At 66.1% G+C, this 55394-nt stretch carries 52 protein-coding genes and 2 tRNA genes (1 of these 54 running past the window's edge); 34 read left to right on the top strand and 20 right to left on the bottom strand.

Annotation, left to right across the window (positions count from 1 at the left end):
- The 5 genes in view from AVE30378_RS09010 to AVE30378_RS08990 are tightly spaced (at most 25 nt apart) and all read right to left on the bottom strand, a layout consistent with a single transcriptional unit that may run on beyond the window.
- Positions 1-287 carry the 5' end (the start) of a response regulator transcription factor gene (locus AVE30378_RS09010; RefSeq protein WP_129240514.1) on the bottom strand. 370 nt of this gene lie to the left of the window's left edge, so only the first 287 of its 657 coding nucleotides appear in the window; its start codon is at positions 285-287; its stop codon lies off the left edge, out of view.
- A gap of 19 nt (positions 288-306) precedes the next feature.
- Positions 307-1728 (bottom strand): HlyD family type I secretion periplasmic adaptor subunit, encoded by a 1422-nt coding sequence (locus tag AVE30378_RS09005; RefSeq protein WP_129240513.1) that lies wholly within the window; start codon positions 1726-1728, stop codon positions 307-309.
- Between the two features lie 7 nt (positions 1729-1735).
- Entirely contained in the window at positions 1736-3901 is a 2166-nt protein-coding gene (locus AVE30378_RS09000; protein ID WP_165360130.1) for a type I secretion system permease/ATPase, read from the bottom strand.
- Positions 3885-4100 carry a hypothetical protein gene (locus AVE30378_RS08995; protein ID WP_129240511.1) on the bottom strand — a complete coding sequence of 72 codons (216 nt, stop codon included), beginning with the start codon at positions 4098-4100 and terminating at the stop codon, positions 3885-3887. The genes AVE30378_RS09000 and AVE30378_RS08995 overlap by 17 nt, the downstream gene beginning before the upstream one ends.
- Positions 4101-4125: 25 nt before the next feature.
- The gene (locus tag AVE30378_RS08990; protein WP_129240510.1) at positions 4126-5619 is read right to left on the bottom strand and encodes a TolC family outer membrane protein; all 1494 of its coding nucleotides are present in this window, start codon (positions 5617-5619) and stop codon (positions 4126-4128) included.
- A 529-nt stretch (positions 5620-6148) separates the two neighbouring features.
- On the opposite strand from AVE30378_RS08990, the gene leuC reads away from it, so the two are divergent.
- The 9 genes from leuC to AVE30378_RS08945 all read left to right on the top strand — a co-directional run bounded on the left by leuC (position 6149) and on the right by AVE30378_RS08945 (position 15634).
- A complete protein-coding gene (leuC, locus tag AVE30378_RS08985; protein WP_129240509.1) occupies positions 6149-7552 on the top strand; it encodes a 3-isopropylmalate dehydratase large subunit in 1404 nt (467 codons plus the stop codon).
- 23 nt (positions 7553-7575) lie between these two features.
- A complete protein-coding gene (gene leuD, locus AVE30378_RS08980) occupies positions 7576-8226 on the top strand; it encodes a 3-isopropylmalate dehydratase small subunit (protein WP_129240508.1) in 651 nt (216 codons plus the stop codon).
- A 30-nt stretch (positions 8227-8256) separates the two neighbouring features.
- A complete protein-coding gene (leuB, locus tag AVE30378_RS08975; RefSeq protein ID WP_129240507.1) occupies positions 8257-9333 on the top strand; it encodes a 3-isopropylmalate dehydrogenase in 1077 nt (358 codons plus the stop codon).
- 203 nt (positions 9334-9536) lie between these two features.
- Entirely contained in the window at positions 9537-10667 is a 1131-nt protein-coding gene (gene asd / locus AVE30378_RS08970) for an aspartate-semialdehyde dehydrogenase (protein ID WP_129240506.1), read from the top strand.
- Positions 10668-10924: 257 nt separating this feature from the next.
- Complete coding sequence (locus AVE30378_RS08965; RefSeq protein ID WP_129240505.1) at positions 10925-12700, top strand: type IV pilus assembly protein FimV; 1776 nt, start codon at positions 10925-10927, stop codon at positions 12698-12700.
- A 3-nt stretch (positions 12701-12703) separates the two neighbouring features.
- The gene (gene truA / locus AVE30378_RS08960; RefSeq protein WP_129240504.1) at positions 12704-13513 is read left to right on the top strand and encodes a tRNA pseudouridine(38-40) synthase TruA; all 810 of its coding nucleotides are present in this window, start codon (positions 12704-12706) and stop codon (positions 13511-13513) included.
- Between the two features lie 53 nt (positions 13514-13566).
- On the top strand, positions 13567-14664 hold the full coding sequence (locus AVE30378_RS08955; RefSeq protein ID WP_129240503.1) for a TRAP transporter substrate-binding protein: 1098 nt from the start codon (positions 13567-13569) through the stop codon (positions 14662-14664).
- A 51-nt stretch (positions 14665-14715) separates the two neighbouring features.
- On the top strand, positions 14716-15411 hold the full coding sequence (locus AVE30378_RS08950) for a phosphoribosylanthranilate isomerase (protein WP_129240502.1): 696 nt from the start codon (positions 14716-14718) through the stop codon (positions 15409-15411).
- A gap of 146 nt (positions 15412-15557) precedes the next feature.
- A tRNA-Val gene (locus tag AVE30378_RS08945) sits at positions 15558-15634 on the top strand.
- Between the two features lie 258 nt (positions 15635-15892).
- On the opposite strand, the gene AVE30378_RS08940 is transcribed toward AVE30378_RS08945, so the two are convergent.
- Positions 15893-16135 carry a CrpP-related protein gene (locus AVE30378_RS08940; protein ID WP_129240501.1) on the bottom strand — a complete coding sequence of 81 codons (243 nt, stop codon included), beginning with the start codon at positions 16133-16135 and terminating at the stop codon, positions 15893-15895.
- 169 nt (positions 16136-16304) lie between these two features.
- On the opposite strand from AVE30378_RS08940, the gene AVE30378_RS08935 reads away from it, so the two are divergent.
- Positions 16305-16778, top strand: coding sequence for a thioesterase family protein (locus tag AVE30378_RS08935; protein WP_129240500.1), 474 nt, complete (start codon positions 16305-16307; stop codon positions 16776-16778).
- A 23-nt stretch (positions 16779-16801) separates the two neighbouring features.
- On the opposite strand, the gene AVE30378_RS08930 is transcribed toward AVE30378_RS08935, so the two are convergent.
- A complete protein-coding gene (locus tag AVE30378_RS08930; protein ID WP_129240499.1) occupies positions 16802-18184 on the bottom strand; it encodes a ferredoxin reductase family protein in 1383 nt (460 codons plus the stop codon).
- A 232-nt stretch (positions 18185-18416) separates the two neighbouring features.
- On the opposite strand from AVE30378_RS08930, the gene AVE30378_RS08925 reads away from it, so the two are divergent.
- Both AVE30378_RS08925 and AVE30378_RS08920 read left to right on the top strand, forming a co-directional pair.
- Positions 18417-19133, top strand: a complete 717-nt coding sequence (locus AVE30378_RS08925) for a tetratricopeptide repeat protein (protein WP_129240498.1) — start codon at positions 18417-18419, stop codon at positions 19131-19133.
- Between the two features lie 27 nt (positions 19134-19160).
- Positions 19161-19556 carry a YbaN family protein gene (locus AVE30378_RS08920; RefSeq protein WP_129240497.1) on the top strand — a complete coding sequence of 132 codons (396 nt, stop codon included), beginning with the start codon at positions 19161-19163 and terminating at the stop codon, positions 19554-19556.
- Positions 19557-19580: 24 nt separating this feature from the next.
- Here the strand turns inward: AVE30378_RS08920 and AVE30378_RS08915 are convergent, their stop codons facing one another.
- From AVE30378_RS08915 to AVE30378_RS08880, 8 genes are all read right to left on the bottom strand, one after another.
- Positions 19581-21362 (bottom strand): IlvD/Edd family dehydratase, encoded by a 1782-nt coding sequence (locus tag AVE30378_RS08915; protein ID WP_129240496.1) that lies wholly within the window; start codon positions 21360-21362, stop codon positions 19581-19583.
- 45 nt (positions 21363-21407) lie between these two features.
- On the bottom strand, positions 21408-21698 hold the full coding sequence (locus AVE30378_RS08910; RefSeq protein WP_129240495.1) for a cupin domain-containing protein: 291 nt from the start codon (positions 21696-21698) through the stop codon (positions 21408-21410).
- Between the two features lie 40 nt (positions 21699-21738).
- Positions 21739-23370, bottom strand: coding sequence for an ABC transporter ATP-binding protein (locus AVE30378_RS08905; protein WP_129240494.1), 1632 nt, complete (start codon positions 23368-23370; stop codon positions 21739-21741).
- 9 nt (positions 23371-23379) lie between these two features.
- Positions 23380-24219 carry an ABC transporter permease gene (locus tag AVE30378_RS08900; RefSeq protein WP_129240493.1) on the bottom strand — a complete coding sequence of 280 codons (840 nt, stop codon included), beginning with the start codon at positions 24217-24219 and terminating at the stop codon, positions 23380-23382.
- Positions 24216-25223 (bottom strand): ABC transporter permease, encoded by a 1008-nt coding sequence (locus tag AVE30378_RS08895; RefSeq protein WP_129240492.1) that lies wholly within the window; start codon positions 25221-25223, stop codon positions 24216-24218. Before AVE30378_RS08895 ends, AVE30378_RS08900 begins: the two co-directional genes overlap by 4 nt.
- 91 nt (positions 25224-25314) lie before the next feature.
- Positions 25315-26889, bottom strand: coding sequence for an ABC transporter substrate-binding protein (locus AVE30378_RS08890; RefSeq protein ID WP_129240491.1), 1575 nt, complete (start codon positions 26887-26889; stop codon positions 25315-25317).
- Positions 26890-27137: 248 nt separating this feature from the next.
- Positions 27138-27866: a FadR/GntR family transcriptional regulator gene (locus tag AVE30378_RS08885; RefSeq protein WP_129240490.1), complete on the bottom strand. Its 729-nt coding sequence runs from the start codon at positions 27864-27866 to the stop codon at positions 27138-27140.
- A gap of 218 nt (positions 27867-28084) precedes the next feature.
- Positions 28085-28351, bottom strand: coding sequence for a hypothetical protein (locus AVE30378_RS08880; RefSeq protein WP_129240637.1), 267 nt, complete (start codon positions 28349-28351; stop codon positions 28085-28087).
- A gap of 100 nt (positions 28352-28451) precedes the next feature.
- Between AVE30378_RS08880 and hemN the strand changes: the two genes are divergently transcribed.
- Positions 28452-29882 (top strand): oxygen-independent coproporphyrinogen III oxidase, encoded by a 1431-nt coding sequence (gene hemN, locus AVE30378_RS08875; RefSeq protein WP_129240489.1) that lies wholly within the window; start codon positions 28452-28454, stop codon positions 29880-29882.
- 32 nt (positions 29883-29914) lie between these two features.
- Here the strand turns inward: hemN and AVE30378_RS08870 are convergent, their stop codons facing one another.
- Complete coding sequence (locus tag AVE30378_RS08870) at positions 29915-30658, bottom strand: response regulator (RefSeq protein ID WP_129240488.1); 744 nt, start codon at positions 30656-30658, stop codon at positions 29915-29917.
- Positions 30659-30835: 177 nt separating this feature from the next.
- Between AVE30378_RS08870 and rfbD the strand changes: the two genes are divergently transcribed.
- The 7 genes from rfbD to ptsP all read left to right on the top strand — a co-directional run bounded on the left by rfbD (position 30836) and on the right by ptsP (position 38315).
- Positions 30836-31747: a dTDP-4-dehydrorhamnose reductase gene (gene rfbD / locus AVE30378_RS08865; protein ID WP_129240487.1), complete on the top strand. Its 912-nt coding sequence runs from the start codon at positions 30836-30838 to the stop codon at positions 31745-31747.
- Between the two features lie 310 nt (positions 31748-32057).
- Positions 32058-34010: a threonine--tRNA ligase gene (gene thrS, locus AVE30378_RS08860; RefSeq protein WP_129240486.1), complete on the top strand. Its 1953-nt coding sequence runs from the start codon at positions 32058-32060 to the stop codon at positions 34008-34010.
- A 20-nt stretch (positions 34011-34030) separates the two neighbouring features.
- Complete coding sequence (gene infC / locus AVE30378_RS08855) at positions 34031-34582, top strand: translation initiation factor IF-3 (protein ID WP_076812461.1); 552 nt, start codon at positions 34031-34033, stop codon at positions 34580-34582.
- Positions 34583-34735: 153 nt separating this feature from the next.
- Positions 34736-35704: a glutathione synthase gene (gshB, locus tag AVE30378_RS08850; RefSeq protein WP_129240485.1), complete on the top strand. Its 969-nt coding sequence runs from the start codon at positions 34736-34738 to the stop codon at positions 35702-35704.
- Between the two features lie 16 nt (positions 35705-35720).
- A complete protein-coding gene (locus AVE30378_RS08845) occupies positions 35721-36122 on the top strand; it encodes a PTS sugar transporter subunit IIA (RefSeq protein ID WP_129240484.1) in 402 nt (133 codons plus the stop codon).
- Positions 36123-36232: 110 nt separating this feature from the next.
- Positions 36233-36502 (top strand): HPr family phosphocarrier protein, encoded by a 270-nt coding sequence (locus AVE30378_RS08840; protein ID WP_043545224.1) that lies wholly within the window; start codon positions 36233-36235, stop codon positions 36500-36502.
- Positions 36503-36605: 103 nt separating this feature from the next.
- The gene (gene ptsP, locus AVE30378_RS08835) at positions 36606-38315 is read left to right on the top strand and encodes a phosphoenolpyruvate--protein phosphotransferase (RefSeq protein ID WP_129240636.1); all 1710 of its coding nucleotides are present in this window, start codon (positions 36606-36608) and stop codon (positions 38313-38315) included.
- Between the two features lie 146 nt (positions 38316-38461).
- Here ptsP and amt read toward each other — a convergent pair whose 3' ends face one another.
- Together amt and AVE30378_RS08825 are read right to left on the bottom strand one after the other, a co-directional pair.
- Complete coding sequence (gene amt / locus AVE30378_RS08830) at positions 38462-39700, bottom strand: ammonium transporter (RefSeq protein ID WP_129240483.1); 1239 nt, start codon at positions 39698-39700, stop codon at positions 38462-38464.
- Positions 39701-39732: 32 nt separating this feature from the next.
- Positions 39733-40071: a P-II family nitrogen regulator gene (locus AVE30378_RS08825; protein WP_043545226.1), complete on the bottom strand. Its 339-nt coding sequence runs from the start codon at positions 40069-40071 to the stop codon at positions 39733-39735.
- 679 nt (positions 40072-40750) lie between these two features.
- Between AVE30378_RS08825 and AVE30378_RS08820 the strand changes: the two genes are divergently transcribed.
- Positions 40751-41053, top strand: coding sequence for an ArsR/SmtB family transcription factor (locus AVE30378_RS08820; protein WP_062680702.1), 303 nt, complete (start codon positions 40751-40753; stop codon positions 41051-41053).
- Positions 41054-41116: 63 nt separating this feature from the next.
- On the top strand, positions 41117-42079 hold the full coding sequence (locus AVE30378_RS08815) for a zinc-dependent alcohol dehydrogenase family protein (RefSeq protein ID WP_129240482.1): 963 nt from the start codon (positions 41117-41119) through the stop codon (positions 42077-42079).
- Positions 42080-42089: 10 nt separating this feature from the next.
- Here the strand turns inward: AVE30378_RS08815 and AVE30378_RS08810 are convergent, their stop codons facing one another.
- Positions 42090-42671, bottom strand: coding sequence for a CGNR zinc finger domain-containing protein (locus AVE30378_RS08810; protein ID WP_129240481.1), 582 nt, complete (start codon positions 42669-42671; stop codon positions 42090-42092).
- Between the two features lie 94 nt (positions 42672-42765).
- On the opposite strand from AVE30378_RS08810, the gene AVE30378_RS08805 reads away from it, so the two are divergent.
- The 10 genes from AVE30378_RS08805 (at position 42766) to AVE30378_RS08760 (ending at position 51367) form a co-directional block, all read left to right on the top strand.
- Positions 42766-43701: an alpha/beta fold hydrolase gene (locus tag AVE30378_RS08805; protein ID WP_129240480.1), complete on the top strand. Its 936-nt coding sequence runs from the start codon at positions 42766-42768 to the stop codon at positions 43699-43701.
- Positions 43702-43773: 72 nt separating this feature from the next.
- On the top strand, positions 43774-44025 hold the full coding sequence (locus AVE30378_RS08800; protein WP_129240479.1) for an accessory factor UbiK family protein: 252 nt from the start codon (positions 43774-43776) through the stop codon (positions 44023-44025).
- Between the two features lie 168 nt (positions 44026-44193).
- A complete protein-coding gene (locus AVE30378_RS08795; RefSeq protein ID WP_129240478.1) occupies positions 44194-45723 on the top strand; it encodes a YifB family Mg chelatase-like AAA ATPase in 1530 nt (509 codons plus the stop codon).
- A gap of 386 nt (positions 45724-46109) precedes the next feature.
- Positions 46110-46307 carry a 50S ribosomal protein L35 gene (rpmI, locus tag AVE30378_RS08790; protein ID WP_129240477.1) on the top strand — a complete coding sequence of 66 codons (198 nt, stop codon included), beginning with the start codon at positions 46110-46112 and terminating at the stop codon, positions 46305-46307.
- 15 nt (positions 46308-46322) lie between these two features.
- On the top strand, positions 46323-46682 hold the full coding sequence (gene rplT, locus AVE30378_RS08785; protein ID WP_006218741.1) for a 50S ribosomal protein L20: 360 nt from the start codon (positions 46323-46325) through the stop codon (positions 46680-46682).
- 77 nt (positions 46683-46759) lie between these two features.
- Positions 46760-47782, top strand: coding sequence for a phenylalanine--tRNA ligase subunit alpha (pheS, locus tag AVE30378_RS08780; RefSeq protein WP_129240476.1), 1023 nt, complete (start codon positions 46760-46762; stop codon positions 47780-47782).
- 13 nt (positions 47783-47795) lie between these two features.
- Positions 47796-50213, top strand: a complete 2418-nt coding sequence (gene pheT / locus AVE30378_RS08775) for a phenylalanine--tRNA ligase subunit beta (protein WP_129240475.1) — start codon at positions 47796-47798, stop codon at positions 50211-50213.
- Positions 50214-50216: 3 nt separating this feature from the next.
- Complete coding sequence (locus AVE30378_RS08770) at positions 50217-50558, top strand: integration host factor subunit alpha (protein ID WP_129240474.1); 342 nt, start codon at positions 50217-50219, stop codon at positions 50556-50558.
- Positions 50559-50615: 57 nt separating this feature from the next.
- Positions 50616-51047 (top strand): MerR family transcriptional regulator, encoded by a 432-nt coding sequence (locus AVE30378_RS08765; RefSeq protein WP_129240473.1) that lies wholly within the window; start codon positions 50616-50618, stop codon positions 51045-51047.
- Positions 51048-51290: 243 nt separating this feature from the next.
- Positions 51291-51367: transfer RNA gene (locus AVE30378_RS08760), tRNA-Pro, on the top strand.
- 68 nt (positions 51368-51435) lie between these two features.
- On the opposite strand, the gene AVE30378_RS08755 is transcribed toward AVE30378_RS08760, so the two are convergent.
- The gene (locus AVE30378_RS08755; protein ID WP_129240472.1) at positions 51436-52134 is read right to left on the bottom strand and encodes a response regulator transcription factor; all 699 of its coding nucleotides are present in this window, start codon (positions 52132-52134) and stop codon (positions 51436-51438) included.
- Between AVE30378_RS08755 and AVE30378_RS08750 the strand changes: the two genes are divergently transcribed.
- Positions 52133-54205, top strand: coding sequence for a sensor histidine kinase (locus AVE30378_RS08750; protein WP_244234995.1), 2073 nt, complete (start codon positions 52133-52135; stop codon positions 54203-54205). The two genes, AVE30378_RS08755 and AVE30378_RS08750, sit on opposite strands and share 2 nt — an antisense overlap.
- A gap of 189 nt (positions 54206-54394) precedes the next feature.
- Positions 54395-55327 carry a hypothetical protein gene (locus AVE30378_RS08745; protein WP_129240471.1) on the top strand — a complete coding sequence of 311 codons (933 nt, stop codon included), beginning with the start codon at positions 54395-54397 and terminating at the stop codon, positions 55325-55327.
- The last annotated feature ends 67 nt before the right edge of the window (positions 55328-55394 follow it).

The following is a 55394-nucleotide window of genomic DNA, read 5'->3' as shown; positions in this document are numbered from 1 at the left end:
TGGGCGCCGGCGCCCAGCACCCGGGTGCCTTCCTCGTCGTTCGGGCTGGGGCTGGCGACGACCACGCGCAGGTCCGCCAGGGAGGCGGCCCAGACGGGATCCTGCCAGGACGGCAGCCGGGGCAGGCCGGTATCCAGCACCGCCAGCGTGCGGCCTTGCTCGCGCCAGCGTTGCAGGTCGGCCAGGCCGCGACCGCGGGCAGCCAGCCAGCGCGCCGGATCCAGGGCGCGCCAATGCTGCCACAGCAGGTCGTCATGCGTAATCAACAGGACGGGAACGGGTTTCATAAGGCCTTGCAGCCCTCCTTTAACGTTCGGTAAAGGCATTCGCCTTGGCGCGCAATATGGGCTTGAGCAGGTATTGCAGTACCGTGCGCTTGCCGGTCAGGATATGAACCTCCGCCACCATCCCGGGGATGATGGGCAACAGCTTGTCGCCTACCGTGCTGCGGTCCGTGCGGACGCGCACCACGTAGTAGGAATTGCCTTTCTCGTCGGTCACGGTATCCGCGCCGATTTGCTCCACCTTGCCTTCCAGGCCGCCGTAGATGGCGAAATCGTAGGCGGTGAATTTCACTTCCGCCTGCTGGTCGGCGTGCAGGAAACCGATGTCGCGCGGTTGGATGCGCACTTCGAGCAGCAGGGTGTCGTCCTTGGGCACGATCTCGATGATGTCCTTGCCCGGCTGCACCACGCCGCCGACGGTGTTGTTGAACAGCGTCTTGACGGTGCCGCGCACGGGCGCGCGGACTTCGGCCAGCTTGACGCGGTCGGCCAGCGCCAGCTTGCCCTGGCGCAGGGTCGAAAGCTTGGTGTTGGTCTCGGACAGTTCGTTGCGGGCCTGGTTGCGGATATTGAGTTCGGTTTCCTGGATCTTGCTTTCGGCTTCCTTGATCGAGGCCTGGAAGCGGTCGATCTGCGCTTCCGCGCCTTTCTGTTCGCCGCAATAGCGGGCCACGTCGCGCTGCAGGCGCAGCAGGTCGACTTCGGAGACGGCGCCGCTCTTGAGCAGCGGGCGGGTCACCTGCAATTCGCGCGAAGTCAGTCCGCAACTGGCCGCGGCCTGGTCGCGCTTGGCGATCGTTTCGCGCAGGTCTTCCTGGCGCTGCTTGAGCTGTTCGCGGGCCACGTTGACCGTGGCGTCCAACTCCGTGGTGCGCGCCTGCCACGCATTGCGTTCCATTTCCAGCAGCCCGGGCGCCTGGGCGAGCACCTCTTCGGGTGCCGCGAAGGGCTCGCCGGTGGCCAGCGCCTGCAGCCGCGCCGCCTTGGCGAGCAAGGACAGGTATTCGGCGTTGTTCTCGCCCAGGGACGACGCGAAGCGGGTGGAGTCGATCTTCAGCAGGACTTCGCCGGCTTCGACTTCCTGTCCCGGCCGGACCAGGATTTCCTCGACGATGCCGCCGTCCAGGCTCTGGATGATCTGGACCTGGCGAGACGGCACGACCTTGCCCTCGCCCCGGACGACTTCGTCGATGCTGCCGGCGCCGGCCCAGAAGAGCAGCGCGCCGGTGGCCAGCAGGCTCACCCACAGCAGGATGCGCGACCCCCGGGCCTGCGATTCCTGGATGACCCACTCGGCGTTGCCGACATAGTCGGAACGATGCCGGCGCTTGCCCTTTTCGGCGCCGTCCAGCAGGCGGTCGAAAAAGAATACGAAGACATTGCGCAGCTTGCGCCACAGGCTTCCAAACAGGCCGTGCCCGGTTTCGGCTGGGTTGTTCAGCATGGTTTCCTCAGCCCCCTCGTCCAACGCGTCCTTGACGCAGGGCTTCGACCACTTGTTCCTTGGGGCCGTCGGCCACGATGTGGCCGTTGTCGATCACGATCAGCCGGTCGACCAGTTCCAGCAGGGCGGTGCGGTGCGTGACCAGCAGGATCGTCTTGGTCTCGCTGGCCTCGCCCAGCCGCTTGCGCAACTGGGCTTCGCTCTGGTGGTCCATGTTGCTGCTGGGCTCGTCCAGCAGCAGGATGGGCGGATCGTTGATCAGGGCCCGGGCCACCGCCACCGACTGGCGCTGGCCGCCGGACAGCGATTCGCCGCGTTCGCCGATCACCATGTCGAACCCGTTCGGGTGCAGGTTGGCGAAATCGGAGACGCCGGCCAGGTTCGCGGCCGCCAGGATGCTGGCGTCGTCGGCATAGGGCGCGCCCATGGCCAGGTTGTGCTTCAGGCTGCCGTAGAAGAGCAGCGGGTCCTGCGGGACGTGGCCGATGGCCCGGCGCACGTCGGCCGGATCGATCTGCCGCACGTCGACGCCATCCAGCAGGACCGCGCCTTCGGTGGGCTGGTACAGCGCCAGCGCCAGCTTTTCCAGCGTGGTCTTGCCGGAGCCGATGCGGCCGATCACCCCGACCTTTTCGCCGGGCTTGAGCTTGAACGACACCTTCTTCAGCGCCGGTTGCGCGGCGCCGGGGTAGGTGAAGGTCACGTCGCGGAATTCGAGGCCGCCGTGAAAGACGGGGCGGTGCAGGAACTCGGCCTCGGCCGGGCGTTCGATCGGCAGCTTCATATAGTTGTCGATCGAACCCAGCGAAGTCCGGGCGTTCTGGTATTGCATCAGCAGGCCGGCGACCTGCCCCAGCGGCGCCAGGCAGCGGCCGGCGATCATGGACGCGGCGATGATGCCGCCCATGGAAATGGCGGATTCCTGCGCTTGGTAGACGCCGATGATCACCACCGAGATCGACACCATCTGCTGGACGGCCTGGACGAAGCCGACCGTGGACGACGAAATCAACTTGAGCTTGCCGCCGGTCTGGGCGATGTATTCGGTCGCGCGTTCCCAATTGCGCTGGATCGCGCCCTGGGCATTGAGGGTCTTGACGGCTTCCAGGCCGGTCAGCGCCTCCACCAGGGTGGCGTTGCGCTGCGACGAGGCCTGGAACGACGACATCGTCAGCGATTCCATGCGGGCCTGCGCGGCAAGCGACACCAGCAGGATCAGCACGATCGCGACCAGCGGCGGCAGGATCATCCAGGGGGAAATCCAGGCCAGTGCCAGCAGGAACAGCAGGATGAAGGGCAGATCCACCAGCGTGGTGATGGTGGCCGAGGCGATGAAGTCGCGGATGGATTCGAACGAGCGCAGGTTCGCGGCGAATGAGCCCACCGATACCGGCCGGCCTTCCAGCCGCAGGTCCAGCACCCGCTCCATGATCTGCGCGGACAGGCGCACGTCGACCCGCTTGCTTGCGCTGTCCACCACGTGCGAACGGGCCGTGCCCAGGATCATGTTGAAGATCACGACCAGCGTGATGCCGATGGCCAGCACCCACAGGGTCTCGACGGCGTTGTTGGGCACGACGCGGTCATAGACGTTCATCGTGAACAGGGGCATCGCCATCGCGAAGACATTGATCAGCAGGGCGGCGATCAGCGCATCGCGGTACAGGCGCCGGTTTTCCATGATGGCGGCCCAGAACCAATGGCGCTCGCGCACCTTGGAGACCTCGGGCGCGCGGGCGTCGAAGCGGAACTGCGGGCGCACGAAGCACACCAGCCCGGTGTACTGCGCCGCCAGTTCGTCGGCGCCCATCTCCATGGAACTGCCGCCCAGCTCGGGGTGGCTGACGACGTAATTGCCGCCGTCTTTCTTCAGCAGCAGGCATGCGCGTTCGCCATGCAGCAGCAGGATCGCGGGCAGCAGGTCCTGCGAGATGCTGTCCAGCGTGCGCTTGACCACCCGGGCGGACAACTGCGCGCGCGCGGCCGCGCGGGGCAGCAGCGCGGGGGTCAACCGGTGTTCTTCCAGCGGCAGGCCCGCGGACAGCGCCTGGGCAGTGGCCGTCACCCCGTGCAGGCGGGTTATTTCGACCAGGCAGTCCAGCAGCGGGTCGTCGTGCGCGGCGCGGGCGTCCGCCCGCCACTCCCGGGCGGCCAAGTCAGATAACTTGTCCATCTTCGTCATCGAGCAGGTCCAGGTGTTCCGAGAGTCGCGCGCGCTGTTGCTTGCGCTGGGTGAGTTTCTGTTGAGCCTGTATCGGCAGGTCCGTCAAACGCAAGGTGCCATTGGCGATCAGCGCGTCGATCAGGTCTTCCAGGACGCGGACGAAGTCCGCGTCCAACTGCGAGAAGTCGTTGCCCTGTTTCTTCGGCATGGGGTCTCCTTGCGCCAGGGCCGGTTCAGGGTTTGGCGCTGGGCGCGTTCATCGGGATGAGCGTGGGCGGCAGCGTGCCTTCGTTGTATTGCACGCGCACGGGAGCCAGGCGGGCCGTGTCGGGAACCGTCGAATTGCAGAGCTTGATCACTTCGTCGGAAACCGCCAGCTTGCCGTTTTCCTCGGGCATTTCGTTGCGCGCGGGCTGCAGCGCCAGGGCGGGCAGCAGCGCGTGCGACAACGCCAGCCAGCGGTACTGCGCGAGCTGGAGGTCGTACAGGCCGTTGGTCAAGGCGCGGCGCGATTCGAACAGTTCGTTTTCGGTGTCCAGCAAGTCCAGCAGCGAACGCTGGCCGATCTGGAACTGTTGGCGATAGGCTTCGCGCACCTTCGTGGTGGCCACTTCGTGGTCGCGCAGGAAGGGCAGCTTCTGGCTCAGGCTGACGACGTTGTTCCAGGCCACGGCCAGATCCTGCTGCACGTTGCGGCAGGTGTAGTCGCGGATATCGCGCGCGGCGTAGGACTGCGCGGCGGTCTGGCGCACGCGGGCCGAATCGGCGCCGCCGCGGTACAGGTTGTAGCTCATGACGACCTGGACGCTGGAACTCTGGATGTCGCGGTTCTGGGGCGTCGGGTCGTTCTGGTCGCGGCCCGTGGCGGCCACGAATTCGAATTTCGGAGAAAACGCGCCCTTGGACGAGGCCACGCCGGCCTCCGCGGCCTGCAGGCCGGCCTGCTTGGACAGGAAGCTGGGGTTGCGGCGCAGCGATTCATTGAAGTCGGCCGGCTTGACCGGCAGCTTGCCGGTGATGTCGGGCGGCGGCTGCATCGATTCGGGGGGCAGGGCGCCGGTCACGCGCTGGAAGCGCTGCTGCACGTCCAGCAGGTTGGCGGTCTCGGTCATCAGGTTGGTCTGGGCCAGGGCCAGGCGTCCGCCGGCCTGTTCCAGGTCCACCCGGCGGCCCACGCCCGATTCGGTGCGTTCGTTGATCTGCTTGAGCGTTTCTTCGTGCAGCGAATAGTTCTGGCGGGCCAGCAGTTCCATGTCGCGGTAGCGCTGCAGGTCGATGTAGGCCTGCACGGCGGCAAGCGCCGTGCCGTCGCTGGTGGCGAGCAGGTCATAGAACTTCGCCAGTTTGTCGAAGCCCGCCTGCTTGACGTCGTTGCTCGTGCGGAAGCCGTCGAATATCAACTGGCGCAACTCGACGCTGTAGCCGGGGCGGCTCCAGTCCTGCGAACCCACGCCGGGCACGTTGTTGCGGTACTCGCGGCCCAGATAGCCTTGGGCGTTGATCTGCGGGAAGAAGGCCCCGCGGGCGACGTTCTGGCCTTCAAGCGACGCCTGGAAATCATGGTACTTGGCCTGGATTTCCGGGTTGCCCAGCAAGGTCTGCTCGACGATCTGGTTCATCGTGACCGCGGGCTGCGCGGCAGCGGGAGCGGAAGACTGTGCAAATGCCGCAGGACCGAATGCCAGGGCAAGGACCGAAGTCGTGCTTTTAAGCAAAAACGAAGCCATAGTGATTATTCGCGAGTCGAGTTGAGAATGAATGGCCGCCATATTGTGTGGAAATGTCAGATTTGACGAGTCAATATTTGTTAACTATTGACGAAGTTTCCGGGGCGGTTTTGTGGATTTCTTCGCGCATCATCTCTTAATTCAATTGAACTTGCACGAAATTCGCTATGGCGGCTATTAATATGTTGATTTAATGCTGGATTAATGCGGTTTATTTCGTTTTATTTCGTTAATAGATTAGCCATGGCGTGGCGAGATTATATCGGTTTGATAATTTTGTATCTGTTTTTGCACGTCGAATTTGTATCTGTGATTAATCGGCCACGGTTTGGGCGCGGGCTTGCGGCAGGGGCGTCCAGGGCCGTGCCGGAGGCCCAGCATGGTAGTGTTGGTACTGGTATATGTGGTGTAGTTGTACTAGGTTCAGACCCTGTGCATAATTCCCTCATGCCGCAGTGGCCGGCGCGGGAGCGTTTTGCTTTCAACCGCGCGAGGCACGAGCCGGACTGTCTATTAGCAGAGCGCATCCATGGCCCAAACCCTTTACGACAAACTCTGGGACGCCCACGTCGTCCACCAGGAATCAGACGGCACCTGTCTGCTCTATATCGATCGCCACCTGGTGCATGAAGTCACCAGCCCGCAGGCGTTCGAAGGCCTGGCGATCGCCGGCCGCAAGCCGTGGCGCACCGGCGCCAACCTGGCGGTGGCGGACCACAACGTGCCCACGCTGAATCGCGCCCAGGGTATCGACGACCCGATCTCCCGCCTGCAAGTGGATACGCTGGACGCCAACTGCGAAAAGTACGGCATCACCGAATTCCGCATGACCGACCTGCGCCAGGGCATCGTGCACGTGATCGGCCCGGAACAGGGCGCGACCCTGCCCGGCATGACGGTGGTTTGCGGCGATTCGCATACCAGCACGCATGGCGCGCTGGGCGCCCTGGCCTTCGGCATCGGCACGTCCGAAGTCGAGCACGTGCTCGCCACCCAGACGCTGCTCATGAAGAAAGCCAAGAGCATGCTGATCAAGGTCGAAGGCGAACTGCCCTTCGGCTGTACGGCCAAGGACGTGGTCCTGCACATCATCGGCATCATCGGCACGGCCGGCGGCACCGGCCACGCCATCGAATTCGCCGGCAGCACGATCCGCGCCCTCTCGGTGGAAGGCCGCATGACGGTCTGCAACATGGCCATCGAAGCCGGCGCCCGTTCCGGCATGGTGGCGGTGGACGACAAGACCATTGAATACTTCCGTGGCCGTCCCTTCTCGCCCACGGGCGTGCTCTGGGACCAGGCGGTCGGCTACTGGCGCACGCTGCGCACCGACGAGGGCGCCAAGTTCGACTCCGTCGTCGAGGTCAACGCCCGCGACATCAAGCCGCAGGTCACCTGGGGCACGTCCCCGGAAATGGTGCTGCCGGTGGATTCCCGCGTGCCGGATCCCGACCGCGAAAAGGACGACGTGCGCCGCAGCGGCATGGAGCGCGCCTTGCAATACATGGGCCTGAAGCCCAATACGCCGCTGACCGATATCCGGGTGGACCGGGTGTTCATCGGTTCCTGCACCAATTCCCGCATCGAGGACCTGCGCGCCGCCGCCGCCGTGGCGCGCGGCAAGCACGTGGCGTCCAACGTGCGCCAGGCCATGGTGGTGCCGGGCTCGGGCCTGGTCAAGCAGCAGGCCGAGCGCGAAGGGCTGGACAAGATCTTCATCGACGCCGGCTTCGAATGGCGCGAGCCGGGCTGCTCCATGTGCCTGGCCATGAACGCCGACCGGCTCGAACCCGGCGAACGTTGCGCGTCGACCTCGAACCGCAATTTCGAAGGCCGCCAGGGGCAGGGCGGGCGCACGCACCTCGTCAGCCCGGCCATGGCCGCGGCCGCCGCGGTGGCCGGCCATTTCGTCGACGTCCGCACCTTCCGTTAAGCGTTAAGCACCGAGTAGACATCATGCAAGCATTCACCACTCACGAAGGCCTGGTCGCCCCGCTCGATCGCGAAAACGTCGACACGGACCTCATCATTCCGAAGCAGTTCCTCAAGTCCATCAAGCGCACCGGCTTCGGGCCGAACCTCTTCGACGAATTGCGCTACCTGGACCACGGCGAACCGGGCATGGACAACAGCAAGCGTCCGCTGAATCCGGATTTCGTGCTGAACCAGCCGCGCTACCAGGGCGCGTCCGTGCTGCTGGCGCGCAAGAACTTTGGCTGCGGCTCCAGCCGCGAGCACGCGCCCTGGGCGCTCACGCAGTTCGGCTTCCGCGCCATCATCGCGCCGTCCTACGCGGACATTTTCTTCAACAACAGCTTCAAGAACGGCCTGTTGCCCATCGTGCTGTCCGAGCTCGAAGTGGCGCGCCTGTTCGACGAAGTGAAGGCCTTCCCCGGCTACAAGCTGCGCGTCGACCTCGACCGGCAGGTCGTGGTGGCGGCGGACGGCCGTGAAATGGGCTTCGACATCGAACCCTTCCGCAAGTACTGCCTGCTCAACGGATTCGACGATATCGGCCTGACCCTGCGCCAGGCCGACAAGATCCGCGCTTTCGAGGCGGAGCGCCTGGCCCGCCATCCGTGGCTGGAAAGCCGCCCCATCGCCTGACGCCTTTATCAATCACAGGATTGTTTTCGTATGACTCACAACATCGCAGTCTTGCCGGGTGACGGCATCGGTCCGGAAATCGTCGAACAGGCCGTGCGCGTGCTGACGGCGCTGGACGTCTCCTTCGACATCAAGGAGGCGCCCGTGGGCGGCGCGGCGTTCGACGCGTTCGAGCACCCGCTGCCGCCGGCGACGCTGAAGCTCGCCAAGGAATCGCACGCCGTGCTGTTCGGCGCCGTGGGCGACTGGAAGTACGACAGCCTGCCCCGCGAATTCCGTCCGGAACAGGCCATCCTGGGCCTGCGCAAGGCGCTGGGCCTGTTCGCCAACCTGCGTCCGGCCATTCTTTATCCCGAGCTGGCCAGCGCGTCGTCGCTCAAGCCCGAGATCGTGTCCGGCCTGGACATCCTGATCATCCGCGAACTGACCGGCGACATTTATTTCGGCACGCCGCGAGGCGTCCGTTCGTCGCCCGACGGCGCGTTCGCGGGCGAGCGCGAAGGCTACGACACCATGCGCTACGCCGAATCGGAAGTGCGCCGCATCGCGCGCATCGGCTTCGAATCGGCCCGCAAGCGCAACAAGAAGCTGTGCAGCGTGGACAAGGCCAACGTGCTGGAAACCTCGCAGTTCTGGCGCGACATCGTCATCGAAATCGCGCGCGACTATCCCGACGTGGAACTGTCGCACATGTACGTGGACAATGCCGCCATGCAGTTGGTGCGCAACCCGCGCCAGTTCGATGTCATCGTGACCGGCAATCTCTTCGGCGACATCCTCTCGGACGAAGCGGCCATGCTGACCGGATCGATCGGCATGCTGCCGTCGGCCTCGCTGAACGCCGGCGGGCAGGGCCTGTACGAACCCAGCCACGGTTCCGCGCCCGACATCGCCGGACAGGGCATCGCCAACCCCCTGGCCACCATCCTGTCGGCCGCCATGCTGCTGCGCTATTCGCTGAACCTGGCGCCCCAGGCCGACCGCATCGAAGCCGCGGTGCGCCGCGTGCTGGCCGACGGGCTGCGCACCGCCGACATCTACGAGCCGGGCACGACCAAGGTCGGCACGGCCGGAATGGGCGACGCGGTGCTGAAAGCGCTGGCCTGACGCACCTTCCCGGCAAAGGGCCGCCGGCGGGCGGCCCTTTGTTTTTCCTGTTGCGCAGGCGCCGCGCAAGCCTGCCCGCGCCTATTGCGGCCCCTATTTTTTATAGCTGCGCCGCAACATCTCTCCGTGCATTCTGATAAATTGTTGAATTGCACGGCTTTTTCTTCCCCGGACCTTGTCTCCACCTTTAAAGAGCGATTGAAATGAATCAAGCAGTAGGCCTTGTCGGCTGGCGCGGTATGGTCGGCTCGGTGCTCATGCAACGCATGCGCGACGAGAACGACTTCGCACTGATCGAACCGGTGTTTTTCTCCACCAGCAACGCTGGCGGCGCCGCGCCCACTTGGGCCGATGGCGCGGGCCCGCTGCAGGACGCCTACGACATTGACGCTCTGAAAAAACTGCCGATCATCGTGACGGCGCAAGGTGGCGACTACACCTCCGAGGTCTACCCGAAGCTGCGCGGCGCGGGCTGGAACGGCATCTGGATCGACGCGGCAAGCACGCTGCGCATGGCCGACGACGCCATCATCGTGCTGGACCCGGTCAACCGCCCGGTCATCGACGCGGCGCTCAAGCGCGGCGTGCGCAATTTCGTCGGCGGCAACTGCACGGTCAGTTGCATGCTGATGGGCCTGGCCGGCCTGTTCAACAACGATCTGGTCGAATGGATGACGACCATGACGTACCAGGCGGCTTCGGGCGGCGGCGCGCAGCACATGCGCGAACTGCTGACCCAGTTCGGCGAGATCAACCAGTCGGTCAAGCCCCTGCTGGACGACCCCGCGTCGGCCATCCTCGAAATCGACCGCGGCGTGCTGGCCAAGCAGAAGGACCCGGCGCTGCCGCATGAGCATTTCGGCGTGCCGCTGGGCGGCAACCTGATTCCCTGGATCGACAAGGACCTCGGCAACGGGATGTCCAAGGAAGAATGGAAGGGCGAGGTCGAGACCAACAAGATCCTCGGCCGCGGCGCCGCCTTCGGCACGCCCGCCACGCCGATCGACGGCCTGTGCGTGCGCATCGGCGCGATGCGTTGCCACAGCCAGGCGCTGACCATCAAGCTCAAGCGCGACCTGCCGCTGGACGAGATCGAGGCGCTGATCGCCCAGGGCACGCAATGGGCCAAGGTGGTGCCGAACACGAAGGAAGCCACCGTCGCCGCGCTGACGCCGGTCGCCGTGACCGGCACGCTCGATATTCCCGTGGGCCGTCTGCGCAAGTTGTCGATGGGTTCGCAATACCTGGGCGCTTTCACGGTGGGCGACCAACTGTTGTGGGGTGCCGCGGAGCCGCTGCGCCGCATGCTGCGCATCGCGCTGGCCGAAGCCTGAAGCCGTGCCGGGCGGCGCTGGGCGCCGTCCGACCGGGCGGACAAGGCAAGCAAGGGCACCTTCGGGTGCCCTTGTCGTTTGCGCGGGGCCGGCGATATGTGGCGGATGTGCATGCCGGCGCACGCCGGCGCGCCTTTCAGGTTTGTGAAATGCGCTCGATCCATTACACTTTTCCCGTGAATTGGTGCCGGTTCCCGCCTGTTGGGCGTGAAGGGGCGCCAGCCCGTAATTCGACTACAAGAACGGAATTCCAGCTTATGACCCAGCGTTCGCGCCAAGTGAAGCATGCTCGCCGTTTGAAAGCCCTGCAGTGGGCGATTGCGTTGGCGATAGGCTCAAGCGTGTGCGGTTCGGCGATGGCCATGCGCGTGGGGCATTCGCGGGTGGTTTCCGTGCCGGGCGCGCCGCTGCAGGCGGTGGTGGGATTGCAGGAACTGAGCCCCGACGAAGTGTCGTCGCTGAAGGTCTCGGTCGCGGACGAGGCCGCCTGGCTCCGCGCGGGCCTGAAGCCTCCGGTGCCGTTGGCCAGCCTGGTGGTCCGCATCGAGGACGGCATGGACGCCACGCGCAAGAACCTCCGCGTGCGGGCCTCGCAGGCGCCGGCCAGCGGCGCGGTGGACTTGCTGCTGGACATCAGCTCCAGTTCCGGCCAGCGGCAGGTGCAGGTCAGCATCCTGGTGCCGCTGCGCGGCACCAGCGCCGACGTGACGCCGGCCTCGGTCGGGACGCCTTCCCGCGCGGGCGGCAGCCGGTCGGTCAACGTGAAGTCCGGCGACAACCTGTTCGGCATCGCGCAACGGAACGCGGTGCCCAACGCCTCGGTGTACCAGATGCTGGTGGCGCTGTGGCGCGCGAATCCCGAGGCGTTCATCCAGAACAATATGAACCTGGTTCGCGCCGGGAAGACACTGACGATCCCGGATGCGGCCACCGTGCGCGCGGTGGATCCGGCCGAGGCCCGCCGGATCTTCAACGAGCACGCCGAGGCCTTCGCCAAATACCGCTCGCGGATCGGCGCGGCGTCCGCCGCCAATCCGTCCGTGGTGCAGGGGCAGGGCGGGGCGTCGGGCAGCGTCGTCCGTCCCGGCGACACGGGCGTCGCCACGGCCGCGCCGCCGCAGGACCGCGTGCGCCTGTCCGCCGGGCAGGCCCAGGACAGCGCGTCCGCGCAAGCCGAAGCGCGGGCCGATGCCCAGACCTCCAACCAGCGCGCGATGGCCGACGTCCAGGGACGGGTGGACCAATTGCAGAGCAACGTCGACGACCTGAACAAGGCGGTCGGACAACAGGGAGCCTCGGGCGCGGCAGGCACTTCGGGCGCAACAGGCGCACCGGGCGCGGCAGGCGCGTCGGGTGCGGCAGGCGCATCGGGTGCGGCAGGCACGCCAGGGGCAACAGGCGCATCGGGTGTAGCAGGCGCACCGGGTGCAGCAGGCACTTCGGGTGCGGCAGGCGCACCGGGTACAGCAGGCGCACCGGGTGCAGCAGGCACACCGGGCACAGCAGGCACATCTGGCGCAGCAGGCACGCCGGGCGCAGCAGGCACACCGGGCACGGCAGGCACGCCGGGCGCAGCAGGCACGCCGGGCGCAGCAGGCACGCCGGGCGCAGCAGGCACGCCGGGCGCAGCAGGCACACCGGGCACGGCAGGCACGCCGGGGGCAGCAGGCACGCCGGGCGCAGCAGGCGCACCGGGCGCAGCAGGCACGCCAGGCGCCACAGGCACGCCGGGAGCGGCAAGCACGCCGGCTGCCGCCTCGCCGGACAAGGACGCCAAGTCGGATATGCCGGCCTGGCTGGCCGACAATCTGCTTGTCATCGTCACCGCCGTGCTGGCGCTGATCGCGTTCGCGATCGCCTGGCTGTTGCGCAGGGCCGGCGCCCGCCGCGGAGACGATGACGAAGAGACCTACGCCTATAACGAGCCGGCGCTGGACACGGCAGCGCTGAACCGCAAGCTCGACAGCATCAATCTCGACCTGGACGAACCGCCCACGGACGAACCGCGCCGGGTCAGCGGTCCACAGGTTTGATACATGGCTAGAGTTGCATTGGGGCTGGCGTATGACGGCTCCGCCTGGCAGGGCTGGCAGACACAGCCGCACCGGCAGACGGTGCAGGACACGCTGGAAGCCGCCTTGGGACGTTTTTGCGGTGTGGCGGGGTCCGTGCCCACGATTTGCGCGGGCCGCACGGACACCGGCGTGCATGGCGCGATGCAGGTAGTCCACCTGGACACCGCGCTCGACCGCCGGATGGAGTCCTGGGTGCGGGGCGTTAACGCGTTTCTTCCGTCCAGCATTTCGGTTCAGTGGGCGCAGCCGGTATCGGACGATTTTCACGCTCGGTTTTCCGCAAGCGCGCGGACCTATGTCTATCTGCTGTGGCGCGGGCGGGTGCGTCCGGCGCTGTGGGCGGGCAGGGCGGGCTGGTGTTTCCAGCCGCTGGACGTGGAGGCCATGAGGGCCGCGGCGAACGCATTGCTGGGGGAACACGATTTTTCCAGCTTCCGTTCTTCGCAGTGCCAGGCCAAGCATCCGGTACGCCGCCTGCACCGGCTGGATATCGACGAGCGCGGCCCGTTCCTGGTGTTTACGCTGAAGGCGAATGCCTTCCTGCATCACATGGTGCGCAATATCATGGGAGCGCTATTGCAAGTCGGGCAGGGCAGGGAATCGGTCGACTGGATGGCGCAGCTCCTGTCGTGGCGCGACCGCAAGCGCGGCGCGCCGACGTTCGCGCCTGACGGCCTGTACCTGTCGGCCATTGATTATCCCGAAGCGTTCGGGCTGTCCGAACTCGACGGGGGATCGCAGTTGCTGTCGCCGTTTACTCAAACCTATTAGGGAAGCCGCCGGCGACGGCGACGCCTTTCCGCGCTCCATGGAGGCTCTTAGCCATGCAACGCCGCGCGTTTTTGAAGCAGACCGCCTTGGGAGCCGCCGCCGGCGGTGCCGCCCTCGCGGCCCCCGTTTTCGCGCAGGATGCCCCTACGGTCGCATGGCGGTTGGCCTCCAGTTTTCCCAATGAATCTCCCACGCTGTTCGCCGGCGCGGAAGACGTCGCCCGCTATGTGGCCGAAGTGACGGACGGGCGTTTCAGCATCGAGATATTCCCGGCGGGCGACCTGGTGCAGCCGGGCCAGGTGCTGGAAGCCGTGCAGCATCGCGTGGTCGATTGCGGCCACACGGCCTCGACCCGTTATTTCGATACGGATCCGGCGCTTTGCTTCGACGCCGGCGTGCCGTTCGGCCTGAACACGCGGCAGATGAATGCCTGGATGACCCAGGGCGAAGGCCTGGCGCTGACGCGCGTGTTGTTCGACAAGTACAACATCCTGAATTTCCCCTGCGGCTATACCGGCGCGCAGATGGGCGGCTGGTTCCGCGGCGAAATCAAGACCGCGGACGATCTGCGCGGACTGAAGGTGAAGGCCGGCGGATTCGCCCGCCATGTGCTGGCGCGCCAGGGCGCGACGCCCGTGGAGGTGCCGGCGGCGGAAACCTATGCGGCGCTGGAGCAGGGCGTGGTGGACGCGGTCGCGTGGATCGGTCCCTACGACGACGAAAGCCTGGCCCTCTACAAGGTGGCCAGGAACTACTACTTCCCCGGGTGGTGGGCGGGCACCTTGCAGTTGTCGCTTTATGTGAACCAGGATGCCTACGACGAACTGCCCAAGCCGTACCAGTCGGCGCTTGCGCTGGCGTGCCGCATGGCCACGGGCAACATGATCGCCAAGTACGACGCCGGCAATCCGGACGCCCTGCGCCGCCTGGTAGCCCGCGGCGCGCAACTGAAGGCGTTTCCCCGGCCGGTCCTGCAGGCAAGCTACGAGGCGTCCCTCGCCGCCTATAAAGAGATGAGCGCCAAGGACCCCATGTTCAAGAAACTCTACGAGAGCATGGCCGCGTTTCGCGACAAGGAAGTCCCGTGGTTCCGCCTGGCCGAAGGCAGTTTCGACAACCTCGTGGCGACCCTGGGCCAGCCCGCCGCCTGAGCGCGCCGGATATACTGATTCAACTCGTCGCGCCCGGCGACGACGCAAGTGATGAGTTCCATGCGCACACGCATCAAGATCTGCGGGCTGACCCGCGAACAGGATATCGACGCCGCCGTCTCGGCGGGCGTCGACGCCATCGGTTTTGTCTTTTACGCCAAGAGCAAGCGTTGCCTCGCTCCGCTGCGCGCCGCCCAACTGCGGCGCATGGTGCCTGCCTTCGTCGACGTTGTGGCGCTGTTCGTGAATCCGGCGCAGGACGAGGTGCAGGCCGTGCTGGACCAGGTGGGGCCCGAACTGCTGCAGTTCCACGGCGACGAAACGCCCCAGGACTGCGCCCGTTACGGCCGCCGCTTCCTGCGCGCCTTCCGGGCCGGCGCTCCCGGCCTGGATACCGCGGAAAACCTGGCGTCCGCGTGCCGCGCCTACGGCGAAGCCGCGGGCTGGCTGTTCGACAGCTACAGCGCCGGTTATGGCGGCAGCGGGCACGGTTTCGACTATGCCTTGCTCGACGACGTGAAGGCCGATCCGATCTCGCGGCCCTTGATCCTGTCCGGCGGTTTGAACGCCGAAAACGTGGGGCAGGCGGTGCATTCGCTCAAGCCTTGGGGCGTCGATGTGAGCAGCGGAGTCGAGGTCGAGCAAGGAATAAAAAGTTCTGATAGAATCTCGTTCTTCGTTTCCGCGGTGCATGCCGCAGACGCGATACTGAAGAGCGAAGCAGTGCTGATGAATAAGCAGCGCTGATTAGTGCAAAAGCGCTTCGAAGCGGTGGCAGTATTGGCGAAAGCCAAGGCAGTGCCTCAGTGCTTCGGACGCAATGAAAACGGCAAAAAATCTCCCAAGACGATTTGCACAGTTCAAAAAAGCACTATATAATTCTTCTTCTTTGCAGGCGGTTAGCTCAGCTGGTTAGAGCGCCACGTTGACATCGTGGAGGTCGTTGGTTCGATTCCAATACCGCCTACCAAATTCCTGCAAAGTGCTGTACAGCACGGCAAAAAGAAAGCCGCTAGATCATGGATCTGGCGGCTTTTTTGTTTTTGCCGTGGTGTAAAAAACGCTCGCGGAACGCGGGTATATAAAATCGCATGCGCGGAATCCGCGGAATGATTGCGCGCCGGAAATTGCCCGCGCCGCTTTTAAAAATAAATGTCCCGCCGCGTATGTCTTGCGAAGGGACGTGAAGGGCGATGCCTACGCTCAGTTCGGAGCAACGCCGCGGGACCTACTGCGCGCGGCGCGCCACCGCGCGCGGCACGTATCGCGGAACGCCGCCAGGCGGCGGTTTCCACGTCTTGGTCTGCGTCATCCAACCGGCTTCCCAGGCTTCGACCTTATCGCGCCATGCCGCGATGGTTTCCCCCGTGTGGGCGGGCATGGCCGCGGCGCGGTAGTAGGGGCAGTCCCACAAGGTCAATCCGTCGCGGGCGGCTTGCGCGCCCAGCTTTTGGATGTCGTCGCGTTGCATTGCAAAACCCTCCAAAAGTAGTTGATTGGCCGGCCTAGTATGGCGCCAGAACGCAACGATCCGCAATAGTATTGCAGCACTATCCCGCTGGACGGCGCCTGCCGGGACCGGACGCTTGCGCCTGGCAACGCGTATGCTTGCAGATCCTCAACTGCCGAAGCCGAAAACCATGTCCGCACTTCCCGCGCTGTCCCTGGCCGTCAAACCCGATTGGATCGACGAATACGGCCACATGAATGCCGCCCACTACGTGGGCGTGTTCGATCGCCAGGGCTTCGAGTTGCTGGGGCGTTACGGCGTCGGGGCGGACTACACCCGCCAGACGCGCTGCGGCATCTACACGATGAACATCCATGTCGCCTACCTGCGCGAGGTGCTGGCGGGCGACCCGCTGGAACTGCGTCTGCGCATGCTGGAAGCGGACGACAAGAGGCTGCTCTGCCTGATGGAACTGATACAGGCGCGCGACGGCTACCTGGCCGCCACCATGGAGCAATTGTCCCTGCACGTAGACTTGGAAACGCGTCGCGCCAAGCCGTTTCCCGCCGAGGTGGCGGCGCGGCTGGCCGGCGCTGCGCAAGACCATGCGCAGCACCCGCTGCCCGAGGGATACCGGCGGCTGCTGCCGCTCAAGCGCGTCTGAGCGGCGGCAGCCGCCGCTCCGGTTCAGCGCATCGCGAACGATTCCCGATGCAGCCGCCAGGAGCGCAGTCCGCCGGAATGGGCATGCAGCGCGTCGCCCAGGCCCTGGGGGCCGCAGAACCAGATGTCCAGCGGTCCGGCCATGCCCGCCTCCAATGCCTGGGGCGTCAGGCGCTGGCTCTGCGCGTCGCTGTGCACCGTGAGCGTCACCGGCGGCCGGGCGCGTTCGCAGAGCTGGTGCAAGCGTGGCAACAAGGGATCGGCGGCGGCGTCGCGGGTGCAGTAGTGCATGTGCGCGGGCTGCTGGCGCATGCGCGGGGGCTGGGCGCCGGGCTGGCGTGATTCGAGCAGCGAGAGGAACGGCGTTACCCCCACGCCTCCCGCCACCCATACCTGTCGGCGGCCGTGGCCGCCCTGGCCGTCGAAGCGGCCGTAGGGGCCTTCGATATCCACCTGCTGACCCGCCCGCAGCCGCTGGCCCAAGCTGCGGGTGTAGTCTCCCAGCGGTTTGATGACCAGGCGGAGCAAAGGCTCGCCTCGTTCGTCCGTGCCCAGGCTGCCCGGCGCGCTGGCGATGGTAAAGGGATGCGCGCCTTCGCCGCGGTGGAAGCGCACGAACGCGAACTGCCCGGGGCGATGCCCCGGCCAACTGGCCGGCAAGGCGCAGATCACCTCGACCGGCGCCTGTGGGCCATCGCCCAGCACGTGCACGGCATGGATGCGGCCGGCGTGGCGGCGCGCCCGGCCGACCCATCCCGCCAGCGACCACAAGGCCGCTGCGCTGCCCAGCGCCAGCAAGGCGCCCATGAGCGCGCCCAGCGGCAAGGCCCAGAAGCCCATGGGCATCAGCGCCACCGTATGAAACGCCAGCGCCAGGAACAGCAGCGGCATGGCGCGGTGCAGGAAGCGCCAGGGCTTGTAGGACAGCAGCCGGGTCAACAGCGCAATGGCCACCATGGCCAGGAGCAGGTAAAAGGCCCATTCGCCCAGATCCTTGGCCGCGTCCCGGAAGCCGGCAAGCCCGGGCAGTACGGCATCGCGGCCGGGCCTGCCGACGGTTCCCCACAGCGCCTTGATCCAGCCGCTGGACTCCTTGGCGCCCCAATGCAGGAGGGCGGTGAGCGCCGCGCCGACGCCAGCCCACTTGTGCAGGCGATAGACCTGGTCCATCCCGCCCAGCGGACGCTCCAGCCAAGGCAGGCGCAGCGCCAGGAGCATCGTCAGGCTCATCAGGCCAATGCTCCAAAGCCCCGAGAGGTACAGAACATGCCGGCGCAACAGCCATCCGCCCGCCGCGGCGCCCTGCGGGTCGACAAGAGGCAGCACGCCTGGATCGAGGGGCGCAACGGCCAGCCATGCCAGGGTAATGCCCAGCAGCCAGATACCCATCGCCATTTTGATACGCATGATGGTCTTCCTATGAGGTTCGCTGTGCCGGCAGCCTGCCGGACTTCGCGGACTATTCTGGAAGTTCCGTCATGAACTCAGTCTGAAGAGGTCATTCATCCGCCGTTCATGATGGCGGGTCCATCGGCCGGGATCGCGCATGCGCGGCGATGCCCGCGGGGCGCTCGGCAACGGGCCGGGGCCGCCCGCTACGGTATATTGCGGTGTTCCTTCAGACTCGGATTCGCCGTCCATGCGCCAGACCGCCAGGTCCCTGCTTTTCCTACCCGCCCTGTGGCTGGCCGGCTGCGCGGCGGGCACGGGGCCGGCCGCGCCCAAGGCCGGGATCGACGAGGCGCCGATGTACGGCGGAGCGGACCGCTCCGCGGCCGCCGACTTGAGGGCGGCCGACGACAAGCTGATCGCCGAGGCGACGCAAGCCTACGGATCCCGCGCGGGCGCGTCCCGGGCCTGGGTGGAGCAGGGATACCGCTTTTACCAGGCGGACCAGCCGGGCATGGCCATGCGCCGGTTCAACCAGGCATGGCTGCTGAATTCGAAGAATCCCGAGGTATACACCGGCTTTGCCGCGGTGCTGCATGACCAGGGCAGGTTCTGCGAGGCCATGAACATGATGGACCGGGCGCTCGGCATGGATCCGCCGTCGTTCCAGGGCATGTACGCGGACGCGGGACGGATCGCCGCAAGGTGCGCCGCCGAGGACAGGACCTTGCCGCCCGAAGCGCGCGTGGCGGCGACCTTGCGCTCGGACGCGCTGTACCGCAAGGGCGAGAAGGTGGAGCCGGACAAAGGCTATCTCTACGCGTCATGGGCCACCGCTTTCTACCGGCGGGGCCAGTACGCCGACGCCTGGTCCATGGTCTTCAAGGCGCGCGCGGCGGGCGGCAGGCCCAGCCCGGGATTCGTGGAAATGCTGCGCGTCAGAATGCCGGAGCCCGCGCAGCCCTGAGGGGCGCGCGATATCCCGTCGCCGATCATGATGAGAGTTCTGTGGCTCTGCCTGGGTTGCCTGATGCTGGCGTTGGGCGTCATCGGCGCCTTCCTGCCGGTCATGCCCACGACGATTTTCCTGATCCTGGCGGTCGCCTGCTTTTCGCGGTCTTCGCCCAGGCTGGAAAAATGGCTGCTGGAGAGCCCGACCTATGGCCCCGCGCTGCGCGCCTGGCGGGACCAGGGGGCCGTGTCGCGCAAGGGCAAGACCTATGCCTGCCTGGGAATGGCGGTCGGATATGTCCTCTTCTGGTGGGGCGCGCATCCCTCGTGGCGGCTTGCCGCCGCCGTCGCCATTTTCTTCGTGGCCAGCGCCGCCTATGTCGTCACCCGGCCGTCGCCGCGCGAGCCCGGTCCGGGCGGCGAGCCTCCCGGCGGCTAGGCGCCAGCGCCTGGCCCGCCGCCTTCAATGCGAATGCCTGGGGTCGCCGCGCGTTTCCACGACCTTCAGGTACAGGGTGGCGGGTTCCAGGCAGCCGCCGGTCGAAAGCTGGCCCACCAACTGGCGGTACAACTCCTGCCAGGGCGTCTGCGATTCGGGCGCCCGATAGCCGGGTTCCTGCCTGCGCCGCTCCATTTCCGTTTCGTCCACCAGCGCGGTGACCGTGCGCTGGTTCAGGTCGACGCGGATGCGGTCGCCGGTTCGCAGCAGCGCCAGGCCGCCGCCCACCGCGGCTTCCGGCGACATGTTCAGGATGGAGGGGCTGGCCGAGGTGCCGCTCTGGCGGCCGTCGCCCATGCAGGGCAATGAATCGATGCCGCGCTTGAGCAGGTGCGAGGGCGGGGCCATGTTCACCACTTCCGCGCTGCCCGGATAGCCGACGTCGCCGGCGCCGCGGATGACCAGGATGCAGTGTTCGTCGATGTTGAGCGCCGGATCCTCGATGCGCGCGTGGTAGTCCTCGGGGCCTTCGAACACGATGGCGCGCGCCTCGAAGGCGTTTTCCGAACCGGGTTCGGACAGGTAGGCGCGGCGAAAGGCGTCGCCCACGACCGACATTTTGATGATCGCGCTGTCGAAGAAATTGCCCGACAGGACGATGAATCCCGCGCGGTGTTTCAGCGGCGCGTCGCAGCCGCGGATGACGTCGGCGTCGCGGGTCCGGGCTTCGGCGGCGATGTCGCCGATGGTCCTGCCGGACACGGTGGGGCAGTCGACATGGAGGCGGCCGGCGGCGGCCAGTTCATGAAGCACGGCGGGCACGCCGCCGGCGCGGTGGAAGCCTTCGCCCAGGTATTCGCCCGCGGGCACGCAGTTGACCAGCAGCGGCACGTCTTCGCCCAGCCGCTGCCAGTCGGCCAGGCTCAGGTCGACCCCCATATGCCGCGCGATGGCGATGAGATGGGGCGGGCAGTTGCTGGAGGCGCCCAGCGCGGACGCCACCACGATGGCGTTCTCGAACGCCCGCCGCGTCAGGATATGGCTGGGCCGCAGGTCCGCGCGCACCATGTCGCAGATGCGCATGCCGGTGGCGTAGGCCATCTGGCCGCGTTCCCGGTAGGGGGCCGGAATGCTGGCGCAGGTGGGCAGCGACATGCCCAGCGCCTCGGCCAGCGAATTCATCGACAGCGCGGTGCCCATGGTGTTGCAGTGCCCGATCGACGGGGACGACGCGGTGGCCAGGGTCATGAAGCCTTCGTAGTCCAGCTTGCCGGCGGCCATCAGGTTGCGGGCATGCCAGATGACTGTGCCGGAGCCCACGCGCTGGCCGTCGTGCCAGCCGTCGAGCATCGGCCCGCCCGAGAGCACGATGGCGGGAATGTCGACGGTGGCCGCGGCCATGAGACAGGCGGGCGTGGTCTTGTCGCAGCCCGTGGTCAGCACCACGCCGTCCAGCGGATAGCCGTGCAGGATTTCGACCAGGCCCAGATAGGCCAGGTTGCGGTCCAGCGCGGCGGTGGGCCGGCGGCCCTGCTCGGCCAGCGGATGCACGGGGAATTCCATCGGAATGCCGCCTGCGTCCCGGATGCCGTCCCTGACGCGTTCGGCCAGCGCCAGGTGATGGCGGTTACAGGGCACAAGGTCGCTGCCCGTCTGGGCGATGCCGACGATGGGCCGTCCCGACTGCAGTTCCTGCCGCGTCAGGCCATAGTTGAGATAGCGCTCGACATAGATGGCGGTCATGTCGGCGTGCGTCGGGTCGTCGAACCATTTCTGGCTGCGCAGTTTGCGGGAAGTCTGTGACATGGGAACCTCGCATGCGCCCGTCGCTCGGCGGCCCGGCCGCTTTCGCTATGCGCGCTTGAGTTCGATCTCGACGAACACGAATTCGGTGTCGCCGGGGTTGATGACATTGTGCTCCACGCCCACGGGGCGGTAATAGGCCACGCCGGTGGTGAGCTGGCTGGTGACCTGGCCGTTGGGCGTTTCCAGCAGCAGCGGCCCGGTGGTCTGCGGGACGACGACGTAATTCATGCCGTGGCGGTGCCATCCCGTCTCTCCGCCGGGCGGGAAGCGCCATTCGGTGACGGTGACCTGCTCATTGTCGATCTGCACGGTCGGTATGGCGGCGGGGCGTTGCATCGGTGTATCTCCTGGTGGGTGACGAGAGCGGAAAATCGGCTCATGCCGCCTGCGCCCGGGACGGATCCCAGTGCTGGCCGGGCACGGCGGCGATGAGCTGCCGGGTATAGGCATGCCGCGGGTTGTCGAAGATCTGCGCGGGCGTGCCATATTCGACCACCTTGCCGCGATGCATGACCAGCACGGCGTTGCAGATCTGGGCGGCCACGCGCAAGTCATGAGTGATGAACACCAGTGCAATCTTCAGCCGTTGCTGCAGATCGTGCAACAGTTGCAGCACCTGCGCCTGCACGGACACGTCCAGCGCCGATACCGATTCGTCGGCGACCAGCACCTTGGGCTCCAGCGCGAGCGCGCGGGCGATGCCGACGCGCTGGCGCTGTCCGCCCGAGAACTCGTTGGGGTAGCGGTCGAAGGCGGACGGGTCCAGCCCCACCAGCGCCAGCAATTCGCGTGCCCGCGCCTCGGCCCGGGCCCGCGGCACGCCGTTGGCGGCCGGGCCGTCGCTGATGATGCGGCCCACGGTATGGCGCGGGTTGAGCGAGGCGTAGGGGTCCTGGAAGATCATCTGGATATCGTGGCGCAAAGGCCGGAAGCGCGCTTCCGGCATGGCCGCGATGTCCTGGCCATTGAAGACGAGCTGGCCGCCGTCGATGCCCACCAGCTTGAGCAGGCACTTGCCGATCGTGGACTTGCCGGAGCCGGATTCGCCCACGATGCCCAGCGTTTCGCCCTGCCGCACGCTGAAGCTGACGTCGTCCACGGCGTGCACTTCGCGCTTGCCGCCCAGCCAGCCGCGCCCGACCACGTAGGTCTTCTTCAGATTCCTGACGTCCAGCACGGGCCGCTCGTGTTCGGCGGCCGCGCGCTCGTCGCCGCGGCGGTGCGGCACCGCCGCGATCAGGCGTTGCGTGTAGGGGTGGCGGGGCCGGTTCAGCACCTCGTCCGCGGGGCCCTGTTCGACCACGATGCCTTTTTCCATGACGGCGACCCGGTGGGCGATCTCGGCCACCACGCCGAAGTCGTGGGTGACGAACATCACGCCCATGCCTTTCTCTTTCTGGATGCGGGCGATGAGCGCCAGGATCTGCGCCTGCGTGGTGACGTCCAGCGCGGTCGTGGGCTCGTCGGCGATCAGCAGCGCCGGTTCCAGCGCCAGCGCCATGGCGATCATCACGCGCTGGCGCTGCCCGCCGGACAGCCGGAAGGGATAGACGTGGTAGAGCGCGGCGGGGTCGGGCAGACCGACGAAGGCCAGCATTTCGAGCGTGCGCGCCATGCGCCGGGCGCCGGGGTAGGCGTCGTGCACCCGCATGACTTCGCTGATCTGTTCGCCCACCGTCATCAGCGGGTTCAGCGCCGAGAGCGGTTCCTGGAAGATCATCGCCATGTCCTTGCCGCGCATGGCCTGCAGGGCCGGCTCTTCCTGCCGCAGCAGGTCCTGGCCGCGGAACAGGATGCGGCCCTGCTGCGGCGCCAGGTAGTCGGGCAGCAGGCCCATGATGGCGTTGGCGCTCATGGATTTGCCGGAGCCCGATTCGCCGACGATGCAAAGGATCTCGCCGGACCGGATGTCATAGGAAACGTCCTGCACCGCGTAGGGGCGGTCGCCGCCCCGGGGCAGGGCGATGCTGAGGTTCTGGACGGACAGCAAGGGAGTGGATTCGGTCATGTCGTCCTCCTAGTCGCCGCGCTTGCGCAGTTGGGGGTTGAGCGCGTCGTTCAGGCCCTCGCCGATCAGGTTGATGGCCAGCACAGTCAGCAGGATGGCCACGCCGGGCCAGACGCTCATCCACCAGGCCTCGCGGATCATGGTGCGCGCCGCGCCGATCATGAAGCCCCAGCTCATCAGGTTGCGGTCGCCCAGGCCCAGGAAGGACAGGGCGGATTCCGTCAGGATGGCGGTCGCCACCATGAAGGAGGCCGACACGATGATGGGCGACATGGCGTTCGGCAGGATCTGGGTGCCCACGATGCGGGCCGGTGTCTGCCCGATCACGATGGCCGCCTGCACGAATTCGCGCTGCTTGAGCGTCATGAATTCCGACCGCACCAGGCGCGCCGCGGGCGGCCACGATACGACCGCGATGGCGCCCATGATGGAATAGATGGAAGGGCTCAGGATGGCCACCAGCACGACGGCCATGGCCAGTTGCGGAATGGTCTGGAAGAATTCGGTGAAGCGCATCAGCGCGTCGTCCGCCCGCCCGCCGCAGTAGCCCGCCACCGCGCCCACCAGAATGCCGAAGACCAGGGCCACGGCGGTCGACAGCAGGCCCACCATCAGCGATACGCGGGCGCCCCACACCAGGCCGGCGGTGATGTCGCGCCCCAGCATGTCGGTCCCGAAGGGATAGTCGGCATTGGTGAAGGGCGGGATCAGCGGATCGGCCACCATCATCCACGGCGACTCTTCGTACAGCAGCGGAGCGGCCAGGGCCACGATGACCACGATCAGCATGATGGCCAGGCCGGCCACCGCGCCGTAATTGCGCATATAGCGCCGGGCGAATGCCTTCATGCGGCGGCTCCTTGCTGCGCGCCCGCGGCGATGCGCGGATCGATGAGGCGGTACAGCACGTCGGTCGCCAGATTGAATACGACGACCATGATGGACGTGACCAGGAAAATGCCCAGCAGCAACTGGTAGTCGCGCTGGAGCAGCGCGTCGAACATCAGCCGGCCGATGCCGGGCCAGGCGAAGACGGTCTCGGTCAGCACCGCTCCGCCCGCCATCTGGCCCAACTGGATGCCGGCGAACGTGATGACCGGCAGCAGCGCGTTGCGCAGGACGTGGGCGCGGATCACGCGGCCGGGGCTCACGCCCTTGGCGCGGGCCGTCTTCACGAAGTCCATTCCGATCACTTCCAGCATGGAGGCGCGGGTCAGCCGCACGTACACGGCCATGAAGAAACAACCCAGCGTCACCGTCGGCAGGATGAGGTGCTGCGCGATGTCGCCGGCGCGGGCCCATCCGGACAGTCCGGCGCCGACGGTCTCCATGCCGAAGGCCGGCAGCCAGCCCAGCACCACCGAAAACAGCAGGATGCCCATCAGCGACAGCCAGAAGAGCGGCGTGGCGTAGAGCAGCAGGGCGCCCGTCATGACCGAGCTGTCGATCCAGCGGCGCTTGTTGCGGTAGCGGGCCTTGGCGGCCACCACGCCCAGGAACACGCCCAGCACGATGGAGAACACGAAGGCGCACGACATCAGCAGGAAGGTGGCCGGCAGGCGTTCCACGATGAGGTCCAGCACCGGCACGTGGTTGCGGTACGAAAAGCCCAGGTCCAGTTGGACCACGCCCTTCAGGTACAGCAGCAACTGGGTCATGATGGGCTTGTCCAGGCCGAAGGCCACGCGCAACTGTTCGACATAGGCGGCATCGCCCGCGCCGGCCTGGCCCGCCAGCACGGCGGCGGGGTCGCCCGGCGCCAGACGGATCAGGAAGAAATTGATGATCACCACGCCCAGCACGACCACCAGGGCCTTGCCGACGCGGGACACGAGGAAAGACAGGAATTTCATGCTTGGGCTCCTCCGTGGACGGGCGCCGTGCTTGCGTCGCGGCCGCAGGGAGCGCCGCCGCGATTGCCCGCGGCGGCGCTCCCCTCGGCGCTTACTTCTCGATGTACACGTCGTCGAACGTCTCGTTCAGGCCGATGGCGGTCTTGACGAGGTTTTTCACGTTGGCGCGATACAGCGTCGGGAACTCCATGTCCACCAGGAAGCCGTTGGCGATTTCATCGACCAGCGTGGTCTGCAGCTTGGTGTAGATCTCCTGGCGCTTGGCGGAATCCACTTCCGAGGCGGCGGCCTCCCAGAGCTTGTCGGTCTCGGGGTTGCTGTAGCCCTGCACGTTGGCGAAGGGCGAGCCCTTGACGATGTTCGACGAGATATAGAGGCGCTGCACGCCCAGCGCGGGGTCGCCGTACTGGTAGGTGAAGGTGGTCGTCATGTCGAAGTCCCAGTTGCCGGTGCGGCTGGCCCAGCCGCCCGCGTCGGTGGACTCCACGTTTACCTTGAAGCCCAGTTGCTCCAGGGCCTGCTTGGTGTATTCGCCCAGCCGGTCCCAGGTGGAGCCATAGGGAAAGCTCAGTTGGCGGATCGTGTAGTCCCCGGGCTTGATGCCGGATTCCTTGATCAGCGCGCGCGCCTTCTTCATGTCGAACGCCAGCGGCGGCATGTTCTTGTCGTAGAACATCTCGGTGGTGACGAAGGGGCTGGTGGAGACCTTGCCCAGGCCGAAGAAGATGTTGTTGACCACCAGGTTGCGGTTGATCGCAGCCATGACGGCCTGGCGCACCTTCAGGTTGTCGAAGGGCGGCTTGCGCATGTTGAAGATCAGGTAGGCCTGGGGCGAGAACATCTCCCAGCCGGCCGTGGTGTATTCCACCTTGGGCAGGGCGCGCAGGCGCTTGATGTCGACGTTGTCGACGTCGCCGCCGCGCAGCACGTCCACGCTGCCGCGCTCGAACGCCACCGAGCGCGAGGCGGCGTCGGGAATGACGTTGAACACCAGTTCGTCGAGGTAGGGCTTGCCCGGTTTCCAGTAGTCGGGGTTGCGGGTCAGCTTGATGTATTCGCCGCGCTTCCATTCCTTGAACATGAAGGGGCCGGTGCCGACCGGCTTCTGGTTGGCCGGGTTGGTCATGTAGTCGGTGCCGGCGTAGAGATGCTTGGGCATGATGGGGGCGAAGCCCGGCTCGAACATCAGCATGAAGGCGGGGAAGGGCGACTTCAGCTTGACCACGACCGTCTTCGCGTCCGGCGCCTGCACCGAATCCACGAACTTGTTCAGGATCACGCGCGCGCGGGCGTGGGTCTTGGGCAGCATGTCCGCCAGCGAAAACACCACGTCCTCGGCGGTGAAGGGCTTGCCGTCATGCCACTTGACGTTCTCTTGCAGGTGGAAGGTGTAGGTCAGCCCGTCCGGCGAGGCCTCCCAGGACTTGGCGAGGCCGGGCTGCGGCTTCAGTTCGGTGGAGTAGGTCAGCAGGCTTTCGTAGATCTTGCCCGCGACGAATTGCGTGGGGCCCTGCTGGTTGATGGCCGTGACGATCACGGGCGGCTCCGGCTGGACGATCATGTTCAGCGTGCCGCCCTTGGTCTGGGCCAGGGCCTGCGTGGCGGGCAGCGCGGCCGCGAGGACCAGTGCGCCGAGCTTCAAGGAGAACCATTTTTGCGATTTCACTGCGAGCCTCCGGGCTGGAAAAGGTGTGACAGGTGTCTGCCGGCGCGCGGCGGATGCCATGCGCCAGCAAGCAAACCTCATGCCACCTGCGTTTTCAGGGGTACTGCGGGTGGAGCCGCTACAACAATGCTTCGTCTGGGTGCTTTTCAACGCGCCGCGCACCATTGCGGCGAAACCGGCGGTGCGCGGGAGGCGCGATCGAGAATGCGCTGCGGCATGGCGGTAACCTCGTGGGGATGGAACGGGCGCTATCGGGGGCTGTTGTCCTCGCCGAAGTCCTCCCGCAGGCGAGCCAGAATGCCGAGCAGATGCGCATGCATGGCGTGGCGCGCGCGGATCGGATCGCGCGCCTGGATGGCGATCAGAATGCGTTGATGCTCGGCCTCGGCCGCGGCCCAGACCTTGGTGTTGACGAAGTAATCCTGCATGCGGCTGTACACCGAACTCGCCTGCGTCAGTTCCCACAGCCGGGCCACCGCGGCCGCGACCGCGGCATTGCCGCAGGCAGCGGCGATGGCGTTGTGGAATTCGCGGTCGTGCCGGCCGGGGGAATCGGTCAGCGACATGCCTTCATGGGCGTCGCGGATGGCCGCGATCTGGGCCGGCGAGGCCTGTTGCGCGGCCATGCCCGCGCACTCGGGTTCGATCAGCATGCGCGCCTCCAGCAGGTCGAACGGGCCGATGTCGTCGTGCTCGGTCGCGGCGCGTCCGGGGGCGCCCAATGCCGAGGGAAACCCGGCGCCTTCCCGGGTGACGAATACGCCCGTGCCCACGCGCACGTCGACATAGCCTTCGATTTCAAGCGCGATCAGGGCTTCGCGGATGGATGCGCGGCTGACCTGGAGCCGTTCGGCCAATTCCCTTTCGGACGGCAGCCTGCCGCCGCGGGGGAATTCGCCCGCCCGGATCCGGCCGGCGATCTGGTCGGCGATCACGCGATACAGGCGGGTGACGGCAACGGCTTGGTAGGTGCTCATCTGTCGGAGTCGCGAGAACGCATGCCAGTGGTCAGGCCACCAATATAGGCATCCCCTCATTGAATAAGAAGGGAAATTTCATGCTTCGAGGGAAAACGATCACAGGGATTCCACCTCTTTCGCAGCGGTGGTCAGGCCAGCTAGGGCGGTGTGATCCAGAGGGAGGCGGGGAAAGGGAAAGCAGGGGGAAGGGATGTCATGGCGCGCCCGGCGGCGGCCTACCGGGCTTCGTCGTCCGGCTCGGGCGTCTGGGTGAAGGCGCGCACCAGGCGGGCGATGCCGTCCAGTTCGTCATGCGCGCCCACCACCCATTCGGGGGTTTCGAAGGGGCTGTCCGACGGGGCGTCCTCCAGGCCGGCCTTCAGGTCGTTGAGCAGTTCCAGCGCCATGCCGGTGGCCTGGGGACTGCTGCGGGTGGAAAGGGCGATGGCGATCGCCAATGCCTGGCGCATGGCCAACAGGCGGCCATCCAATTCAGTGCCCATGGTGGTGTCCTCGTTGTGCGGCTTGAATGGCTGCATTTTACGTGCCAAGGTTTGCGCAAGATCAAAGGGGGGTGGCCGGCACGGGGGAATAATTCAGGGTATGCAAGCCGCCCTACGTCCTTTACCGCCAGAAACCCAGGCCCCCGCGGTCGCCAAGCCCTTTTTTCCGCCCCAGTTGCTGGCCAGGCTGGACAAGAACGGGCCCCGTTACACCTCCTATCCCACCGCGGACCGGTACCACGCCGGTTTCGGCGAACTGGACTACCGGCTGGCGCTGCGGCAGCGGCGCGCCACGAGTCCGGACGAGTCCCTGTCGCTCTACGTGCACATCCCCTTCTGCGAGTCGGTCTGTTACTACTGTGCCTGTAACAAGGTGGTGACCCGCCACCATGACCGCGCCGCCCGCTACCTGGACGCGCTCGCCGCCGAGATCGGCTTGCACGTGCGGGAACTGGGCGAGGGCGTGCCCGTGTCGCAACTGCATTTCGGCGGCGGTACGCCCACTTTCCTTTCCGATGCCGAACTGGCCCGCCTGATGGCGGACCTGCGCCGCGCGTTCCGCTTCGAGCCCGACGCCGAACTGTCGGTCGAGGTGGATCCGCGCACGGCGACGCCCGAGCGGCTGGCCTACCTGCGCGAACTGGGCTTCAACCGCCTGAGCTTCGGCGTGCAGGATTTCGACCCGCGCGTGCAGGTCGCGGTGCATCGCGTGCAGTCCTTCGAGGACGTGCAGGCGCTGGTGCGCAGCGCCAGGGCGCTGGCCTACGATTCGGTCAACGTGGACCTGATCTACGGCCTGCCGCTGCAGACCACGGAATCCTTTGCCCGCACCATCGCGCAGGTCGTCGAACTGCGGCCCGACCGCATCGCGCTCTATGCCTATGCCCATCTTCCCTCGCGCTTCAAGCCGCAACGCCGCATCAACGAGGCCGACCTGCCGGACCGCGCCACGCGGGTCGGCCTGCTGGGCGCCGCCATCGACGGTTTCCTGAAGCAGGGGTACACCTACATCGGCATGGACCATTTCGCCCTGGATTCCGACTCGCTGGCGATCGCCAAGCGCCGCGGCGAACTGCATCGCAACTTCCAGGGCTACAGCACGCAGCCCGACCGCGACCTGGTCGCCCTGGGCGTGTCGGCCATCGGGCGCATCGGCGACACCTACAGCCAGAACGCGAAAGGGCTGGACGAGTACTACGCCGCCATCGAGGCGGGACGGTTCGCGGTCGAAAGAGGGCTCGTGCTGAGCGGGGACGATCTGGCGCGGCGCGAAGTCATCATGGACGTCATGTGCCAGGGCCGGGTGGATTTCGCGCGGATCGAGGCGCGCCACAAACTGCGGTTCGGCGACTACTTCAGCCAGGAACTGCTGCAGATGGCCAATCTGGCCGAACTGGGCCTGGTCGACCTGCGGCCTGGAGAACTGCACGTGACCGGCCTGGGCTGGTACTTCGTGCGCGCCGTCGCCATGGCTTTCGACCGGTATCTGCAGTCGGCGGCCAGCGGCGCCAGCTACTCGCGCATCATCTAGGCGCCGCGGGCGATGGCGGCTGGCCGCCATCGTCAGTCATTCGAGAATTTCTCGCGCAGGTACAGCGCCAGCGACAGGTCGTCGGAAAGCTGCAGCTTGCGCATGGCGCAGCGCTTGTGCGTGCTGATGGTCTTCTTGCTGCGTACCAGCCGCGCCGCGATCTGCGTCACGGAAAGGCCCTGGCTGATGTGGCGCAGTATCTCCACTTCCGAGGCCGTGAGCGTCTCGTGCGGGGCGGTGGGCTCCCGGGCCTGGATCCTGCCGTCGTGCACCGACAGGAACGTGTGCTTGCCGCCGAGCACGCCGCGGATCATTTCCGGCAGCAGGCCCATGCCCCATTGCTTGGCCAGATACCCGTTGGCGCCCGCGCGGAAGGCGGCGTACTGGGTTTCCTGGCGGTTGCCGGCCGAGAACGTGATGATCGCCATGTTGGGGTGATAGCGGCGCAGGCGCCGCAAGTAGCTCACGCCGTCCCAGGGTTCCAGGGGCAGGTAGAAATCCACCAGCGCCACGTCGCAGGGCGAATGGGACAGCTTTTCCAGCAGCCCTCGCGAGGAGGTTTCCTGGTGCAGGACCCGGAAGCCGGGCCGGCTTTCCAGGTAGGCGCCCACGCCCACCGCGATGACGGGATGGTCGTCGAGGATGGCGACGTTGACGACGGGCGGCGGGCGCGACATGAGCAGGTGCTGGCGCGTGCCGGGGAGGTCGCCGGCATCGGCGCGCGCGGGGGTCGAAGAGGGAAGCGCTTCGGTGTTCGGCGCTGAGACAGGTTTCATCTGTGCATCCACAGTCGGTTTGGGCGGAATGCCGGCGGCCGGCCCCGCGCTGGGTTTGCCATCGGTCCTAGATTCGAGTGGGCAGATTACGTTTTCGTCTGGCTATCCGCACAGGAAACGCGCCAAAATCGGACTGTTGCACCCTAGTGCGCTGGGCCGACCAGGCGGGCGGGAAGCATGCCAAAGAAGATTCTGCTGTTGGGCAGGGACGGGCAGTTGGGCTTCGAGCTGCGGCGCAGCCTTGCGCCCTTGGGCGAGGTCGCGGCAGCGGGCAGGCGCGATTGCGACCTGACCCATCCCTTGCAGTTGGCGCGGCTGGTTCGCCGGGAAAAGCCCGACGTCGTCGTCAATGCCGCCGCTTTCACCGCCGTCGAGCGCGCCGAAGAGGACCCGGTGCGCGCGATGCGGATCAATGGCGAAGCGGCGGGCGAGCTTTCCGCGCTCGCCGCCAGCCGCGGCGCGCTGATCGTGCACTATTCGTCCGACTACGTCTTCGACGGCGCCAAGCCCGGCCCGTACGCCGAGGACGACGCGCCGGCGCCCCTGAATGCCTATGGACGCAGCAAGCTGGCGGGAGAACGCGCCGTCCAGGCCGCGAATCCCGCCCACCTGGTGTTCCGGACCTCCTGGGTCTACGGGGTCGTGGGCGACAACTTCCTGAAGACCGTGCTGACGGCGCTGCGCCAGGCCAGGGCGCTGCGGGTGGTGGACGACCAGCGCGGCGCTCCGACGGGCGCGGCCTACATCGCCGACGCGACCGCGCTGGCCGTGGCGCGCTACCTGGAGAACGGCGGGGACGGCTTTCCGTTCGGCCTGTACCATCTGGCGGCCGCGGGGGCGGCCAGTTGGCACGAATACGCCTGTTTCATCGCCGCGCAGGCCGGGCGCGCGGGCCTGCCGGTCGATTCGAGGCCGCAGGACATCGAGCCCGTGCCTTCGTCGCGGTATCCGGCCGCGGCGCGCCGGCCCTCGAATTCCTGCCTGGACACCCGCCTGCTTGCCCGCGTGTTCGGCATCCATGCGCCGCCCTGGCAAGAGGGTGTGGCCCACGCGTTGGCAACCCTGGCCGGCTGCCGCGGCCTGGGGTAGGGGGCCATGCCGGACTGTCGCGCTTTCACCACGGAAAAGACGTAAATAGTGCTACAATCGTCGACGATAAGCGCAGCTTTCATTGACTGCGCCCCGCACAGGCTCCAAGACCATGTTTTTCCCGCTGGCACGAACTACGACCCGGAACTTTCGCCCTATGTCGCGTTAGTTTTTTCGTGCGTCGGGTTTCTCCGTGTCAGGTCAGCGGCAGGACTCAGCAAGACAATCAACAGAACGCGGCTTCCAGGCCGCGTTTTTCGTTTCCGTTTTTTGATTTTCAGTTCCAAGAACCTCCCAGGAAATACTCCCGATGGTACAGATCACATTGCCCGATGGTTCGCAGCGCCAATATCCGGGGCCGGTAACGGTTGCCGAAGTGGCGCAATCGATCGGCACGGGCTTGGCGAAGGCCGCCCTGGGCGGGCGAGTCACGTTTGAGGGCGCGGAATCCAGGCTGGTCGACACCAGCTTCCGCATCGAGGGCGATGCCCGCCTGGCGATCGTGACCGCCAAGGACGCCGACGGCCTGGACCTGATCCGCCACTCCACGGCCCACCTGCTGGCCTATGCCGTCAAGGAGCTGTTTCCGGACGCCCAGGTCACCATCGGTCCGGTGATCGACAACGGCTTCTACTACGATTTTTCGTACAAGCGCCCGTTCACGCCCGAAGACCTGGCCGCCATCGAGAAGAAAATGGCCGAGCTGGCCAAGAAGGACGAAGTCGTCACGCGCGAAGAATGGTCGCGCGACGACGCCGTCGAATTCTTCAAGGGCATCGGCGAAAAGTACAAGGCCGAGATCATCGCCTCGATCCCCTCGAACGAGACGCTCAGCCTGTACCGCGAAGGCGACTTCGTCGACCTCTGCCGCGGCCCGCACGTCCCGTCCACGGGCAAGCTGAAGGTCTTCAAGCTGATGAAGGTGGCCGGCGCCTACTGGCGCGGCGACAGCAAGAACGAGATGCTCCAGCGCATCTACGGCACGGCCTGGGCGACCAAGGAAGAGCAGGAAGCCTATCTGCACATGCTGGAAGAGGCCGAGCGCCGCGACCACCGCAAGATCGGCCGCGAACTCGACCTGTTCCACTTCCAGGACGAAGCGCCCGGCCTGATCTTCTGGCACCCCAAGGGCTGGGCCCTGTGGCAGCAGGTCGAGCAATACATGCGCGCCGTGTACAACAACAACGGCTACCAGGAAGTCAAGGCGCCGCAGATCCTGGACCTGTCGCTGTGGAAGAAGACGGGCCACTGGGACAACTACCGTGAAAACATGTTCACGACCGAGTCCGAGAACCGCGTCTACGGCCTGAAGCCGATGAACTGCCCGGGCCACGTGCAGATCTTCAATTCCGGCCTGCACTCCTATCGCGAACTGCCGCTGCGCTATGGCGAATTCGGCCAATGCCACCGCAACGAACCCTCGGGCTCGCTGCACGGCATGATGCGCGTGCGCGGTTTCACGCAGGACGACGGCCACATTTTCTGTACCGAAGAACAGCTCCAGGACGAATGCGCCGACTTCACGGCCCTGCTGCAGAAGGTCTACCGCGACTTCGGCTTCACCGAGGTGCTGTACAAGGTCGCCACGCGTCCTGAAAAGCGCATCGGCTCGGACGAAGTCTGGGATACGGCCGAACAGGCGCTGATGGAAAGCCTGCGCCGCACGGGCTGCGAATTCGAGATTTCGCCCGGAGAAGGCGCGTTCTACGGCCCGAAGGTGGAATACACCCTGAAGGACGCCATCGGCCGCCACTGGCAATGCGGTACGATCCAGGTCGACTTCTCCATGCCCGTGCGCCTGGGCGCCGAGTACGTGGACCAGAACGACCAGCGCCGCCCGCCGGTCATGCTGCACCGGGCGATCCTCGGTTCGCTGGAGCGGTTTATCGGCATGCTGATCGAAAACCACGCCGGCGCGATGCCCCCTTGGCTGGCCCCGGTGCAGGCCGTCGTATGCTGCATTTCCGAACCTTCCGCCGATTATGCGGCGGAAATCACGCAAAGCCTGAAAAAACAAGGCTTTAGAGTAGAGTCCGATTTGCGTGGTGAAAAAATCACTCGTAAAATTCGGGAGCACAGCCTGCAAAAGGTGCCGTACATCCTTGTCGTCGGCGACAAGGAGAAACAAAACGGCACCGTAGCCGTACGCGGTTTGGGCGGATTGGACCTTGGCGCCATCGCATTCGACGACTTCGTCGCGCGCTTGTCCGAGGATGTGTCCACCCGCCGCGACGTCGTCAACCCTGACAGCAGCGCTGCTTAACATTTCTAGGAGCTTTCAACATCGCCACTGAAAAAGCCAATCGCATCAACGGTGAAATCCGCGTCCCCGAGGTGCGCCTGATAGGTCTGGACGGAGAACAGCTCGGCATCGTCAAGATCGCCGACGCATTCCGTCTTTCCGAGCAAAACGACGTGGATCTGGTGGAAATCGCGCCGAACGCCGAGCCGCCGGTCTGCCGTTTGATGGACTACGGCAAATTCAAGTACCAAGAGCAGAAGCGCCAGGCCGAAGCCCGTTCCAAGCAAAAGGTCATCCAGGTCAAGGAAGTCAAATTCCGTCCGGCCACCGACGAGGGCGACTACCAGGTCAAGCTGCGCAACCTGCGCCGCTTCCTCGAGGAAGGCGATAAAGCCAAGGTGACGCTGCGTTTCCGCGGCCGCGAAATGGCCCACCAGGAACTCGGCATGCGGGTGCTTGAACGTGTGCGCGACGATCTGCTGGAACTTGCCCAGGTCGAAGCCATGCCTAAGCTCGAAGGCCGTCAGATGGTCATGGTGCTGGCGCCCAAGAAGAAGGCCGTGCCCGCGGGCAAGCCCGAATCGGCGGCCTGAGCTCCAGCCTCGGCCTCTTGGGAGGCCCGGCCGCTCGTTCAACCCGCCGTCCGCTCCGTGGACCGGCGGGTTCGCTTATTGGGCGGCTCTGCGCTACGATGTCACAAAGCCGCCTTCCCGCGAGGGAAGGCGGCGTCCGTTCAGGGTGTCGCGATGCACGTTTTGTTCGTTTTGGATCCCTTGCCGCTGCTGAAGGCGTACAAGGACAGCTCAGTCGCCATGATGCGCGCCCTGGTGGCGCGCGGCCATACGCTCAGCGTGGCCATGCAGGGCGATCTCTACATCGAGGGCGGCACGGTCAAGGCCGTCGCCACGCCCATCGAACTGGCCGCGGACGCCGATCTGCACGGCCACGACTGGTGGCGCGAGTCCGCCGCCCAGGATCTGCCGCTGGCGGAATTCGGCGCGGTGGTCATGCGCAAGGATCCGCCGTTCGACATGGAATACGTGTATTCCACCCACCTGCTCGAATACGCCGAGGCGCAGGGCGCCAGGGTGTTCAACGGCGGCGCCGCGATCCGCAATCACCCGGAAAAGCTGGCCATCACCGAAATCAGCGAGTTCACCGCGCCCACGCTGGTGACCCGCAACATGGCCCGCCTGAAGGCCTTCCATGACGTGCATCACGACGTCATCGTGAAGCCGCTGGACGGCATGGGCGGCACCGGCGTGTTCCGGCTCCAGCCCAAGGACCCGAACCTGAACGCCATCCTGGAAACGCTGACGGACAACGGCGCGCGCACCATCATGGCGCAGCGCTACATCCCCGACATCGTCAAGGGCGACAAGCGCATCCTGCTGATCGGCGGCGAACCGGTGCCGTACTCGCTGGCCCGCATCCCGCTGGCCGGAGAAACGCGCGGCAACCTGGCGGCCGGCGGACGCGGCGTCGCCCAGGCGCTGTCGCCGCGCGACCGGGAAATCGCCGAGGCCGTGGCGCCCAAGCTCGCCGCGCGCGGCCTGCTGCTGGTCGGCCTGGACGTCATCGGCGATTACGTCACCGAAGTCAACGTCACCAGCCCCACCTGCTTCGTCGAGATCGCGGAACAGACTGGCTTCGATGTCGCGGGCATGTTCGTCACGGCGCTGGAAAAAGCCGTGGCGGCCAAAGCCTCGGCCTGAACTCCCGGAATCCGCCATGACCACGGGTATTGTCATCGTCGTGCACGCGCCCCTGGGCGCGGCGATGCGCGAATGCGCCAGCCACGTCATGGGCAACCTTGACGGCATGCTGGCCATTCACGATATCCAGCCCGAAGACCGGCCGGACGATCTGGCTCCGGACGTCCTGAAGGACATCCTGGAGCAGGAGCATGGCGCCGGGGTGCTGGTGCTGACCGACCTGATCGGAGCCACCCCCGCCAACATCGCCAAGCGGGCCGTCGCCGACGCCCAGGCGCAAGGCATCCAGTGCTGTGTGCTGGCCGGGTTGAACACCCCCATGCTGCTGCGGGCCCTGACCTATCGCGGCCTGCCCTTGGCCGAAACGCGCGAAAAGGCCCTGGCCGGGGGAGTGCAGGGCGTCTTGCGTGTAGACTGACGGGCGGAAATTTGCCCTATTATGTCGGCTGATATTTTCATGCCGGTGAGCGGTTCGACGTTTTGCTGCAATCCATACTGCGGCGCCAAGCCGCGGTCATAATGTTCCCTATGCCTAATACAGACATCGTCATCAGCAATAAACTGGGCCTGCACGCCCGGGCGGCCGCCAAACTGACGCAACTGGCGAGCAAGTTTTCCAGCGAGATCTTCATCTCGCGCGGCGCGCAGCGCGTGAACGCCAAGAGCATCATGGGCGTCATGATGCTGGCGGCCGGGCTGGGCGTGACGGTCAGGCTGGAGGCTTCGGGCAACGATGCCGAGCAAGCCCTTTCCGAAATTGAAACACTGTTCGACAGCAAATTCGGTGAGCAGGAATAGAACATCTTCTGAATCCGCCGGCCTGAACGCACGCCAGGCCGGCTCGTCTGCGACCCTCACGGACACACACGACGGGGCTGGTTCTGCCAGCCCCGTCGTGTGTCTGTACGGCAAAGGCGTAGCCAAGGGATACGCGATCGGGCGTGCCGTCGTCATGGGCGCCGCGGCGCTCGAGGTCGCGCACTACCGCATCTCGCCCGAGGACATTCCGGCCGAAAGCAGCCGGCTGACCGATGCCTTGGCGTCGGCGCAGCAGGAACTGCTGCAACTGGCCGAGACCTTGCCGGCCGACGCGCCGCGCGAGCTGGGCGCCATGCTGAACGTGCACAGCCTGCTGCTGGGCGATCCGCTGCTGGCCGAACAGACGCTGGCCCTGATCGCCGAACGCCACTACAACGCCGAATGGGCGCTGACCACGCAGGGCCAGATCCTGGGGCAGCAGTTCGACGCGATGGAGGACGAGTACCTGCGCGAACGCGGGGCCGACGTGCGCCAGGTCATCGAACGGGTGCTGCACGTGCTGGCGGGCTCCTCGGCGATCCTGCCCGACATGTCCCACATGGGGGGCGACGATGCGCTGGTGGTCGTGGCCCACGACATCTCGCCCGCCGACATGCTGCGGCTGCGCGGGGGGCGCTTCGCGGCCTTCGTGACCGACCTGGGCGGCCCCACCTCGCACACCGCGATCGTGGCGCGCAGCATGGGCGTGCCCGCCGTCGTGGCCATGGGCAACGTGCGCGAACTGGTCCGCGACGGCGACATGCTGATCATCGACGGCGCCGCCGGCGCGGTGATCGTCAACCCGTCCGACCGCATCCTCCAGGAATACCGCCGCCGCCAGTCCGCCTACGCGGACGAGCGCGCCGAACTCAGCCTGCTGCGCGACGAGCCGTCGGTCACCCTGGACGGCATCGACATCGTGCTGCACGCCAATATCGAGCTGCCGGAAGAGGCCGCCCTGGCGCTGGCCTCCGGCGCGCATGGGATCGGGTTGTTCCGCAGCGAATTCCTGTTCATGGGGCGTCCGGACCTGCCGGGCGAGGAAGAACAGTACGAAGCCTATTCGTCCGTCGTGAAAGTGATGGCCGGGCGGCCCGTCACGATCCGGACGTTGGACATCGGCTCGGACAAGACGCTGGACGGCGAGGCCACCGTGGCCACCAATCCCGCCCTGGGGCAGCGCGCCATCCGCTATTGCCTGGCGCGCCCGGAAATGTTCGCGACCCAACTGCGCGCCATCCTGCGGGCGTCGGCCCACGGGCCGGTGCGCCTGCTGATCCCGATGATCGCCCACATGCACGAGGTCGTGGCCACCAAGGCGGCCATCGAATCCGCCCGCCGCGAACTCGACGCCCGCGGCCAGGCCTATGCGCCGCACATGGAGGTGGGCGCCATGGTCGAGGTGCCCGCCATCGCCATCGCCATCGAGCCCTTTGCCCAGGCGCTGGACTTCCTGTCCATCGGCACCAACGACCTGATCCAGTACACGCTGGCGATCGACCGCGGCGACCACGACGTGGCCGCCCTGTACGATCCGCTGCATCCGGCGGTGCTGCGCCTGGTGGCCCACACCATCAACGCGGGCGAGCGGGCCGGCAAGCCGGTCGCGGTGTGCGGTGAAATGGCGGGCGATTCGCGCATGACGCGCCTGCTGCTGGGCCTGGGCCTGACCGAGTTCTCCATGCACCCGCAGCAGTTGCTCGACGTGAAGCGCGAAGTGCGCCGCGCGCATTCCAATGCCTTGCGCGTCAAGGTGGCGGCCGCCCTGAACCGCGCCTTGCCGGTAGACCTGGACGCGCTGGGCCCAGGCTGAAGCGCGCTTCGGCCCGGGAATGGAAAAAGCCCGAGACCACAAAGGTCTCGGGCTTTTTTTCTTACCGCTTCGCAACCAATCGCCGCCACCCCATCCAGGCCGCGATGGATCCGGCTCCGCCGGTCCATACGCGCCTCGGGGGTGGGCTAACTATGATAGGCGGATTCGCCGTGGCTCGTGACATCCAGGCCTTCGCGCTCCTGGTCTTCCGGCACGCGCATGCCGCACAGGGCGTTGGCGATCTTGTAGGCGATCCAGGCCACCACGCCGGACCAGACGATGGTCAGCAGCACGCCTTCGAGCTGGACCCACAGTTGATGGCCGATCATGCCGGCCTCGGCCAGGCCGGGGCCGCCGAGGACCTGCGCGTTGAACACGCCCGTCAGCAGGGCGCCGACGATGCCGCCCACGCCGTGCACGCCGAACACGTCCAGCGCGTCGTCGGCGCGCAGCAGGCGCTTCAGGCCGTTCACGCCCCAGACGCAGACCGTGCCGGCGACCACGCCGATGACCAGCGCGCCCACCGGACCGACCAGGCCGGCCGCGGGGGTGATGCCCACCAGGCCGGCGATCGCGCCGGAGGCGGCGCCCAGCATCGAGGGCTTGCCCTTGACGGCCCACTCAGTGAACAGCCAGGCCAGCACGGCGCCGGCGGTGGCGATCATGGTGTTGAAGAAGGCCAGCGTGGCGTTCTCGTTGGCGGCCAGCGCCGAGCCCGCGTTGAACCCGAACCAGCCCACCCACAGCAGGGCGGCGCCCACGAACGTCATCGGCAGGTTGTGCGGCTGCATCGCCTCGCGGCCGTAGCCCACGCGCTTGCCCACCACGTAGGCGCCCACCAGGCCGGCCACGCCGGCGTTGATGTGCACCACGGTGCCGCCGGCGAAATCCAGCGCGCCCTTGGCGTTGAGCAGCCCCGGCGCGGTTTCGGACGCGAACCACACCATGTGGGCGATGGGTATGTAGGCGAACGTGAACCAGATCACCGTGAACACCAGCACCGCCGAGAAGCGCGCGCGTTCGGCGAAGCTGCCGACGATCAGCGCGCAGGTGATGCCGGCGAACGTGGCCTGGAACGAAGCGAAGAGCAGCTCCGTCAGGGTGTTCGACATGGCGTACGAGCCGTCGGCCGGCGTGAACATGCCGGAGAAGAAGGCGCGCGACAGGCCGCCGAAGAAGGCGTTGCCCTCGGTGAACGCGAGGGAGTATCCGTAGATGAACCAGAGAACCAGGCCCAGCACGAACGTGCACAGCACTTGCAGCAGCACGGACAGCACGTTCTTGCTGCGTACCAGGCCGCCATAGAACATCGCCAGACCGGGTACGGCCATCATCAATACAAGCAGGGTAGAGACGAGCAACCAGGAGATATCTGCTTTATCCATTTTCAGGCTCCATTGAGTTTTTATTTATTCGTTCAGAGCGCAGCTTCGCCGGCTTCGCCTGTTCTGATCCGGATCACTTGTTCCAAAGGCGCGGCGAAGATCTTGCCGTCGCCGATCTTGCCGGTGCGGGCGGCCATTTCGATCGCCTCGATGACCTGGTCGACGAGGTGGTCGGGCACGGCGGCCTCGACGCGTAGCTTGGGCAGGAAGTCGACGGCGTATTCCGCGCCGCGATACAGCTCGGTATGGCCTTTCTGGCGGCCGAATCCTTTCACTTCAGTAACGGTCAGGCCCTGGACGCCGATCCCGGATAGAGCCACCCGCACTTCGTCGAGCTTGAAGGGCTTGATGATGGCGATGATGAGTTTCATGGCATTTCCTCTCATGGTTGCACGTTGGCCCTGGGTATCAAGCAAATTCCATGCCATATCGCGCAGCGCCGGAAGATGGCGGGCAGGGCCCGCAATTTGTGCCTGCAAGCACCAACTTAGTGCGCCGTGCACCGCGGCCGAGCTTCAAATTGGTGCGTGCGGAAGGGCGTCCAGGGCATGCAACCAAATATGTTCCAAACCCGTCATGTGTTGCGAATTGATGCGGCCCCAGTTGCGGTTCATGTCGGCAGATGCTCCTAATCCGCGTGCTTGCCAAGAATGGGGAACGGCCCGCTCAGCCTTGCGGCGCATGGCTCCGCCCGGAAATACAGGGCGCCCGGCGGGCCGCCGGCGGGCTGTGAAACGGCGCGCGCAAGGCCTCGCTCGTGATACGAGGGTTTACACGCATCGGCTTGTTGCGCAAGGGCGGCTGAAGAAGAATCGACAACAGTTCAGGCCGTTCGACGGACGGCTCGGACCGCGGGCAGCGGTCCGGCGGGTATCGATGTTGGTAGGGGGTTGCCGCCATGGCAGCCCGGTTTTCTCCTGTGCTTTGAAGGGCGGTCACCGCATGCGGCCCGCCCTTTTTTTTTGCTTCCGCCCGCCCCGAGAGCCGCGAGTCCTGCTGGGTGGGGAAGGATGTATTGACATATCGGGAAATTCCGATATTATCGCGTTCATGGATTTGCTCGAAGTATTCAAAGCCCTCTCGAACCGCACGCGTCTTGAAATCCTGAAAGGATTGAAGGATCCCGTGAACAGTTTCCCGCCGCAGGACGAAGGTGACGTGCTGACGGTGGGCGTTTGCGTCAGCAGCATCCAGGAAGGCGTCGGGCTGTCGCAGTCGACGGTGTCCGATTACCTTGCAACGCTGCAACGGGCAGGCCTGGTCGAGGCCAGGCGCATCGGTCAGTGGACCTACTACAAACGGAACGAAGCAGCCATCAGCGCGCTTGCCGAGATCATCGGGAAGGAGCTGTAGTTTTTTTTGCCTCTATATATCTGGAATTCCCGATATCCCTTTTTATCGAAATTAGGATCAACCATGAAAGCGATCGTATTGAAGTCATTTGGCGGCCCGGAATCGTTCGAGCTGCGCGACGTGCCCAAGCCCGTGCCGCGCGCCGGGCAAGTCCTGGTCCGGGTGCATGCCACCTCCATCAATCCCCTGGATTACCAGGTCCGGCGCGGCGACTATCCCGACCTGACGCCGCTGCCGGCCATTACCGGCCACGACGTATCCGGCGTCGTCGAGGCGGTCGGACCGGGCGTGACGGCCTTCGTGCCTGGAGACGAAGTCTGGTACACGCCGCAAATATTCGACGGGCCGGGTAGCTATGCCGAGTACCACCTCGCTGCCGAAAGCATCGTCGGGAGGAAGCCTGCGTCCCTGAGCCATCTTGAGGCGGCGAGCCTGACCCTGGTCGGCGGGACGGCGTGGGAAGCGCTGGTCGTGCGCGCGGCGCTAAGGGTGGGGGAGAGCATCCTGGTGCACGGCGGCGCGGGCGGAGTCGGCCACGTGGCGATCCAGCTCGCGAAAGCCATCGGCGCAAGGGTGTTCACCACCGTGCGCGGCTCAAATATCGAATTCGCGCGCAGCGTGGGCGCCGATGTCGTCATCGACTACGAAAAAGAAGACTATGTCGACGCCGTCTTGCGGGAAACCGGGGGCCGCGGCGTCGATGTCGTGTTCGACACCATAGGCGGCAACGCCTTGTCGCGCAGCCCCGACGCGCTTGCGCAGTTGGGCCGGGTCGTCTCGATCGTGGACATCGCGCAGCCGCAAAACGTTCTTCAGGCCTGGGGCAAGAACGCGAGCTATCACTTCGTGTTCACCAGGCAGAACCGCGGCAAGCTCGACGAATTGAGCGCATTGGTGGCGCGCGGTCAACTACGGCCGCATGTGGGCGCGGTCTATCCGCTTGCCGACATTCCGCTCGCCCATGCCCGGCTGGAGCGTCCCAACAACGGCATCCAGGGAAAAATCGCGATTGCGGTCGAGCCGTAAGTGCGCGTCCTTATCCCTTCTTGCGCGACCGGAATGCCGCCACTTTCATCCGGTTGCCGCACACCGCCATGCTGCACCAGCGGCGCCGGTGCGACTTCGTCCTGTCGTGAAACATGAGCGTGCAGTCGTGCGCTTCACATTGCCGGACGAGATCCAGCGGCGCGTCGGTCAGCAGCATGACGACGGCCTGGGCAACGGGTTCGAGCAGGCTGGCGGCGTCCTCCTGGAGGCGCCGCCTTACCACCTTGAAAGCGTTGCTCGCGCTGTCCCACTCCAATTCCTTCGAGCGACGGCCGGCCCTGAGAACGTGGTTGACGATGCTGGCGTCAGCCTCTCCCCCCAGCTTGGCCGCGTTCAGCAAGCATTTTGCGCTTTCACGCAATTGAAGGGCGAGCTCCATCAGGCCCTCGGGAGACGCCTCGGTGTCGTGAGGAAGCACGCCGGCCAGCTTCAACCATGCCAGCACGGCATGGTCGTCGGTGAAGCACTCATGATGGGCCGGCCCCACGCCGAATTCACTGTTGATGAAGTCGAGCGCGAGGTCGTCCCCCACGAACAGCGGGGCCTTCTGGGCGGTTGCGTTTTCTGGCATTCCGCCAATGTAACCCAAAAAAAAGAATTTACCAGTTACTTATGTGTGATGTAACCTTTAAAACTCGTTTATTGGGTTACGTGGAGATTTCGAGATGGCTACGAATGAACAGAAGGGAGCGGCCGGCGCGGCTGCGGCGTCGTTGACGGGGGGAGCGCTTGCGGCGGGCCGCCAGGTCCACCACCGGTTCGAGCAGGTGGGGGATGTAACGGTGTTCTATCGGGTGGCGGGCGACCGCCGGGCGCCGGCGGTGCTATTGCTGCACGGGTACGCGGCATCGTCGTTCATGTACCGCAACCTCATTCCGCTGCTTGCGGACAGGTACTACGTGATCGCGCCGGATCTGCCGGGCTTCGGATTCACCGAGGCGCCCGTCCGCGGGCAATATGCCTACACGTTTGACCAGCTCGCCAGGACCATCGGGCAGTTCACCGAGCAGTTGCGGCTGGAGCGCTACGCCATGCAAGTCTTCGACTACGGCGCTCCCGTGGGCTGGCGCCTCGCGGTGGCGAATCCGTCTCGCGTCAGCGCCATCGTTTCGCAGAATGGGAACGCCTATGAGGAAGGGCTGGGTCCGGGCTGGGCGCAGATCCAGGAGTATTGGAAGAAGCCGTCGCAAGCGAACCGCGATGCGCTGCGCGAGTTCTCCACGCCCGCCTCCATCGAGTGGCAGTATCTGGAAGGTGTCCCGGACGCCACCCTGGTCGCGCCCGATGCCATCGCGCTGGAAAGCTTCCTGGTGTCCCGGCCGGGCAATGCCGAGGTCCAGCTCGATCTGCTCCTGGACTACGCGTCCAACGTGGAAAAGTACCCGGAATTCCAAGCCTACTTCCGCAAGCACCAGCCGCCCCTGCTGGCGGTCTGGGGCAAGAACGATCCGTTCTTCCTGCCCGCGGGCGCCGAGGCCTGGAAGCGCGACATCCCTGGCGCCGACGTGCGCTTCTACGACACCGGCCACCTGGCGCTGGAAACGCACGGCGCCGAGATCGGGGCGGTCATCCGGGCGTTTCTGGATGAAAACGTGAAGTGAAGGGCGGTAGCGCATGCGCGGCGGCGCTCCGACGCACTACACTTGAGGCATCAAGAACATAGTGAGGCCGTCATGAACAATCGCACCCAATGGATGGAAGACATCCAGAAGAACCTTTCCGACCTGATCGCCCGCAGCCCGGCCGCGGACGTGGAGCGCAATATGCGCGCGATGATGACGCAGGCGTTCTCCAAGCTGGACCTGGTGACGCGCGAGGAGTTCGACGTCCAGGCCGATCTGCTGGCCCGTACCCGCGCCCGCGTGGACCAGTTGGCCGCCCAGGTGCAGCAACTGGAATCGCGTCTGTCCGCCCTGGACAAATAGCAGGCGGCCGCGCAGCGGCCGGGTTCGTCTCTTGCGGCCGCCTCGAGCGGCCGTTTTCGTTGGCCGCCGCCAGGCCGCGCGCGGGCGGGACCGTTTTGTCGCTTTCGGGGCGGCGGGCCGCCCGTCCTTTGCGGATACTGGCGGTTTACGTCCATCTGGGAGACCGCCTTGACGCTCGCCGTTCTTGCCAGCCGGGCCCTTTGCGGCCTGGATGCCCACGCGGTGCGCGTGGAGGCGCACCTGGGCCCCGGCCTGCCCAGCTTCAACGTGGTGGGCCTGCCGGACACCGAGGTGCGCGAAAGCCGCGAGCGCGTGCGCGCGGCCATCCTCAATAGCGGGTTCGAGTTTCCGCCGGGCCGGATCACCGTCAATCTTTCGCCGGCCGACATCCCGAAGGAATCGGGCCGCTTCGACCTGCCCATCGCCCTGGGCCTGCTGCTGGCTTCGGGCCAGTTGGCCGCGCCTTCCGACGGCGGCGTCGCGGAGGCGCCGGCGCCGGATCCGACGCTGGCCGACCTGGTGCTGGCCGGCGAGCTTTCGCTGACGGGGGCGCTGGTGCCGGTCGCCGCGCCGCTGGTCATCGCGCTGAGCGTCGCCCGCGAGGCGCCCGGCGCCACGCTCATCCTGCCCGCGGGCAGCGCCGAGCAGGCCGCCTGGGTGCCCGGGCTGCGCGTATTGTCCGCGCGCAGCCTGGCCGACGTGGCCGCGCATGCGGCCGGCGCCTGCCGGCTGCCCGATGCCGTTCCCCGGCCCTGGCCCGCGGCCCCGCCTGTCCCGTGCCTGTCGGACGTGCGGGGGCAGCCCGGGGCGCGGCGGGCGCTGGAGGTCGCCGCCGCGGGAGGCCACAGCCTGCTGATGATCGGCCCGCCGGGGGCGGGCAAGAGCATGCTGGCCGCGCGCCTGCCCGGCCTGCTGCCGCCCCTGGCGCGCAACGAAGCGCTGGAGGCGGCCGCCGTGGCGGCCCTGGCGGGCCTGTCCGACGCGCCGATGGGGCAGCCGCCGTTCCGGGCGCCGCACCATTCGGCTTCGGTGGCCGCGCTGGTAGGCGGGGGCAGCCGGCCCCGCCCGGGCGAGATCAGCCTGGCGCATCGAGGGGTGCTGTTCCTGGACGAGCTGCCGGAATTCAGCCGGCGCGCGCTGGAAGCCTTGCGCGAACCCCTGGAGGCGGGCAGGGTGGTCATTGCCCGGGCGCTGCACGCCGCGCAGTTCCCCGCCCGCTTCCAACTGGTGGCGGCGATGAATCCATGCCCTTGTGGCTGGCGCGGGCATCCGGCCCGGGCCTGCGCCTGCACGCCGGACCAGGTGGCGCGCTACGCGGGCAAGGTATCCGGCCCCTTGCTGGACCGGATCGACCTGCACGTGGCGCTGCCGCCGTCCGACCTCGATTGGCTGTCCGGCCCGCCGGGCGAGCCGTCGGGCCCGGTGCGCGAGCGCGCGCTGCGCTGCCGCCAGCGCCAGATGGCCCGCCAGGGCAAGCCGAACGCCGCGCTGGCCGGCGCCGAACTGGACGAGCATTGCCGGATGGACGGCGAGGCCCGGGTATTGCTGTCGCAGGCCATGCGCCGGCTGGCCGGCTCGGCGCGGGCCCTGCACCGGGCGCTGCGGGTGGCCCGCACGATCGCCGATCTCGATAGCGAGGAGAGGCTGGCCGCCCGCCACGTCGCCCAGGCGGTGCAGTACCGGCGGCCGGGAGTATGATTGCCCGGTTCCGGCATCCGGACCGGCGTTGCCGGCCATTCCCGCCCGTCCGCTCGACAAACCGCGGGAAATCACCATATAATCAAAGGCTTTCCCGGATCTGGGCTATGTTTGTCCGCCCGGGGAGAGCGCCGGTTGAGCGAAATTCCCAATGGAAGTCCGCAACGATTCCGGCGGAGCGGTGCCCGGCCAGGGCGCCGGTCTGGCCAGCAATGGCCGCAGTAGCAGGCTCAGCAGTGCCCCAAGTAGTACCCCCAAGCAGTACCCCAAGAAGTGGCAACGGGTAGACAAGTTTTGCCGTGGCGTAGGGCTTCATCGGCCGTTCGCGCGTCAAGCACCTGGCGTCATATAAATCAACAATGTGTGTTTTAGTTTAGGGAATCATCATGCCCAAGATGAAAACCAAGAAAAGCGCCTCCAAGCGCTTTAAGGTTCGCGGCAGCGGCTCCATCAAGCGTGGTCAGGCGTTCAAGCGTCACATCCTGACCAAGAAGACCACCAAGGCCAAGCGTCAACTGCGCGGCTCGACGGCGGTCCATGACTCCAACGTGGCCTCCGTCAAGGCCATGATGCCTTTCGCTTGATAAAGGAGATCTAATATGCCTCGCGTCAAACGCGGCGTAACTGCCCGCGCACGTCACAAAAAAGTCATTGCCGCCGCCAAGGGTTACCGTGGCCGCCGCGGTAATGTGTTCCGCATTGCCAAGCAAGCAGTCATGCGCGCTGGCCAATACGCCTACCGCGACCGCCGCAACAAGAAGCGCACGTTCCGCGCTCTGTGGATCACGCGTATCAACGCCGCCGTCCGCGAGCATGGCGTTAGCTACAGCGTGTTCATCGCTGGTCTGAAGAAGGCTTCGATCGAACTCGACCGCAAGGTCCTGGCCGATCTGGCCGTGCGCGACAAGGCCGGCTTTGCCGCCATCGTGCAGCAAGCCAAGGCTGCCTTGGCTGCCTGATCGCGCGCTTTAACTCATCGCGCATCGCTGCAAACGGGGCTGTAATGGCCCCGTTTGCGTTTTGAAGGCTGGATTTCATGACTCTGACGGTTGACGACCTGGTCTCCCAGGCGCAAGAACGGTTCGCCGCGGCTCCCGACGCCGCCGCGCTGGAAAACGCAAAGGCTCGGTTCCTGGGCAAGGAAGGCGCGCTGACGGTGCTGCTGAAAGCCCTGGGCAAGCTCGATCCCGAGCAGAAGCGCGAGATGGGCGCCCGGATCAATCAGGCCAAGCAAAAGGTCGAAGAGCTCCTGAACTTGCGCCGCGCCGCGCTGGCGCAGGCGGAACTGGATGCCCGGCTGGCATCCGAAACCATTGACGTCACGCTCCCGGGCCGCGGCCGCGCGCCGGGTGGCATCCATCCGGTGATCCGGACCTGGGAACGAGTGGAAGAGATCTTCCGTTCCATCGGCTTCGACGTGGCCGACGGCCCCGAAGTGGAAAACGACTGGACCAATTTCACCGCGCTGAACAATCCGCTGGACCATCCGGCGCGTTCCATGCAGGACACGTTCTACGTCGACATGAACGACGCCGACGGCCTGCCGCTGCTGCTGCGCACGCACACCAGCCCCATGCAGGTGCGTTACGCCCGCATGCACAAGCCGCCCATCAAGGTCATCGCGCCGGGGCGCACCTACCGCGTCGACAGCGACGCCACGCACTCGCCCATGTTCCATCAAGTGGAAGGGCTCTGGATCGCCGAGGACATCTCGTTCGCCGACCTGAAGGGCGTGTACACCGACTTCCTGCGTTGCTTCTTCGAAAGCGACGATCTCGTCGTGCGTTTCCGCCCGTCGTTCTTCCCGTTCACGGAACCGTCCGCCGAAATCGACATGATGTTCACCTCGGGTCCGAACCGCGGCCGCTGGCTGGAAATTTCCGGCTCGGGCCAGGTGCATCCGCAAGTGGTGCGCAACTTCGGTCTCGATCCCGAACGCTACATCGGCTTCGCCTTCGGCTCCGGGCTCGAGCGCCTGACCATGTTGCGCTACGGCGTCAACGATCTGCGCCAGTTCTACGAAGGCGATTTGCGCTTCCTGCGCCAGTTCAACGAATAACCCACGGCTGATCATGCAATTTCCCGAATCCTGGCTGCGTACGCTGGTCAATCCCCCGATCGCAACCGACGAACTCGCGCACCGGCTCACGATGGCCGGCCTGGAAGTCGAAGACACCGTGCCCGCGGCGCCCGCTTTCACGGGCGTGGTGGTGGCTCACATCGTCGAGATCGCGCCGCATCCCGATGCCGACAAGCTGCGCGTCTGCCAAGTGGACGACGGCTCCGGCGAACGCCTGCAGATCGTCTGCGGCGCGCCCAACGCCGCGGCCGGCCTGAAAGTGCCGCTGGCCCGCGTGGGCGCGGAATTGCCCGGCGGCATGAAGATCGGCGTGGCCAAGATGCGCGGCGTGCAATCGTCGGGGATGCTGTGCTCGGCGCGCGAACTGGGCCTGTCGCAGGATCATGCGGGCCTGCTGGAACTGCCCGCGGACCTGGCGCCCGGCCTGTCGATCCGTGAAGCGCTGGACCTGGACGACACGCTCTTCACCTTGAAGATGACGCCCAACCGCGCGGACTGCCTGTCCATCCTGGGCGTGGCGCGCGAAGTCGCCGCGCTGACCGGCGCGCCGCTGTCGGTGCCCACCGCCGCCGCCGTGCCCGTCACGCTGGACGAACGCCTGCCGGTCAAGGTCGAAGCGCCCGATCTGTGCGGCCGTTTCGGCGGCCGCGTGATCCGCGGCGTCAACGCCCGCGCCGCAACGCCCGGCTGGATGAAGACGCGCCTGGAGCGCGCCGGCCAGCGGTCCTTGTCGGCCCTGGTGGACATCTCCAACTACGTCATGCTCGAACTGGGCCGTCCGTCGCACGTGTTCGACCTGGACAAGATCCAAGGCGACCTCTGCGTGCGCTGGGCCCGCGAAGGCGAGACCCTCGAACTGCTCAACGGCCAGACCGTGACGCTGGACCCCAAGGTCGGCGTGGTGGCGGCGGGCGACCAGGTGGAAAGCCTGGCCGGCATCATGGGCGGCGAGGCCACCTCGGTGACGCTGGACACGCGCAACATCTACCTGGAAGCCGCGTTCTGGTGGCCCGAGTCGCTGGCCGGCCGCGCGCGCCGCTACAAGTTCAGCTCCGAAGCCAGCCACCGCGGCGAACGCGGCGTGGACTTCGCCACGATTCCCGAGCACATCGAATTCATCACGCGCCTGATCGTCGACATCTGCGGCGGACAGGCCGGGCCGCTGGACGACCAGATCGTCAACCTGCCCAAGCGCCTGCCGGTGCGCATGCGCCTGGCGCGCTGCCATCGCGTGCTGGGCGTGCCGGTCACGCAAGCCGAAGTCGCGAAGATCTTCGGCAGCCTGGGCCTGGAGTTCACGGTCGAGGGCGACGACTTCATCGTCACGCCGCCGTCGTACCGCTTCGACCTGGAACTGGAAGAAGACCTGATCGAGGAAGTGGCCCGCATCTACGGCTTCGAGAACATTCCCGCCGTGCCGCCGATGGCGCGCGCCAAGATGTTCTCGCAGCCCGAGATCCGCCGCGGCGCCCATGCGCTGCGCCGCCTGACCGCGGCGCAGGACTACCAGGAAGTCGTGAACTACAGCTTCGTCGAGGCCGATTGGGAACGCGACTACGCCGACAACGACAACCCGGTTCGCCTCGTCAATCCCATCGCCAGCCACCTGTCGGTGATGCGTTCCAGCCTGATCGGCGGCCTGGTCGCCAACATCCGCCACAACGCCAACCGCAAGCAGTCGCGCGTGCGCCTGTTCGAACTGGGCCGCGTGTTCCTGCGCGACGCATCCGCGCCGGACGGCCCGCTGGAAGTGGCCGGCGTGCGCCAGCCGCTGAAGCTGGCGGGCGCGGCCTGGGGCCAGGCCGTGGAAGAGCAGTGGGGCGCCGCCACGCGCCAGGTGGATTTCTACGACGTGAAGATGGATGTCGAGGCGCTGTTCGGCGCGCGCGGCGGCCGCCTGCGGTTCGAGGCCGCGGCCCATCCCGCGCTGCATCCGGGCCGCAGCGCCCGCATCGAACTCGATGGCCGGCAGGTCGGCTGGATCGGCGAACTGCATCCGCGCTGGGCGCAGCAATCCGATCTGGCGCATGCGCCCGTCGTGTTCGAACTGGACGTCGCGGTCCTGTCCGAAGGCGAATTGCCGCAGGTGCGCGAACTGTCGCGCCAGCCCGTGGTGATGCGCGATCTGGCGCTGTGGGTCGATGCGCACGTGTCCGTGCAGTCGATGCTGGACACCGTCGCCGCGGCCGTCAAGGCGGACCCGCAACTGGCGGTAGTGCAGGACGTGCGCCTGTTCGACGTATGGCGCGAGAAGCCTCAGGACGGCCAGCCCGCTACCGAGAAAAGCCTTGCTTTCCGGTTCTGGCTACAGGACACTGAGGTCACGCTGGACGAAGCCCGGGTGGCGGATTGCCTGGCGCGCATCAAGGATGCCTTGGTGGCCGCGCATGGCGCACGCCAGCGCGCCTGAACCATGGGGAACAGTATGCTTGTCGAGCCACGCACCCTGACCAAGGCCGAGCTGGCCGAGCTGCTCTTCGAGCGGGTCGGCCTGAACAAGCGCGAAGCCAAGGACATCGTCGATACTTTCTTCGAGGAAATCCGCGACGCCCTGGCGCGCGGAGATTCCGTGAAGCTCTCGGGCTTCGGCAATTTCCAGGTGCGCGACAAACCGCCGCGTCCCGGCCGCAATCCCAAGACCGGCGAGACCATTCCCATCGCCGCCCGCCGCGTGGTTACTTTCCATGCGAGTCAAAAACTCAAGAGCGTGGTGGAGCAGGCGGCGCCCGCTGCATCCGACGACGCCGAGGAGTGATACGCTTTGTCGGCAATTGTTATCGGCCTTTGACGTATCGCGGCATAAAATTCTCTTATGACACGTACTGAATCCACCGTTACCTTACCGCCCATTCCCGCCAAGCGTTACTTCACCATCGGTGAAGTCAGCGACCTGTGTGGCGTCAAGCCCCATGTCTTGCGGTATTGGGAACAGGAATTCACGCAGCTCAAGCCGGTGAAGCGGCGCGGCAACCGCCGCTATTACCAGCATCACGAAGTGCTGCTGATCCGCCGCATCCGTTCCCTGCTGTATGAGCAAGGCTTCACGATCAGCGGCGCGCGCAATCGCCTGGGCGACGCGCGCGACATGCCGCATGACCAGGATGCGGCCGTGCGTCTGTCCGGCGCCGAAATGCAGGCCCTGCGCAACGAACTGGGCAACGTCTCGACGATGCTGGCCGAAGCGCTGGGCACCGCGTCCAATGCCTCTGGCGCAAGCAACGCCAGCGCGGCGCCGGCGGCCTGAGCCCGGCGCGAAGCGGCGCTACGCGCCGCTTTTTTTTCGGCACATGGATTGAATGCAGTACCGGCAATGCGCGCGCTGAAAGCGCGGCGCGTTGCCGGCATCGGCACCTTGCGCTCCGCGCAGCCGCAAGCATTTGTTTGATGCGATCGGCGCACACGGAGCGCAAATTTTTTTGAGTATTCAGCGCTTTTTTTGCACGAATGCGTGCAAACATTTTTTTGTTCTGCTATACTCTTTTTCTTTCGGGGCGTAGCGCAGCCTGGTAGCGCACTTGCATGGGGTGCAAGGGGTCGCGAGTTCGAATCCCGCCGTCCCGACCAGCAGTTCAAAAGGCCGTCAGTGAGAAATCACTGACGGCCTTTTTCATTTTCGTGCGTTTACTTCGGTACTACTTCAGCACTTCGGCGGCCTGGTAAAAACAGAATCCGCTATTGCGCACGGTCTTCACCGGCAAGGCCTGGCCGCTCAGCGATCCGATCCTGCGGCGCAGCCGCGACATCTGCGTGTCCAGCCTGCGCTGGTCATACTGCAAATAATCTTCGCCCAGCGCTTCGATGATTTCCCAGCGGGCGACGTTTTGTCCGGCCCGCGACATCAGGCAGGACAGCACGACGGCGTCCTGCTGCGACAAGGGCACGGTCGGCGCGCCCGGGATGTGGAGAACGCGCGGCCGCAGGTCGAGCCGCCAGCAGTCGGGCTGGCGCGGGGCTTGCGGGGCGCGCAGGTCCAGCCGCCGCGCCAGCGCCGCCAGCGTCGCCGCGAGCACGTCCAGGTCCGAGCCTTTTCCCAGGTAATGATCGGCGCCGACTGTCAGCCCGCGCACCTGGTCCGCGCTGGTGTTGCGCGCGCTGAAGACGATGATGCCGACCGGCTCGCCGGCCGAGCGAAGCCGCTGGATGAGTTCGAGGCCGCAGCCATCAGGCAGGCCGATGTCGATGATGGCGAGCCGGTGGCGGACGGGATCGAATCCTTGCTCGAACGCTTCCAGGTTGGCCAGGCACAGCGGCGCATAGCCTAAATCGGCCAGAAAATCCCCCAGTTCCTGCCGTAGCACCGGTTCGTCTTCAAGCACAATCACGCCCACCATGAATTTCCCCTCCCTGTCCGGTCCGATGAAACAGCTCCGCAGTTTCGATTCCGTATTTCGGCGGCTCGCCTGGGGGTTGCTCATCGCCATCGCGATGGGGGCGACCCTGCCGGCGGCGGCGGCCGTGTTGCGTCTGGATGCGCAATCTTCCTTGCATGATACCGCCGGTTATCTGGAGCGCCTGGACGACCCGGAGGGCGTGCTGGACGCGGCCCAGGCCGACGCGGCGCAAACGTGGTCGGCGCTGCCGGGCAATCTGAATGCGGGTTTCACGCCGGCGACGGTCTGGCTGCGCCTGACGCTCGACGTGGAACAGGCGCGGCCGGACGGCTGGATGCTGCGCCTGGGCAATGCGCTGCTCGATGACGTGGAAGTGCATGTCCAGCGGCCGGACGGGGCGTGGGCATTGTTGGGACACAGCGGGGAAAACGTCGACCGCGAGGAATGGCCCGTGGATTTCCGCAGTCCGACGTTCCTCTTCACGCCCGCGGCCGAAGGGCGGCACGTCGTGCTGCTGCGGCTGCAAAGCAAGAACGCGATGATGAGCCGGCTGGAAGTCTGGCAGCGCTCCGCCTTCGACAACCGTTCCCGCCGGGAAGGACTGCTGTTCGGCCTGTACGCCGGCTTCTATCTGCTGCTCATCGGCATGCACGCCATTTTCTGGCTGGGGACGCGGGCGCCCATGAGCGGGCTGTTCCTGGCGTACATCGGAAGCTGCGTGTTCAACGAGGTGCTTTCGCTGGGGCTGATCCAGCAGTTGAGCGGCCTGTCCGTGGCCTGGAGCGACCGGCTCCTGGGCGTGGGCATGGCCTGCGCGGTGCCCATCGCGGTGGCGGTGGCGTTGCGCCAGTTGGAGCTTGCGCGCTGCCATCCGCGGCTGGCCCGCTGGATGAGCCTGGTTTGCCGGGGCATCGCGGCCGTGTGCGTGGCGTTGATCCTGTCGGGCCACTACGCGTGGGGCATGCAGCCGGTGCAGTTGACCGCGCTTGCGCTGATCCCGATCCTGTTCGCCCTGGCGGCTTATCTGCTGTGGCGCGGATGGCGGCCGGCGCGGTATTTCCTGCCGGTCTTCGGCGTGTTCTACGCGGGCGTCGTGATCGGTTTTTTGCGCAACCTGCGCGTCCTGCCCGTCAACGCGTTCACCGAGCACGCCTCGTTGCTGGGCACCATGGTGCACATGCTGCTGCTCAGCTTCATCATCATCGGCGGCCACGAGCGCAGCCGGCGCGCGCGCGAGCTTCGGCAGGCCAATCTTGCCGCCCAGTTGGCCCGCGAACACAGCCAGCGCCTGGAGGTGGAGGTGGCGGAACGCACCGTCGACCTGTCGGATGAAATGCGGCGCCGGGAACGCGTCGAAGGCGAATTGCGCCAGGCGCTGGACGCCGAGCGCCAGGTCATGGCCGAACAGCGCGACTTCGTGGCGATGGTGTCGCATGAATTCCGCACGCCGCTTGCGATCATAGGAACGTCCGCGCAGCAACTGGGCCGCAATCTGCAGAGCGCGCCGTTGGAAAGAAACCAGGCGCGGTGCCACAACATCCAGGATGCGTCGCTGCGCCTGTTGGCGCTGGTGGACGAGTATCTGACGGAAGACCGCATCCGCGAGCTTCGCAGCGAGCCGCAGGAGGACGCCTGCGATTTGCGCGCCATGCTGGCGGAATTGGAGCAGGCGTTTCCGTCCGGCCGCGTCCATTGCGAGGTGGACCCGGAGATAGGCCTCATGCGCGGCGAGGCCGGACTGCTGCGTATCGCCTTGCGCAATCTGCTGGCCAATGCGGACCGCCATGCGCCCGAGGACGGCCAGGTCCGCGTCGCCGTCCGGGCGGAGGGCGAGACCGTGCGCATCGAGGTGTCGAATCCGGGCGCCCGTATTCCCGAACCGGAATGGGAGCGGCTGTTCCAGAAGTACTACCGCGGGCAGAACGCCAGACTGCGTCCCGGCGCGGGCCTGGGGCTTTATCTGGTGCGCCAGATCGCTGCCCGGCTGGAAGGATCCGTGGCCTTGGTTCGCATGGGCGGGGACGAGCCGGTGACGTTCCGGCTTCGCTTGTCCTATCGCCCGGTTCCCTGACCCGGCCGGCGGTCGGGGCCGACTGTTGCGCCGCGAATACAGCGCTCAGGTTTGCTCAGTTTCAATCCGATAGAAATCGGCATACTTGAAACACTATTTACAAATTGTTATTCCGGTTGAAAAGAATTACGCGCTATCCGGCGAGTACAGGTCTGTTCAGCCGGAGATGCCAAGAACCGGAGCAACCGCATGGCCCAGGCACGCAGCACCCGCAGCAAGAAAACCCGATACTGTTCCCCGTCCCAGGCCGAGACCGCTTTCCGGCTGCTTCCCCGGGCCCGTTCGGGTGCCATCCTGGCCTCGGCCGTCGCGGCGGCGCTGCACGGCCTGGTCCCCACGGCGGCAGGCGCCGCATCGCTTTGCGGCGGCGGGACGACAACGATCACGGATGCGCAGAATTCGATGTGCGACCTGGCGAGCAGCAATGCGACGCTGACCGTCACAGAAAGCGGGTCGATCACGGCGGGCGGGTTCAACGCCGTTGAGGTCAGAGGCAGCAATGTGACGATGGTCAATCGAGGCAATATCCACGTCGATGTGGAGGGGACCGCCATTGTGAACTTGGGCGGGATTGCCGATCTGACCAACACGGGCACCATCAGCGCGACCGGCCCCATGGTCTATGCCATTGGCAACATTCAGCAAATCGGCACCCTGGACAATCGCGGCACGATATCCGCCTGGGGCGGGAACGCAATCTACAACCAGCTCAGCGGCAATATCGACAACCTGGTCAATAGCGGCACGATCAACAGTTCGGTCGCCGCCATCGGCAATGACGGCCATATCGGCCAATTGGTGAACGACGGCACGATCTCCGGCCGGTCGGCCACCATCACGAACAGCGCTACCGGCACGATCGACGAGATCGTGAACCGCGGCACGATCGAGGCCGTCCCGCTTTTGGGCTTCGTCGCCTTTGCGCCGTTTCCCACCGCGGATGCGATCGTCAACTTGGGCACCATTACCAACGGCATCTCCAACTACGGCCTCATCCAGGGCAATGTGCAACTGGGTTCCGCGCAACTGCGCCTGGAAGGCGACGCGAGCCGCGTGACCGGCCTGGTCTCGGGCGGCGCCGACAGCTCGGTCGTGGTCAAGGGCAAATTCAAGATTCATTGAGCATTACCGGGGAAGGCGGCGCGGATTTTGAGGAAGAAGTATTCCTGGTCGCGGTAGCCGTAAGCGC

The sequence above is a fragment of the Achromobacter veterisilvae genome (assembly GCF_900496975.1).
In the GTDB taxonomy this organism is placed as follows: domain Bacteria; phylum Pseudomonadota; class Gammaproteobacteria; order Burkholderiales; family Burkholderiaceae_B; genus Achromobacter; species Achromobacter veterisilvae.
Note: the sequence above shows the minus strand (reverse complement) of the source record. Positions and strands in the feature narration are given on the sequence as shown.

What these genes read in the sequence shown, in the direction of transcription:
- AVE30378_RS09005 (WP_129240513.1), bottom strand. Translation starts at nt 1,728, where the DNA reads ATGCTGAACAACCCAGCCGAAACCGGGCACGGCCTGTTTGGAAGCCTG.
- AVE30378_RS09000 (WP_165360130.1), bottom strand. Translation starts at nt 3,901, where the DNA reads ATGGACAAGTTATCTGACTTGGCCGCCCGGGAGTGGCGGGCGGACGCC.
- AVE30378_RS08995 (WP_129240511.1), bottom strand. Translation starts at nt 4,100, where the DNA reads ATGCCGAAGAAACAGGGCAACGACTTCTCGCAGTTGGACGCGGACTTC.
- AVE30378_RS08990 (WP_129240510.1), bottom strand. Translation starts at nt 5,619, where the DNA reads ATGGCTTCGTTTTTGCTTAAAAGCACGACTTCGGTCCTTGCCCTGGCA.
- leuC (WP_129240509.1), top strand. Translation starts at nt 6,149, where the DNA reads ATGGCCCAAACCCTTTACGACAAACTCTGGGACGCCCACGTCGTCCAC.
- leuD (WP_129240508.1), top strand. Translation starts at nt 7,576, where the DNA reads ATGCAAGCATTCACCACTCACGAAGGCCTGGTCGCCCCGCTCGATCGC.
- leuB (WP_129240507.1), top strand. Translation starts at nt 8,257, where the DNA reads ATGACTCACAACATCGCAGTCTTGCCGGGTGACGGCATCGGTCCGGAA.
- asd (WP_129240506.1), top strand. Translation starts at nt 9,537, where the DNA reads ATGAATCAAGCAGTAGGCCTTGTCGGCTGGCGCGGTATGGTCGGCTCG.
- AVE30378_RS08965 (WP_129240505.1), top strand. Translation starts at nt 10,925, where the DNA reads ATGACCCAGCGTTCGCGCCAAGTGAAGCATGCTCGCCGTTTGAAAGCC.
- truA (WP_129240504.1), top strand. Translation starts at nt 12,704, where the DNA reads ATGGCTAGAGTTGCATTGGGGCTGGCGTATGACGGCTCCGCCTGGCAG.
- AVE30378_RS08955 (WP_129240503.1), top strand. Translation starts at nt 13,567, where the DNA reads ATGCAACGCCGCGCGTTTTTGAAGCAGACCGCCTTGGGAGCCGCCGCC.
- AVE30378_RS08950 (WP_129240502.1), top strand. Translation starts at nt 14,716, where the DNA reads ATGAGTTCCATGCGCACACGCATCAAGATCTGCGGGCTGACCCGCGAA.
- AVE30378_RS08940 (WP_129240501.1), bottom strand. Translation starts at nt 16,135, where the DNA reads ATGCAACGCGACGACATCCAAAAGCTGGGCGCGCAAGCCGCCCGCGAC.
- AVE30378_RS08935 (WP_129240500.1), top strand. Translation starts at nt 16,305, where the DNA reads ATGTCCGCACTTCCCGCGCTGTCCCTGGCCGTCAAACCCGATTGGATC.
- AVE30378_RS08930 (WP_129240499.1), bottom strand. Translation starts at nt 18,184, where the DNA reads ATGCGTATCAAAATGGCGATGGGTATCTGGCTGCTGGGCATTACCCTG.
- AVE30378_RS08925 (WP_129240498.1), top strand. Translation starts at nt 18,417, where the DNA reads ATGCGCCAGACCGCCAGGTCCCTGCTTTTCCTACCCGCCCTGTGGCTG.
- AVE30378_RS08920 (WP_129240497.1), top strand. Translation starts at nt 19,161, where the DNA reads ATGATGAGAGTTCTGTGGCTCTGCCTGGGTTGCCTGATGCTGGCGTTG.
- AVE30378_RS08915 (WP_129240496.1), bottom strand. Translation starts at nt 21,362, where the DNA reads ATGTCACAGACTTCCCGCAAACTGCGCAGCCAGAAATGGTTCGACGAC.
- AVE30378_RS08910 (WP_129240495.1), bottom strand. Translation starts at nt 21,698, where the DNA reads ATGCAACGCCCCGCCGCCATACCGACCGTGCAGATCGACAATGAGCAG.
- AVE30378_RS08905 (WP_129240494.1), bottom strand. Translation starts at nt 23,370, where the DNA reads ATGACCGAATCCACTCCCTTGCTGTCCGTCCAGAACCTCAGCATCGCC.
- AVE30378_RS08900 (WP_129240493.1), bottom strand. Translation starts at nt 24,219, where the DNA reads ATGAAGGCATTCGCCCGGCGCTATATGCGCAATTACGGCGCGGTGGCC.
- AVE30378_RS08895 (WP_129240492.1), bottom strand. Translation starts at nt 25,223, where the DNA reads ATGAAATTCCTGTCTTTCCTCGTGTCCCGCGTCGGCAAGGCCCTGGTG.
- AVE30378_RS08885 (WP_129240490.1), bottom strand. Translation starts at nt 27,866, where the DNA reads ATGAGCACCTACCAAGCCGTTGCCGTCACCCGCCTGTATCGCGTGATC.
- AVE30378_RS08880 (WP_129240637.1), bottom strand. Translation starts at nt 28,351, where the DNA reads ATGGGCACTGAATTGGATGGCCGCCTGTTGGCCATGCGCCAGGCATTG.
- hemN (WP_129240489.1), top strand. Translation starts at nt 28,452, where the DNA reads ATGCAAGCCGCCCTACGTCCTTTACCGCCAGAAACCCAGGCCCCCGCG.
- AVE30378_RS08870 (WP_129240488.1), bottom strand. Translation starts at nt 30,658, where the DNA reads ATGAAACCTGTCTCAGCGCCGAACACCGAAGCGCTTCCCTCTTCGACC.
- rfbD (WP_129240487.1), top strand. Translation starts at nt 30,836, where the DNA reads ATGCCAAAGAAGATTCTGCTGTTGGGCAGGGACGGGCAGTTGGGCTTC.
- thrS (WP_129240486.1), top strand. Translation starts at nt 32,058, where the DNA reads ATGGTACAGATCACATTGCCCGATGGTTCGCAGCGCCAATATCCGGGG.
- gshB (WP_129240485.1), top strand. Translation starts at nt 34,736, where the DNA reads ATGCACGTTTTGTTCGTTTTGGATCCCTTGCCGCTGCTGAAGGCGTAC.
- AVE30378_RS08845 (WP_129240484.1), top strand. Translation starts at nt 35,721, where the DNA reads ATGACCACGGGTATTGTCATCGTCGTGCACGCGCCCCTGGGCGCGGCG.
- AVE30378_RS08840 (WP_043545224.1), top strand. Translation starts at nt 36,233, where the DNA reads ATGCCTAATACAGACATCGTCATCAGCAATAAACTGGGCCTGCACGCC.
- amt (WP_129240483.1), bottom strand. Translation starts at nt 39,700, where the DNA reads ATGGATAAAGCAGATATCTCCTGGTTGCTCGTCTCTACCCTGCTTGTA.
- AVE30378_RS08825 (WP_043545226.1), bottom strand. Translation starts at nt 40,071, where the DNA reads ATGAAACTCATCATCGCCATCATCAAGCCCTTCAAGCTCGACGAAGTG.
- AVE30378_RS08820 (WP_062680702.1), top strand. Translation starts at nt 40,751, where the DNA reads ATGGATTTGCTCGAAGTATTCAAAGCCCTCTCGAACCGCACGCGTCTT.
- AVE30378_RS08815 (WP_129240482.1), top strand. Translation starts at nt 41,117, where the DNA reads ATGAAAGCGATCGTATTGAAGTCATTTGGCGGCCCGGAATCGTTCGAG.
- AVE30378_RS08810 (WP_129240481.1), bottom strand. Translation starts at nt 42,671, where the DNA reads ATGCCAGAAAACGCAACCGCCCAGAAGGCCCCGCTGTTCGTGGGGGAC.
- AVE30378_RS08805 (WP_129240480.1), top strand. Translation starts at nt 42,766, where the DNA reads ATGGCTACGAATGAACAGAAGGGAGCGGCCGGCGCGGCTGCGGCGTCG.
- AVE30378_RS08800 (WP_129240479.1), top strand. Translation starts at nt 43,774, where the DNA reads ATGAACAATCGCACCCAATGGATGGAAGACATCCAGAAGAACCTTTCC.
- rpmI (WP_129240477.1), top strand. Translation starts at nt 46,110, where the DNA reads ATGCCCAAGATGAAAACCAAGAAAAGCGCCTCCAAGCGCTTTAAGGTT.
- rplT (WP_006218741.1), top strand. Translation starts at nt 46,323, where the DNA reads ATGCCTCGCGTCAAACGCGGCGTAACTGCCCGCGCACGTCACAAAAAA.
- pheS (WP_129240476.1), top strand. Translation starts at nt 46,760, where the DNA reads ATGACTCTGACGGTTGACGACCTGGTCTCCCAGGCGCAAGAACGGTTC.
- pheT (WP_129240475.1), top strand. Translation starts at nt 47,796, where the DNA reads ATGCAATTTCCCGAATCCTGGCTGCGTACGCTGGTCAATCCCCCGATC.
- AVE30378_RS08770 (WP_129240474.1), top strand. Translation starts at nt 50,217, where the DNA reads ATGGGGAACAGTATGCTTGTCGAGCCACGCACCCTGACCAAGGCCGAG.
- AVE30378_RS08765 (WP_129240473.1), top strand. Translation starts at nt 50,616, where the DNA reads ATGACACGTACTGAATCCACCGTTACCTTACCGCCCATTCCCGCCAAG.
- AVE30378_RS08750 (WP_244234995.1), top strand. Translation starts at nt 52,133, where the DNA reads ATGAATTTCCCCTCCCTGTCCGGTCCGATGAAACAGCTCCGCAGTTTC.
- AVE30378_RS08755 (WP_129240472.1), bottom strand. Translation starts at nt 52,134, where the DNA reads ATGGTGGGCGTGATTGTGCTTGAAGACGAACCGGTGCTACGGCAGGAA.
- AVE30378_RS08745 (WP_129240471.1), top strand. Translation starts at nt 54,395, where the DNA reads ATGGCCCAGGCACGCAGCACCCGCAGCAAGAAAACCCGATACTGTTCC.